The sequence below is a fragment of the Flavobacterium branchiophilum FL-15 genome, from assembly GCF_000253275.1.
Taxonomy (GTDB): domain Bacteria; phylum Bacteroidota; class Bacteroidia; order Flavobacteriales; family Flavobacteriaceae; genus Flavobacterium; species Flavobacterium branchiophilum.
On sequence record NC_016001.1, the window covers coordinates 2,932,501 to 2,990,171 of the forward strand.

Annotated in this window: 60 protein-coding genes and 1 rRNA gene (2 of these 61 only partly in view); 30 read left to right on the forward strand and 31 right to left on the reverse strand. The window is 34.3% G+C overall.

Translation table 11 applies throughout. The features are described from left to right. Both FBFL15_RS12655 and FBFL15_RS12660 read right to left on the reverse strand, forming a co-directional pair. Positions 1 to 1,503, reverse strand: a 16S ribosomal RNA gene (locus FBFL15_RS12655); it reaches 8 nt to the left of the window's first position. Between the two features lie 36 nt (positions 1,504 to 1,539). Further along, a complete protein-coding gene (locus tag FBFL15_RS12660) occupies positions 1,540 to 1,782 on the reverse strand; it encodes a hypothetical protein (protein ID WP_044032161.1) in 243 nt (80 codons plus the stop codon). A 551-nt stretch (positions 1,783 to 2,333) separates the two neighbouring features. Here FBFL15_RS12660 and thrS point away from each other — a divergent pair. The 5 genes from thrS (at position 2,334) to FBFL15_RS12685 (ending at position 6,626) form a co-directional block, all read left to right on the forward strand. Beyond that, positions 2,334 to 4,280 carry a threonine--tRNA ligase gene (thrS, locus tag FBFL15_RS12665; RefSeq protein ID WP_014084959.1) on the forward strand — a complete coding sequence of 649 codons (1,947 nt, stop codon included), beginning with the start codon at positions 2,334 to 2,336 and terminating at the stop codon, positions 4,278 to 4,280. A 16-nt stretch (positions 4,281 to 4,296) separates the two neighbouring features. Continuing rightward, entirely contained in the window at positions 4,297 to 4,851 is a 555-nt protein-coding gene (gene infC / locus FBFL15_RS12670; protein WP_373863145.1) for a translation initiation factor IF-3, read from the forward strand. A gap of 148 nt (positions 4,852 to 4,999) precedes the next feature. Then, positions 5,000 to 5,197 (forward strand): 50S ribosomal protein L35, encoded by a 198-nt coding sequence (gene rpmI / locus FBFL15_RS12675; RefSeq protein ID WP_014084961.1) that lies wholly within the window; start codon positions 5,000 to 5,002, stop codon positions 5,195 to 5,197. A gap of 178 nt (positions 5,198 to 5,375) precedes the next feature. Continuing rightward, positions 5,376 to 5,720 (forward strand): 50S ribosomal protein L20, encoded by a 345-nt coding sequence (gene rplT / locus FBFL15_RS12680; RefSeq protein ID WP_014084962.1) that lies wholly within the window; start codon positions 5,376 to 5,378, stop codon positions 5,718 to 5,720. 93 nt (positions 5,721 to 5,813) lie between these two features. Further along, on the forward strand, positions 5,814 to 6,626 hold the full coding sequence (locus FBFL15_RS12685) for an endonuclease/exonuclease/phosphatase family protein (protein WP_014084963.1): 813 nt from the start codon (positions 5,814 to 5,816) through the stop codon (positions 6,624 to 6,626). Between the two features lie 98 nt (positions 6,627 to 6,724). Here the strand turns inward: FBFL15_RS12685 and FBFL15_RS12690 are convergent, their stop codons facing one another. From FBFL15_RS12690 to FBFL15_RS12700, 3 genes are all read right to left on the reverse strand, one after another. Next, positions 6,725 to 9,754: a type ISP restriction/modification enzyme gene (locus tag FBFL15_RS12690; RefSeq protein ID WP_014084964.1), complete on the reverse strand. Its 3,030-nt coding sequence runs from the start codon at positions 9,752 to 9,754 to the stop codon at positions 6,725 to 6,727. Positions 9,755 to 9,824: 70 nt separating this feature from the next. Continuing rightward, positions 9,825 to 11,456, reverse strand: coding sequence for an ABC-F family ATP-binding cassette domain-containing protein (locus tag FBFL15_RS12695; protein WP_014084965.1), 1,632 nt, complete (start codon positions 11,454 to 11,456; stop codon positions 9,825 to 9,827). Positions 11,457 to 11,495: 39 nt separating this feature from the next. After that, positions 11,496 to 11,723: a hypothetical protein gene (locus FBFL15_RS12700; protein WP_014084966.1), complete on the reverse strand. Its 228-nt coding sequence runs from the start codon at positions 11,721 to 11,723 to the stop codon at positions 11,496 to 11,498. 349 nt (positions 11,724 to 12,072) lie between these two features. Between FBFL15_RS12700 and FBFL15_RS12705 the strand changes: the two genes are divergently transcribed. The 17 genes from FBFL15_RS12705 to FBFL15_RS12785 all read left to right on the forward strand — a co-directional run bounded on the left by FBFL15_RS12705 (position 12,073) and on the right by FBFL15_RS12785 (position 28,197). Continuing rightward, a complete protein-coding gene (locus tag FBFL15_RS12705) occupies positions 12,073 to 12,684 on the forward strand; it encodes a hypothetical protein (RefSeq protein WP_148267919.1) in 612 nt (203 codons plus the stop codon). 173 nt (positions 12,685 to 12,857) lie between these two features. Further along, complete coding sequence (locus FBFL15_RS12710; protein WP_014084968.1) at positions 12,858 to 16,088, forward strand: type ISP restriction/modification enzyme; 3,231 nt, start codon at positions 12,858 to 12,860, stop codon at positions 16,086 to 16,088. 17 nt (positions 16,089 to 16,105) lie between these two features. Next, positions 16,106 to 16,438: a RhuM family protein gene (gene rhuM, locus FBFL15_RS12715; protein ID WP_014084969.1), complete on the forward strand. Its 333-nt coding sequence runs from the start codon at positions 16,106 to 16,108 to the stop codon at positions 16,436 to 16,438. Continuing rightward, entirely contained in the window at positions 16,435 to 17,289 is an 855-nt protein-coding gene (locus FBFL15_RS12720; RefSeq protein WP_014084970.1) for a RhuM family protein, read from the forward strand. The genes rhuM and FBFL15_RS12720 overlap by 4 nt, the downstream gene beginning before the upstream one ends. 207 nt (positions 17,290 to 17,496) lie before the next feature. Beyond that, a complete protein-coding gene (locus FBFL15_RS12725) occupies positions 17,497 to 18,360 on the forward strand; it encodes a virulence RhuM family protein (protein WP_014084971.1) in 864 nt (287 codons plus the stop codon). A 102-nt stretch (positions 18,361 to 18,462) separates the two neighbouring features. Then, a complete protein-coding gene (locus FBFL15_RS12730) occupies positions 18,463 to 18,810 on the forward strand; it encodes a DUF1016 N-terminal domain-containing protein (RefSeq protein ID WP_044032305.1) in 348 nt (115 codons plus the stop codon). A gap of 367 nt (positions 18,811 to 19,177) precedes the next feature. Continuing rightward, a complete protein-coding gene (locus tag FBFL15_RS12740; protein WP_014084973.1) occupies positions 19,178 to 19,666 on the forward strand; it encodes a 5' nucleotidase, NT5C type in 489 nt (162 codons plus the stop codon). Between the two features lie 146 nt (positions 19,667 to 19,812). Beyond that, the gene (locus tag FBFL15_RS12745; protein WP_044032306.1) at positions 19,813 to 20,874 is read left to right on the forward strand and encodes a hypothetical protein; all 1,062 of its coding nucleotides are present in this window, start codon (positions 19,813 to 19,815) and stop codon (positions 20,872 to 20,874) included. Between the two features lie 198 nt (positions 20,875 to 21,072). Then, positions 21,073 to 21,567 (forward strand): YqiA/YcfP family alpha/beta fold hydrolase, encoded by a 495-nt coding sequence (locus tag FBFL15_RS12750; protein ID WP_014084975.1) that lies wholly within the window; start codon positions 21,073 to 21,075, stop codon positions 21,565 to 21,567. Between the two features lie 130 nt (positions 21,568 to 21,697). After that, positions 21,698 to 22,243, forward strand: coding sequence for a hypothetical protein (locus FBFL15_RS12755; RefSeq protein WP_148267920.1), 546 nt, complete (start codon positions 21,698 to 21,700; stop codon positions 22,241 to 22,243). Positions 22,244 to 22,336: 93 nt separating this feature from the next. Beyond that, on the forward strand, positions 22,337 to 23,233 hold the full coding sequence (locus FBFL15_RS12760; protein ID WP_014083878.1) for an IS1595-like element ISFbr1 family transposase: 897 nt from the start codon (positions 22,337 to 22,339) through the stop codon (positions 23,231 to 23,233). A 46-nt stretch (positions 23,234 to 23,279) separates the two neighbouring features. After that, on the forward strand, positions 23,280 to 24,179 hold the full coding sequence (locus FBFL15_RS12765; protein ID WP_014084977.1) for a helix-turn-helix transcriptional regulator: 900 nt from the start codon (positions 23,280 to 23,282) through the stop codon (positions 24,177 to 24,179). Between the two features lie 79 nt (positions 24,180 to 24,258). Further along, complete coding sequence (locus FBFL15_RS12770) at positions 24,259 to 26,085, forward strand: DUF262 domain-containing protein (RefSeq protein WP_014084978.1); 1,827 nt, start codon at positions 24,259 to 24,261, stop codon at positions 26,083 to 26,085. A gap of 37 nt (positions 26,086 to 26,122) precedes the next feature. Then, positions 26,123 to 26,443, forward strand: a complete 321-nt coding sequence (locus tag FBFL15_RS12775; protein ID WP_014084979.1) for a hypothetical protein — start codon at positions 26,123 to 26,125, stop codon at positions 26,441 to 26,443. A gap of 4 nt (positions 26,444 to 26,447) precedes the next feature. Next, entirely contained in the window at positions 26,448 to 26,666 is a 219-nt protein-coding gene (locus FBFL15_RS12780; RefSeq protein ID WP_014084980.1) for a hypothetical protein, read from the forward strand. 71 nt (positions 26,667 to 26,737) lie between these two features. Beyond that, on the forward strand, positions 26,738 to 26,845 hold the full coding sequence (locus tag FBFL15_RS17260; RefSeq protein ID WP_262493561.1) for a WYL domain-containing protein: 108 nt from the start codon (positions 26,738 to 26,740) through the stop codon (positions 26,843 to 26,845). A gap of 986 nt (positions 26,846 to 27,831) precedes the next feature. Beyond that, a complete protein-coding gene (locus FBFL15_RS12785; protein WP_014084982.1) occupies positions 27,832 to 28,197 on the forward strand; it encodes a cyclic-phosphate processing receiver domain-containing protein in 366 nt (121 codons plus the stop codon). A 1,128-nt stretch (positions 28,198 to 29,325) separates the two neighbouring features. Here the strand turns inward: FBFL15_RS12785 and FBFL15_RS12795 are convergent. Further along, entirely contained in the window at positions 29,326 to 30,708 is a 1,383-nt protein-coding gene (locus FBFL15_RS12795) for an MATE family efflux transporter (protein WP_014084984.1), read from the reverse strand. Positions 30,709 to 30,842: 134 nt separating this feature from the next. On the opposite strand from FBFL15_RS12795, the gene FBFL15_RS12800 reads away from it, so the two are divergent. Both FBFL15_RS12800 and dnaJ read left to right on the forward strand, forming a co-directional pair. Continuing rightward, positions 30,843 to 31,418 (forward strand): nucleotide exchange factor GrpE, encoded by a 576-nt coding sequence (locus FBFL15_RS12800; RefSeq protein WP_014084985.1) that lies wholly within the window; start codon positions 30,843 to 30,845, stop codon positions 31,416 to 31,418. Positions 31,419 to 31,542: 124 nt separating this feature from the next. After that, entirely contained in the window at positions 31,543 to 32,649 is a 1,107-nt protein-coding gene (gene dnaJ / locus FBFL15_RS12805) for a molecular chaperone DnaJ (RefSeq protein WP_014084986.1), read from the forward strand. A 110-nt stretch (positions 32,650 to 32,759) separates the two neighbouring features. On the opposite strand, the gene FBFL15_RS12810 is transcribed toward dnaJ, so the two are convergent. From FBFL15_RS12810 to FBFL15_RS12820, 3 genes are all read right to left on the reverse strand, one after another. Beyond that, complete coding sequence (locus tag FBFL15_RS12810) at positions 32,760 to 33,002, reverse strand: hypothetical protein (RefSeq protein ID WP_014084987.1); 243 nt, start codon at positions 33,000 to 33,002, stop codon at positions 32,760 to 32,762. Positions 33,003 to 33,097: 95 nt separating this feature from the next. Next, positions 33,098 to 35,005 (reverse strand): beta-L-arabinofuranosidase domain-containing protein, encoded by a 1,908-nt coding sequence (locus tag FBFL15_RS12815; RefSeq protein ID WP_014084988.1) that lies wholly within the window; start codon positions 35,003 to 35,005, stop codon positions 33,098 to 33,100. Between the two features lie 12 nt (positions 35,006 to 35,017). Then, on the reverse strand, positions 35,018 to 37,168 hold the full coding sequence (locus tag FBFL15_RS12820) for a GH92 family glycosyl hydrolase (protein WP_014084989.1): 2,151 nt from the start codon (positions 37,166 to 37,168) through the stop codon (positions 35,018 to 35,020). A 319-nt stretch (positions 37,169 to 37,487) separates the two neighbouring features. On the opposite strand from FBFL15_RS12820, the gene FBFL15_RS12825 reads away from it, so the two are divergent. The 6 genes from FBFL15_RS12825 (at position 37,488) to FBFL15_RS12850 (ending at position 43,522) form a co-directional block, all read left to right on the forward strand. After that, on the forward strand, positions 37,488 to 38,360 hold the full coding sequence (locus FBFL15_RS12825) for an AraC family transcriptional regulator (protein ID WP_014084990.1): 873 nt from the start codon (positions 37,488 to 37,490) through the stop codon (positions 38,358 to 38,360). Between the two features lie 215 nt (positions 38,361 to 38,575). After that, positions 38,576 to 38,872, forward strand: a complete 297-nt coding sequence (locus FBFL15_RS12830; protein WP_014084991.1) for a DUF493 family protein — start codon at positions 38,576 to 38,578, stop codon at positions 38,870 to 38,872. Positions 38,873 to 38,936: 64 nt separating this feature from the next. Beyond that, complete coding sequence (locus tag FBFL15_RS12835) at positions 38,937 to 39,647, forward strand: DUF4290 domain-containing protein (RefSeq protein WP_014084992.1); 711 nt, start codon at positions 38,937 to 38,939, stop codon at positions 39,645 to 39,647. A gap of 68 nt (positions 39,648 to 39,715) precedes the next feature. Beyond that, entirely contained in the window at positions 39,716 to 41,026 is a 1,311-nt protein-coding gene (gene murA, locus FBFL15_RS12840; protein WP_014084993.1) for a UDP-N-acetylglucosamine 1-carboxyvinyltransferase, read from the forward strand. A 280-nt stretch (positions 41,027 to 41,306) separates the two neighbouring features. Continuing rightward, positions 41,307 to 42,179 carry a cation diffusion facilitator family transporter gene (locus tag FBFL15_RS12845; RefSeq protein ID WP_014084994.1) on the forward strand — a complete coding sequence of 291 codons (873 nt, stop codon included), beginning with the start codon at positions 41,307 to 41,309 and terminating at the stop codon, positions 42,177 to 42,179. A gap of 80 nt (positions 42,180 to 42,259) precedes the next feature. Next, positions 42,260 to 43,522, forward strand: coding sequence for a hypothetical protein (locus FBFL15_RS12850; protein ID WP_014084995.1), 1,263 nt, complete (start codon positions 42,260 to 42,262; stop codon positions 43,520 to 43,522). 108 nt (positions 43,523 to 43,630) lie between these two features. Here FBFL15_RS12850 and FBFL15_RS12855 read toward each other — a convergent pair whose 3' ends face one another. The 22 genes from FBFL15_RS12855 to rplN all read right to left on the reverse strand — a co-directional run. Continuing rightward, a complete protein-coding gene (locus tag FBFL15_RS12855) occupies positions 43,631 to 44,437 on the reverse strand; it encodes a Cof-type HAD-IIB family hydrolase (protein WP_014084996.1) in 807 nt (268 codons plus the stop codon). A 434-nt stretch (positions 44,438 to 44,871) separates the two neighbouring features. Then, positions 44,872 to 46,155 carry a citrate synthase gene (locus FBFL15_RS12860; protein ID WP_014084997.1) on the reverse strand — a complete coding sequence of 428 codons (1,284 nt, stop codon included), beginning with the start codon at positions 46,153 to 46,155 and terminating at the stop codon, positions 44,872 to 44,874. A 199-nt stretch (positions 46,156 to 46,354) separates the two neighbouring features. Beyond that, on the reverse strand, positions 46,355 to 47,641 hold the full coding sequence (gene eno / locus FBFL15_RS12865; RefSeq protein WP_014084998.1) for a phosphopyruvate hydratase: 1,287 nt from the start codon (positions 47,639 to 47,641) through the stop codon (positions 46,355 to 46,357). Positions 47,642 to 47,744: 103 nt separating this feature from the next. Continuing rightward, positions 47,745 to 48,854 carry a glutamine-hydrolyzing carbamoyl-phosphate synthase small subunit gene (gene carA / locus FBFL15_RS12870; RefSeq protein ID WP_014084999.1) on the reverse strand — a complete coding sequence of 370 codons (1,110 nt, stop codon included), beginning with the start codon at positions 48,852 to 48,854 and terminating at the stop codon, positions 47,745 to 47,747. Positions 48,855 to 48,967: 113 nt separating this feature from the next. After that, complete coding sequence (gene rplQ, locus FBFL15_RS12875) at positions 48,968 to 49,453, reverse strand: 50S ribosomal protein L17 (protein ID WP_014085000.1); 486 nt, start codon at positions 49,451 to 49,453, stop codon at positions 48,968 to 48,970. 39 nt (positions 49,454 to 49,492) lie between these two features. Further along, a complete protein-coding gene (locus FBFL15_RS12880; protein WP_014085001.1) occupies positions 49,493 to 50,485 on the reverse strand; it encodes a DNA-directed RNA polymerase subunit alpha in 993 nt (330 codons plus the stop codon). 20 nt (positions 50,486 to 50,505) lie between these two features. Beyond that, positions 50,506 to 51,111, reverse strand: coding sequence for a 30S ribosomal protein S4 (gene rpsD / locus FBFL15_RS12885; RefSeq protein WP_014085002.1), 606 nt, complete (start codon positions 51,109 to 51,111; stop codon positions 50,506 to 50,508). Positions 51,112 to 51,202: 91 nt separating this feature from the next. Further along, on the reverse strand, positions 51,203 to 51,586 hold the full coding sequence (rpsK, locus tag FBFL15_RS12890; protein WP_007803677.1) for a 30S ribosomal protein S11: 384 nt from the start codon (positions 51,584 to 51,586) through the stop codon (positions 51,203 to 51,205). 8 nt (positions 51,587 to 51,594) lie between these two features. Then, entirely contained in the window at positions 51,595 to 51,969 is a 375-nt protein-coding gene (gene rpsM, locus FBFL15_RS12895) for a 30S ribosomal protein S13 (RefSeq protein ID WP_014085003.1), read from the reverse strand. A 2-nt stretch (positions 51,970 to 51,971) separates the two neighbouring features. Continuing rightward, a complete protein-coding gene (gene ykgO, locus FBFL15_RS16220; RefSeq protein WP_002987490.1) occupies positions 51,972 to 52,088 on the reverse strand; it encodes a type B 50S ribosomal protein L36 in 117 nt (38 codons plus the stop codon). Positions 52,089 to 52,158: 70 nt separating this feature from the next. Then, positions 52,159 to 52,374, reverse strand: a complete 216-nt coding sequence (gene infA / locus FBFL15_RS12900; protein ID WP_007136545.1) for a translation initiation factor IF-1 — start codon at positions 52,372 to 52,374, stop codon at positions 52,159 to 52,161. A 4-nt stretch (positions 52,375 to 52,378) separates the two neighbouring features. Next, complete coding sequence (gene secY, locus FBFL15_RS12905; RefSeq protein WP_014085004.1) at positions 52,379 to 53,740, reverse strand: preprotein translocase subunit SecY; 1,362 nt, start codon at positions 53,738 to 53,740, stop codon at positions 52,379 to 52,381. A gap of 12 nt (positions 53,741 to 53,752) precedes the next feature. Next, positions 53,753 to 54,205, reverse strand: coding sequence for a 50S ribosomal protein L15 (gene rplO, locus FBFL15_RS12910; protein WP_014085005.1), 453 nt, complete (start codon positions 54,203 to 54,205; stop codon positions 53,753 to 53,755). Between the two features lie 12 nt (positions 54,206 to 54,217). Further along, positions 54,218 to 54,400: a 50S ribosomal protein L30 gene (gene rpmD / locus FBFL15_RS12915; protein WP_014085006.1), complete on the reverse strand. Its 183-nt coding sequence runs from the start codon at positions 54,398 to 54,400 to the stop codon at positions 54,218 to 54,220. Positions 54,401 to 54,413: 13 nt separating this feature from the next. Further along, the gene (gene rpsE, locus FBFL15_RS12920; RefSeq protein WP_014085007.1) at positions 54,414 to 54,938 is read right to left on the reverse strand and encodes a 30S ribosomal protein S5; all 525 of its coding nucleotides are present in this window, start codon (positions 54,936 to 54,938) and stop codon (positions 54,414 to 54,416) included. Positions 54,939 to 54,943: 5 nt separating this feature from the next. Beyond that, positions 54,944 to 55,294, reverse strand: coding sequence for a 50S ribosomal protein L18 (rplR, locus tag FBFL15_RS12925; protein ID WP_014085008.1), 351 nt, complete (start codon positions 55,292 to 55,294; stop codon positions 54,944 to 54,946). A gap of 11 nt (positions 55,295 to 55,305) precedes the next feature. Further along, positions 55,306 to 55,848, reverse strand: a complete 543-nt coding sequence (rplF, locus tag FBFL15_RS12930; protein WP_014085009.1) for a 50S ribosomal protein L6 — start codon at positions 55,846 to 55,848, stop codon at positions 55,306 to 55,308. A gap of 16 nt (positions 55,849 to 55,864) precedes the next feature. Continuing rightward, positions 55,865 to 56,263, reverse strand: a complete 399-nt coding sequence (gene rpsH / locus FBFL15_RS12935; protein WP_014085010.1) for a 30S ribosomal protein S8 — start codon at positions 56,261 to 56,263, stop codon at positions 55,865 to 55,867. Between the two features lie 92 nt (positions 56,264 to 56,355). Further along, positions 56,356 to 56,625 carry a 30S ribosomal protein S14 gene (gene rpsN, locus FBFL15_RS12940; RefSeq protein ID WP_014085011.1) on the reverse strand — a complete coding sequence of 90 codons (270 nt, stop codon included), beginning with the start codon at positions 56,623 to 56,625 and terminating at the stop codon, positions 56,356 to 56,358. 3 nt (positions 56,626 to 56,628) lie between these two features. Continuing rightward, positions 56,629 to 57,180 carry a 50S ribosomal protein L5 gene (gene rplE / locus FBFL15_RS12945; RefSeq protein WP_014085012.1) on the reverse strand — a complete coding sequence of 184 codons (552 nt, stop codon included), beginning with the start codon at positions 57,178 to 57,180 and terminating at the stop codon, positions 56,629 to 56,631. 2 nt (positions 57,181 to 57,182) lie between these two features. Next, positions 57,183 to 57,497, reverse strand: a complete 315-nt coding sequence (gene rplX / locus FBFL15_RS12950) for a 50S ribosomal protein L24 (RefSeq protein WP_014085013.1) — start codon at positions 57,495 to 57,497, stop codon at positions 57,183 to 57,185. 11 nt (positions 57,498 to 57,508) lie between these two features. After that, positions 57,509 to 57,671, reverse strand: the 3' end of a protein-coding gene (gene rplN / locus FBFL15_RS12955; protein ID WP_007803649.1) for a 50S ribosomal protein L14. It continues 206 nt past the right edge of the window; only the last 163 of its 369 coding nucleotides appear in the window; its start codon lies beyond the right edge, outside the window — the gene reads right to left on this strand; the stop codon is at positions 57,509 to 57,511.

Here is a 57,671-nt window from a genome sequence, read left to right on the forward strand (position 1 = left end):
TGTTCCAGCCGCACCTTCCGGTACGGCTACCTTGTTACGACTTAGCCCTAGTTACCAGTTTTACCCTAGGCAGCTCCTTGCGGTCACCGACTTCAGGCACCCCCAGCTTCCATGGCTTGACGGGCGGTGTGTACAAGGCCCGGGAACGTATTCACCGGATCATGGCTGATATCCGATTACTAGCGATTCCAGCTTCACGGAGTCGAGTTGCAGACTCCGATCCGAACTGAGAACGGTTTTGTAGATTCGCTCCTACTCACGTAGTGGCTGCTCTCTGTACCGTCCATTGTAGCACGTGTGTAGCCCAAGGCGTAAGGGCCGTGATGATTTGACGTCATCCCCACCTTCCTCACAGTTTACACTGGCAGTCTTGTTAGAGTTCCCGACTTCACTCGATGGCAACTAACAACAGGGGTTGCGCTCGTTATAGGACTTAACCTGACACCTCACGGCACGAGCTGACGACAACCATGCAGCACCTTGTAATTTGTCTTGCGAAAGATCTGTTTCCAAATCGGTCAAACTACATTTAAGCCTTGGTAAGGTTCCTCGCGTATCATCGAATTAAACCACATGCTCCACCGCTTGTGCGGGCCCCGTCAATTCCTTTGAGTTTCATTCTTGCGAACGTACTCCCCAGGTGGGATACTTATCACTTTCGCTTAGCCACTGAAGTTGCCCCCAACAGCTAGTATCCATCGTTTACAGCGTGGACTACCAGGGTATCTAATCCTGTTCGCTACCCACGCTTTCGTCCATCAGCGTCAATCCATTAGTAGTAACCTGCCTTCGCAATTGGTATTCCATGTAATCTCTAAGCATTTCACCGCTACACTACATATTCTAGTTACTTCCTAATAATTCAAGTCTAACAGTATCAATGGCCGTTCCATCGTTGAGCGATGGGCTTTCACCACTGACTTATCAAACCGCCTACGGACCCTTTAAACCCAATGATTCCGGATAACGCTTGGATCCTCCGTATTACCGCGGCTGCTGGCACGGAGTTAGCCGATCCTTATTCTTACAGTACCGTCAAGCTTCTACTCGTAGAAGTGTTTCTTCCTGTACAAAAGCAGTTTACAATCCATAGGACCGTCATCCTGCACGCGGCATGGCTGGATCAGGCTTGCGCCCATTGTCCAATATTCCTCACTGCTGCCTCCCGTAGGAGTCTGGTCCGTGTCTCAGTACCAGTGTGGGGGATCTCCCTCTCAGGACCCCTACCCATCGTAGCCATGGTAAGCCGTTACCTTACCATCTAGCTAATGGGACGCATGCTCATCTTTTACCGTTGGTACTTTAATGTGAAAACCATGCGATCATCACATACTATCAGGTATTAATCCAAATTTCTCTGGGCTATCCCTATGTAAAAGGTAGATTGCATACGCGTTACGCACCCGTGCGCCGGTCTCTAGTATTGCTACTATACCCCTCGACTTGCATGTGTTAAGCCTGCCGCTAGCGTTCATCCTGAGCCAGGATCAAACTCTTCATCGTATATTTTTTATATTATTTGCGATGTACGTCTTTTTACTAAACGCTTACTCTCTTTTTTTTGTGTTTTAACATTGCTGTTAAAACGGCTGTCAATTCAATATGTCTATGAACATTTCTTCTTATTTTTCGCCCCTCTCGAAGCGGGTGCAAAAGTAATAATCTTTTTTGTCTCTGGCAAACTTTTTTTGATTTATTTTTAAATCTTTTTTGCCGTGATTTCAAATTTTTTATCGCTCTTTTGCGGGGTGCAAAGGTAAATAACTTTTTTGTTTCTGGCAAACTTTTTTTGATTTATTTTTAAATCTTTTTTTGCCGTGATTTCAAATTTATTATCCCTCTTTTGCGGGGTGCAAAGGTAAACCTTTTTTTTATTCTGGCAAACTTTTTTTGACTTTTTTTAAATCTTTTTTTTACCCTTATTTCAAAAATGCTTATCGCTTATTGCGGGTGCAAAGGTAGCACTTCTTTTGGCTTATACAAGCTTTTTTTAACCTTTTTTTTGCTTTTTTTTTATTATACCTCGTTTTCAATATGTTACAGCTTATTTCTCGCTTCTTGTAACCCCTGGTTTTGGTTTGAAAAAAAGGTACTCCCTAAAATAGCCCCGATTGTAGTGGAAATCCTTTTGTTTTTTTCTTTAAAAAACAAAAGATTGTAACGGAAAGCGGGAATATGGCTCTTTGTAAACCGCAGGGCACTGCTACTATTGTTTATTATTTGGGGGTACCTATATATATAGGTGATTGTAGATTGAAAAATTGTTTATTTAATGTATTGTTTTATTTGGTGTATTGTTTATATTTGCCGTTCAAATGAAAAGCATATTTTAGATGATTAAGATTACGTTGCCCGATGGGTCGGTTAGGGAGTTTGAGCGTGGTGTGAGTGCCATGGATGTTGCAAAAAGTATTAGTGAAGGTTTTGCTAGGAATGTTATTTCGGCAAAATTTGAGGGTGAAACGATTGAGACGAGTACGGTTTTGCGAACGGATGGGTCTTTGGTTTTATATACTTGGAATGATAAGGAAGGTAAAAAGGCTTTTTGGCATTCTACGTCGCACGTGATGGCTCAGGTTTTGGAGGAGAAGTATTCAGGGATAAAGCTTACGCTAGGTCCTGCAATAGATAATGGGTTTTATTATGATGTGGATTTTGGTGATCAGAAGATTACGGATGCGGATTTTAAGATGATAGAGGATCGTGTTTTGGAGATTTCGAGGGAGAAGCATGAGTTTAGGATGCGTCCAGTGAGTAAATTGGAAGCGTTGGAGCTGTATAAGGATAATGAGTATAAGACGGAGTTGATATCGAATTTGGCAGATGGTACGATTACGTTTTGTGATCATGCTAGTTTTACGGATTTGTGTAGGGGTGGTCATATACCGAATACGGGTTTGATAAAGGCGATGAAAATAATGAGTGTTGCTGGGGCTTATTGGAGGGGAGATGAGAAGAATAAGCAATTGACAAGGGTGTATGGTATTTCGTTTCCGAAGCAGAAAGATTTGACGGAATATTTGGCATTATTGGAAGAGGCCAAGCGTAGAGATCATAGAAAATTGGGTAAGGAATTGGAGTTGTTTGCGTTTTCACAGCGTGTGGGGCAAGGTTTGCCGTTGTGGTTGCCAAAAGGGGCAGCTTTGAGAGACAGATTGGAGCAGTTTTTGAAAAAGGCACAAAAGAAGGCAGGATATGAGCAAGTTGTAACACCGCACATTGGTCAGAAGGAATTATATGTTACGTCTGGTCATTATGCTAAATATGGGGCAGATAGTTTTCAGCCGATACATACGCCAGCAGAGGGGGAGGAATTTTTGTTGAAGCCGATGAATTGCCCTCATCATTGTGAGATTTACAATACAAAACCTTGGTCTTATAAAGATTTACCTAAGCGATATGCTGAATTTGGGACGGTTTATAGATATGAACAAAGTGGCGAGTTGCATGGTTTGACACGTGTTAGAGGATTTACACAGGATGATGCACATATATTTTGTACTCCAGAGCAATTGGATGAAGAGTTTAAGAAGGTTATAGACTTGGTGTTGTATGTTTTTGGTTCGTTGGGATTTGAGGATTTTACGGCTCAGGTTTCGGTTAGGGATTTAGAACAGCCCGAAAAGTATATTGGAAGTGTTGCAAACTGGGAAAAGGCAGAGCAAGCCATTATTAATGCGGCTAGAGATAAAGGATTGAATTATGTAATAGAAGGAGGCGAGGCAGCGTTTTATGGCCCGAAATTGGATTTTATGGTGAAAGATGCCTTGGGCAGACAATGGCAGTTGGGAACTATTCAAGTGGATTATAATTTGCCTGAGCGATTTGATTTGACCTATAAAGGAGCAGATGATAAATTGCATCGACCAGTGATGATACATAGAGCCCCTTTTGGTTCGATGGAGCGATTTATAGCTATATTGTTGGAGCATACGGCTGGTAATTTTCCATTATGGTTGATGCCAGAGCAGGCTATCATCTTGTCTTTGAGTGAGAAATATGAAAATTATGCAAAAAAAGTTTTGGAATTGCTAGAAAATCACGAAATTCGCAGCCTGATAGACAACAGGAATGAAACAATAGGCAAGAAGATAAGAGATGCCGAAATGCAAAAAACCCCGTTTATGTTGATAGTAGGCGAGGAAGAGGCACAAAATGGTACGGTTTCGATACGTCGTCATGGACAAGAAGGAAAAGGCAACATTACGGTTACAGTAGCTGCATTTGCAGACATTGTAAACGAAGAGATTAAAAAAACATTGAAAGTATTTACAGTTTAACTTAAATTTTAAAGTCATAGCAATAAGAAGCAATAGAGGTTATCAACCTCGAGTAGAGAAGAAAGACGCACACCGAATAAACAATCTTATTCGAGTACCAGAGGTACGTCTTGTGGGCGATAATGTGGAGCCAGGAGTATTTAAAATAGCCGATGCTTTGCGATTAGCCGATCAGTTTGAGTTGGATTTGGTTGAAATTTCTCCAAATGCAGAACCACCAGTTTGCAAAATCATGGACTATAAAAAGTTTGTGTATATGCAAAAGAAGCGTGATAAAGAATTGAAAGCTAAATCAACCCAGATTGTAGTTAAAGAAATTAGATTTGGTCCACAAACTGATGAACATGATTATGAGTTCAAGAGAAAAAATGCCGAGAAGTTTCTAAAAGAGGGATCAAAATTAAAAGCTTTTGTGTTTTTTAAGGGACGGTCTATTATATATAAAGACCAAGGGCAGATATTACTTTTGAGACTTGCAACAGATTTAGAAGAATTTGGCAAAGTAGAAGCCATGCCAGTATTGGAGGGTAAACGTATGATTATGTTTATTGCACCAAAGAAGAAAAAGTAGTTCCCACTCCTACTCTATAACAATGTTTGCTGTACAAATTATTTTGATAGCATAATAGAGACCTCATAATTACCCCCTTTTTTAATTGAAAAGGTGGTATGGAATAAAAAGAAAGTAAGTAAGAATAAATTATAAAAATCTAGGAAAAATGCCTAAAATGAAAACCAAATCTAGTGCCAAGAAACGTTTTAAAGTTACTGGTTCTGGAAAAATTAAAAGAAAGCATGCTTTTAAAAGTCATATTTTGACAAAAAAATCTAAAAAGCGTAAATTAGCTTTAACACACTCTGCATTGGTACACCCAACAGATGAGAGAAGCATCAAACAACAATTAAGAATCATCTAAATGGTTGATAGTTGACGGTTGATAGTTGATGGATTCATTTCCGACAACCAACAACCAATAACCAACAACTTTTTAAATTCTTTAGGTTAAAAACAATTTTAAATAACCTTGGGATGGGCTTTTTAAAGTACTTTTGATTCAATTCAAGTCGCCTTATTTCAAAAAAACAATAAAAATTATGCCAAGATCGGTAAACTCAGTTGCTAAAAGAGCACGTAGAAAAAAAATAATGAAGCAAGCCAAAGGTTTCTTTGGTCGTCGTAAAAACGTTTGGACAGTTGCAAAAAATGCGGTAGAAAAAGCCATGGTTTATGCTTACCGCGATAGAAAACAGAATAAAAGAAATTTCCGTGCTTTATGGATTCAACGTATCAACGCTGGAGCTAGATTGGAAGGAATGTCTTATTCTCAATTTATCGGGAAATTGAAAAAGCACAACATCGAATTGAATCGTAAGGTTCTTGCCGATTTGGCCATGAATCATCCTGAAGCATTCAAAGCAGTACTTAATAAAGTAAAATAACGTTTTATCAACCACAATTTAGACTTACTTACACTAAAAAACCTCAATTTGAAAAATTGGGGTTTTTTTTGATACTTTTTTAAAATACCACAAATGAAAACCCTTTATCTATTGCTGCTACTCTTTTTTGGGTTGCCCCATTCGTTATATTCGCAAGTACAAATAATTTCTTGGAACTTGGAAAATTTTGGTCAATCCAAAACAGACGAAGCCATTTTGTTTATGGCCGAAACCATCAAACATGCCGACATAGTTGCCATTCAGGAAGTGGTTGCAGGATATGGTGGTGCTCCCGCAGTAGCAAAACTTGCTGATGCCTTGAATAGAACAGGATCGAAATGGGATTACAGCATTAGCAATCCAACTTCGAGTAGTGCTTATAAAACAGAGCGTTATGCGTTTTTTTGGAAAACAAAAAAAGTAAAACTGATTGGAAAGGCATGGCTCGAATCTTTTTTTGAACAAGAAATAGACCGAGAACCCTATTTTGCCACATTTGAGCAAGCAGGAAAACGATTTACTGTGGCCAGTTTTCATGCCATTACAAAAAGCAAACAGCCCGAAAAAGAGATTAAATATTTTAAATATTTGCCTCAAAAATATCCAGCATTACATCTTGTATTGATGGGTGATTTCAATTGTCCACAATCACATTCGGTATTTTATCCTTTGAAAAAAATGGGATTTGCTCCTATTCTTGTCAATCAAAAAACAAGTTTAAGACAGTCGTGTAAGGCAGAAAATGATTGTTTGGCATCGGAATTTGACAATGCTTTTTGCGACATGGCTTTTTTTGAGGTAAAAAAAGCAGCTGTTGTGGATTTCTATACCCATTTTGAAAACCTACAAGAGGCCCGAAAAATATCCGATCACTGCCCTATTGAATTTGAACTGATAATCAAATAACTATGTTTAAACATATAGGAAAAAGTATGTCCTTTATAACATGTGTTTATAATATACCTTCAAAATTATCTATTGATAATCATTTTCAAAAAAAAGCATTATTCCTGGTTCATTCCCTCTACAATTGTCATCGTCTCAACACTCACGGTGCAAACACGTTTTAGTAAATCTATTACAAATTCTTTATAATCAGCAAAACGATAGGTGTCGAATTGTTCAGCAATGGTTTTATCTACTATCTTTTTCTCTTTGTATTGGTCTAAAACCCATTCAATTGCTGAGCGATTGCCTAATTTATACAACCAAGCACTTTGAGGAATGCTGTGTATAAAAGTGTGTTCGTCTATGGCGATGATATTGTTTACTTTATCGGCTTTTAGTTTTACTTTGAGTTTATAATTTTTGTCATTCACAAGATGCGTATTATCAACTACTTGCAAGTCAAATGGTTCAACGGTTTCATAATTAATATGCAAATCCATTAATTGTTTTCCCCAAGCCACCCATTTGAAAAAATCGTCATAAAATGGCAAACGAGGAAACTCTCGTTTTAAATTTAATTCATACTTTTTACGATATTCTGGATTGTGCAACACCGCATACGTGTAATGAAAAATAGCCTCCTTAGTAATTTCATTATTTTGATAATGCGATGTAAACTGACTTAAACCCCAATCGGTGATATTGTCGTGGCGGTTGCCGTTTTCATCATATCTATACAACGAAATATTAGGAGTTCCTTCGCCACAAAAACTGGCATCACAAAGTGAATTTGTTGAAAAAACCATAAAATTCAATCTAGAATGGTTGATGATATTAATGATTTTATTGTGTTTATCTAAATTTTTTCCAAAACATACATAATGGTTTTGAGTTAATCTATCACTAAATAACTTTTCGGCATAATATTGTTTTATTATAAACGGGCGGTATATTACTTGTTTTATTAAATTTTTATCAAATTTTGACTTTAATTTTCTTTTAAAATTACTTTGTAATCCTTCGCTCAATTTAATAGTAGTTTTCAATTCATTGTTTTTTACAAACGAATTGTATTCTTTAGACAAAAATTTTGCTTTCGAAAGTAAGTTTTTGGAACTAAAATCATATACCCATTCATCTCTATTAGTTGATGTACCATAAGCATACAAAGTGAAAATTGTTTCGTTTCCTTTACCTAATTTGGCATTTTTGCTCACTAATTGAACATAATCTTGCCATTCAGAATTATCTGCTTGATTGATCCAATCGTTATTTTTGTTTGAAATAACCGATTTAAAAACTAATTGACTGAATTTATGGTTTGTCAAAAATGCTAATTTTTCTTTTTTAGGTAAATTATCTGAAATTTCTATGTATTTAATTTTTATTTCTTCCTGATCTGCATTAATTTCATTTTCTTTTTTAATTAAAAACAATATAGCAACACCCGTTCTGATTCCAAAAACATTTGATTTTGCAGCAACATCTTTGTTTTTTCCACGAATATCTCCTTTCAAATCAACAATATAGCAATAATCAAATTCATCTTGAATACTTTTTCTAAAACCATCAAAAGTTTTACTGTCTATAAAAGAACGATTGGTGATAAATGCAATCACTCCGTTATGATCCAATCTATCAGTAGCCCAACGATAAAAACGAGCATACATATCATACACTTTGGTTTTTTGAGCTATAGATTTTTTAACATAAGTATTTTTGATGCGTTCATCAATATCAGGATATTCTCTGTTTTTATTGTTGTCGTTAAAGTTTATTTGGTTGGCATTGTAGGGAGGATTACCAATAATGACTGATATTTTTTGCTCATTTTGGCGTTTGATTCGTTCGGCATTTTCGGAACTAAAACCAAAGATATTGCCTTGTTTGCCTTCGTATTTTAACCCATCAATATTGTCTAAAGTATCCACAAAACACGAGTTTGGAAACTCAATATACTTTTGCATTTTTTGTTTAAAAGTATATTCAATATTCAAATTGGCAATATAATAGGGTAAAATAGCAACTTCGTTGGCGAAAATTTCGTGTTTGTATTTGTGTTCTATATATTGTGAAGGTATATAATCGATAATATCGGTAATAAAAGTGCCTGTTCCTGTGGCTGGATCTAGAATATGAACATTTTTGTCTGCCAATTGTTTATTAAAATGCTTGAGCAACAAATAATCTGTACTTTCTACCATAAACCGTACAATTTCATTAGGTGTGTAAACCACTCCAAGTTTGTCTGCTCCTTTAGGGTTATAAACTTTATAGAAATTTTCGTAAACTATTTTCAGAAATTTTTGTTTTTCGTGATGGTCTGCCACAAGAGCTGCTTGTGTATTGATGGTTTTGTAATAATGATTAATACCACTTAACTGATTCAAACGCATGGCTCTTGTCATAAAAGTATTCACCAATATTTCCAATTGTCGTGCAATATTATTTTCGTGATGAAAATCAGCTTCATCAAAAATGGCTTTAAAAATATCTTCATTCAAAATATGCTGAATAATCATCTCTCTGATGTCTTCTTTTGCAATATGTGGATTGATTTCTTTTTGACACATTTCAAAAAAAACTTTAAATCCTGTTATAAAAGCATCGTTTTTAGTATATTCTAAATCTATTGTTTGACGCAACGTAGCCACAATAACGGGAATATCTTCTTTAAACTTTTCTAATGCTTCATTAAATTTTTCAATATATTCAGGGACATAATCGATAAATTGGTTGAGAATTTTTTCCAATTCAGCAGCATCAGCCATTTCTACACGAGCAATTTCAACATTATTTTGAATCAAAACCGCAAAAATACTATCTTGAAAGATGATGTTGTTTTTTGGATAACCGTCTTTATATAATTTTTTGTTTATTTCTTCGTCGAGCGTATCATTAGTATCTTTACTTTCTACATAGCCTTTATGAATGCGAAGTTCATTCATTAAAATTCCGTCTGGACGCACATTTTTTCCGTTTTCATTTTTAATCGTAACTTCAGTTGCATACACATAATGCTTTGCCGAAGCTAAATTCAACAACAAATTATCAAATGGTTGTTTGATAGCCATTTCGTTAGTAACACCAACCCGTTTTAAATTATCACGTTGGTTATAATATTGATTGATAAGTTGTTTTGACATGGAAAAAGAAAAAAAAGTTGAATTTTAAAACAATAAATATTTTTTGGAGGCTAATTTAATAAAATATGAATTACTTTTCAATTTCTCGTAAATTTTCCATTTTTTTGTATGCCAAAAACCCTTTGATGTCTTCAAAATGTTCTTTCACCCGTTTGTGTCCAAATTCAAAAACTTTGGTTGCCAATCCGTCAAGGAAATCACGGTCGTGCGAAACCAAAATTAACGTGCCATCAAAATCTCTCAAGGCATCTTTGATAATATCTTTGGTTTTCATGTCCAAATGGTTGGTTGGCTCATCCAAAATCAAAACGTTTACGGGCTGCAAAAGCAATTTTATCATGGCCAAACGGGTTTTTTCTCCTCCCGAAAGCACTTTTACTTTTTTCTGAATATCGTCACCTTTAAACATGAATGCTCCTAGTAAATCTTTGATTTTAGTTCGTACATCGCCCACAGCAATTTGGTCAATAGTTTCAAAAATAGTAAGCTCACCATCTAAAAGAGCCGCCTGATTTTGAGCAAAATAACCAATTTGAGCATTGTGTCCTACTTCTAATTTACCTTCAAAATCAATTTCGCCCATTATCGCTTTGATCATGGTTGATTTTCCTTCACCATTTTTACCCACAAAGGCGACTTTCTGCCCGCGTTCTATCACCATATTGGCGTCTTTAAACACCACATGATCTCCATATTTTTTAGATAATCCTTCCACCACAACAGGGTATTGCCCAGAACGTGGCGATGGTGGAAATTTCAATTTTAAAGCTGAGGTATCTACTTCATCTACTTCTACCAATACTATTTTTTCTAGCATTTTCACACGGGATTGCACGGATTCTGTTTTGGAAAAAGTGCCTCTAAATCGGTCTATAAATGCTTGATTTTCAGCAATAAATTTTTGTTGTTCGTCATACGCTTTTTGTTGGTGAATACGTCTATCTTTTCGCAATTCCAAATATTCAGAATATACGGCTTTGTAGTCATAAATTCGACCCATCGTTACTTCAATCGTTCGGTTGGTTATGTTATCTACAAAAGTTTTATCGTGCGAAATAACCATTACAGCTTTGGCTTGATTAATCAAAAAATCTTCTAACCATTGAATACTTTCAATATCCATGTGGTTGGTAGGCTCATCAAGCAAAATCAAATCGGGTTTTTTTAATAATATTTTTGCCAATTCAATTCGCATACGCCATCCACCTGAAAATTCAGACGTCATTCTGTTGAAATCTTCTCTTTCAAATCCCAATCCTTTCAATACTTTTTCTACTTCAGCTTCGTAATTCACTTCTTCAATAGAATAATATTTTTCAGATAGTTCCGAAACTCGTTCAATCAATTTCATATAAGCATCACTCTCATAATCTGTACGAATGGTCAATTGTTCATTAATTTCGTCTATCTCTTTTTTCATGTTCAATACCTCTGCAAATGCTTTGGAAGTTTCTTCCATAACAGAGCAATTGTCGGCAGTAAGCAAATGTTGAGGCAAGTAAGCAATCACCGCATCACTTGGGGCCGAAATGACTCCACGTGTAGGTTTGTTTTCGCCAGCAACTATTTTCAGAAGGGTTGATTTTCCCGCTCCATTTTTACCCATAAGGGCTATTTTGTCGTTTTCATTGATAGCAAAAGTAACTTCGCTAAAAAGGGTGGTGCCGCCAAATTCTACGGCTATGTCGTTTACAGTAATCATAAAAAATGTTTCAAAAAATAAGGAATATAGGAATACGAATTAGGCTTCGTAACGTTGGATTTCTCGGTCATAAAAATGGTTGGCTTCTTCAATAAGCCCTTCCATTTCTTGTTCCAATTCGGCTTCGTCCAAATCGTCTGGTTCTTCTAAAAATTCGACTTCATCATCTTTCAAATTGATGATAAAACGAGGATAATCTAAATGTATAACGAAAATATCGTCGGGAAAATCGGTGTTGTCGCCGAGTAAAAACTTTGGTAATTCCATTTTTTGTTGCTGGATTTAATTTAAAAAAAATATCAAATAAGATATTCCAAATGCAAAAGTAAGCAAATATCAGCTGAAAACAAGCCTTTTTGAAAATGCTATAACATAATTTAGTTGAATCTAGCCCATTCTAAATGTGATTTTTTAATAATACCAAATATACATATAAAATAGTCCAATCTACTTGTTCTCGAAAATGGTACTATTGATTTCAAAATCATTTGCGTCTCTGCGACTTTGTGAGTTCAATTTCACGTAAAGGCACAGAGACGCAAAGAAAGTTCCTAAAAAAATTAATTTTGACATGGTTTGTCGTATTGCAGATTTACCTTTGCTGAAAATAAAAACAATGAACATGACTTTAGCCCAATTTTGCACCGAATTTGAAAACCAAAATGCCATTATCCTACTCGAAGGAAAACGTACTGTTATTGAAAAAGACAAAGAAAAATTGATTCAAATGGGGCGAATTTTGGCCCAAAAATTACCTTTGGCAACCTTTAGAAGTGGCAATGCCGATGGGGCCGATTTTTACTTTTCGCAAGGGGTTTTGGCAGTTGCACCCGAACGTTTGCAGGTGATTACGCCCTATACCAACCACCGCCAAAAGCAAAATAATGCATACAAAACCATTTCGCTAGACGAGATCAATTTGGTCAATGAAGAAGCGGTGGTCTATCAATCAAAAAACAACAAAAAAACCAAGTCGCTGATAGACAAATATGTAGGCGGTGCCAAGGATCGATTTTCGATAAAAGCCGCTTACATCATTCGAGATACCGTGAAGGTTACAGGAACTAATTCGGGGGTGCCTCCTACCACTTTTGCCTTTTTTTATGACGACGAACAAAACCCAAAAACAGGCGGCACCGGACACACTATGAACATTTGCGACCTCAACAAAATCCCTTATCTGACGCAGGATATTTGGATGGAATGGGTGGCGGATTTAGAAAACTAATTTTTTATTTGGTTTCTAAAACCAAGGTCTTTTGATTTTTCAAAAAACATTTTAACCCTAACCCCCCGATACCTAAAAAATATTGGGTGCTTTTGAATTGAACAACAAATGTAAAGATAAATCCTATAGACTATTTGTTTATATTTGTCATCGAGAAAATCTTAATTTATACTATGACGCTTATACAATATATCGACAAAATTAATACCCTTTACAAAACGGGGAATGCCCGTGAACATTCGTACCGTGGCGACCTTCAAAATCTAATCATGGCAATTTTGCCAGACATTCTGGTTACCAATGAACCCGCTCGTGTGGATTGTGGTGCTCCCGATTATGTGCTAACTCGCAAAGATGTGCCTATTGGATACATTGAAGCCAAAGACATTGGTGTGGACTTGGGGAGCAAAACATTGAAAGAACAATTTGACCGCTACAAATCAGGGTTAACCAACTTGATTTTTACAGATTATATGGATTTTCATTTTTATAAAGAAGGAGCATTTGTAACTAAAATAGCTATTGCGAAAGCAGAAAATGGTGCGATTGTACCCATTCCTGAAAATTTTGAAACCTTTACCAATCTAATTAAAAATTTCGCATTAATCGTTTCCCAAACCATTAAATCGCCTACCAAATTGGCACAAATGATGGCAGGAAAAGCGAAATTGATGGCAGATGTTATTGAAAAATCATTGCATCAAGATGATATAGACCAAAAACGATCGCAAATAAAATCGCAAATGTTGTCGTTTCAGCAAATGCTGATTCATGATATTGATAATAAAGCCTTTGCTGATATTTATGCCCAAACTATTGCTTATGGAATGTTTGCAGCACGCTATCACGACCCAACGCTACTTGACTTTTCTCGTGAGGAAGCTGCTCGATTAATCCCTAAGTCTAATCCGTTTTTGAGAAAATTATTTCAGGATATTGCGGGTTACGATTTAGACAACCGCTTGGTGTGGATTGTAGATGAATTAGTGAGTATTTTCTTGGCTAGTGATGTGGCTACGATTATGAAAAACTTTGGAAAAAGCACCAAACAAGAAGACCCTGTGGTGCATTTTTACGAAACCTTTTTGGGCGAATACAACCCCGCATTGCGAAAGGCTCGAGGCGTTTGGTACACCCCGCAACCTGTGGTAAACTTTATTGTGCGTGCCGTTGATGATATTTTAAAAACCGAGTTCAATTTGCCCCAAGGTTTAGCCGATACCAGCAAAATAAGCCCCCCAACCCCCAAAGGGGGAGCTACCAACAAAACTCCCCCTTCGGGGGCTGGGGGGCTAATCCACAAAGTGCAAATACTAGACCCAGCCACAGGAACAGGAACGTTTCTTGCCGAGGTGGTAAAGCACATTTACAAAAAGTTTGAAGGGCAACAAGGCATTTGGAGCAAGTATGTAACCAACGACCTCATCCCTCGTTTAAACGGTTTTGAATTATTGATGGCGAGTTATGCCATGGCACACCTTAAAATGGATATGCTATTGACCGAAACAGGGTACCGCCCCCCAACCCCCGAAGGGGGAACTGAGCAACAGCGATTAAAAATTTTCTTAACCAACAGTTTAGAAGAAGCCCACCCCGACACACAAACCCTTTTTAGTTCGTGGCTATCTGATGAAAGCAACCAAGCTAATGAGATAAAACGAGATGCTCCTGTGATGTGTGTGATTGGAAATCCGCCTTATGCCGTTAGTAGTACCAATAAAAATGAATGGATACAAAATTTAATTGCTGACTATAAAAAAGATTTAAACGAACGAAAAATTAATCTTGATGACGATTACATTAAGTTTACCCGATTTGGACAGCATTATATTGATAAAAACGGAGAAGGTATTTTAGCCTACATTTCAAATAATAGTTTTATTGATGGAATAACGCACCGTCAAATGAGAAAGCATTTATTAGAAAGCTTCGACAAAATTTATATTTTAGATTTACACGGAAACGCTAAGAAAAAAGAAGTGTGTCCTGATGGCTCTCCCGACCAAAATGTATTTGACATCATGCAAGGTGTTTCTATCAACATTTTTGTAAAAACAGGTAAAAAGAAACCTAACGAATTAGGTCAAGTTTTGCATTTTGATTTACAAGGAAAAAGAGATTTTAAATATGATTTTCTTACTAAAAATTTAAGTGATTTAAAATGGAGCAGCCTTAAGTTTGAAGCACCTTATTATTTTTTCGTGCCTAAAGATTTTGACCTAGATTCAAAATACAATAAAGGATTTAGAATTAATGAATTATTGGTATTAAACTCAAATGGAATTGAAACAAAATGTGATGCTTTGGCTATTCATTTTGATAAATTAACATTACAAAATATTATTGATGATTTTAAGAATGAAGATGTTCAAACACTTAAATCAAAATATAAAGACAAAGAAGATTCTAGTGGATGGAATTTTTCAAATGCCAAAAAAAGTATTCTATCTGACGTGTTTTTTCAACAAAAAATCAATTATAGGCCATTTGATATACGCGAAACAATAATAACTAAAAGTTCAGGAGGTTTTATTGGACGATCTAGATTTGAAGTAATGAAGCATTTTCTAAATCCTAATATTGGATTAATTATTCCAAGACAAACAACTCAAGATTATCGGCATAGTTTCTTAACTAATAGAATAATAGATGGTAATATTACTGCAAGTGCTAAATTATTTGGAACAGGATGTGCCTTCCCCCTCTACCTTTACCCCGATGAAAAAAACAAAGATTTGTTTGCAAATGGTTTGGAACGAACACCTAATTTGAATGTAGAAATTGTAAATAAAATTGCGAAAGGTTTGGGCATTCCAACTATGTTGCCCAACGGCGAAGCCCCCTTTGGGGGTTTGGGGGCTCTTGATTTATTGGATTACATTTATGCGGTGCTTCACTCACCAACCTATCGTGAGAAGTACAAAGAGTTTTTAAAGATAGATTTTCCGAGAGTGCCGTTTCCAGGCCCCCTAACCCCCAAAGGGGGAATAAAAGAAACCCAAGAGCGTTTTTGGAAGTTAGTTAAGTTAGGCGGAGAAATCCGTCAAATACATTTACTAGAAAGTCCAATTGTGGAAAAATACATTACACAATACCCTGAAGATGGGGATAATGTAGTAGGGAAAATCTTTTTTGAAAAAACATCTGAAACATTAGGAAAAGTCTATATCAACTACGACAAAACGCCCCCTTCGGGGGCTGGAGGGCTTCAATATTTTGACAATGTACCGCAAGTCGCTTGGAACTTTTACATTGGTGGTTATCAACCCGCCCAAAAATGGCTCAAAGATCGCAAAGACCGTGAACTGAGTTACGAAGATATTTTGCATTATCAGAAAATAATCGTGGCATTAAGTGAGACGGATAGAATTATGAGGGAGATTGATGAAATTGAGATAAAGTAAAATGAAAATAAAATAGCATGATAAATGAAATTATCCTTTATAGCCCAAACGAAATTCCCGACCATATTGAGGTAAGATTGGAAAATGAAACGGTTTGGTTAAACCGACAACAACTAGCCGTCTTGTTTGATAGAGATGTTAAAACAATCGGTAAGCATACTACAAATGTAGTTAACGAAGAATTAAAAGGATTTTCAGTTGTCGCAAAATTTGCGACAACTGCATCGGATGGAAAAGTCTATCAAACTGAACATTACAATTTAGATGGTATTATTTCCATAGGTTATAGAGTAAAATCAAAGCAAAGCACACCTCAGTTTACAATTAAAAATCACGAATTAGTACAATGATAAATGAAATTATCCTTTATAGCCCAAACGAACTTCCAGACCATATTGAGGTAAGATTGGAAAATGAAACGGTTTGGTTAAACCGACAACAGCTATCCTTATTATTTGGTAGAGATGTGAAAACTATTGGCAAACACATCAATAATGTATTTATAGAAGGAGAACTCCAAAAAAGTGCAACTGTCGCAAATTTTGCGACAGTTCAAAAAGAAGGAGGAAGAACCATAGAACGGCAGATTGAATATTACAATTTAGATGTTATTATTTCCGTAGGTTATAGAGTAAAATCAAAGCAAGGCACACAATTCAGAATATGGGCGACCAATGTTTTAAAAGACTATCTACTAAAAGGTTATGCCTTTAACAATAGAATGAACCGTTTAGAAGATAAAGTGGACAGTTTGAATGCTAAAATAAATCAAATTGATTTACAAATCAACACACATTTAATCCCAACACAAGGTATTTTTTTTGAAGGACAAGTATTTGATGCGTATGAATTGGCTTCAAAAATTATTCGTTCGGCAACAAAGAGTATTTGTTTGATAGACAATTATATAGATGAAAGTACTTTGATACAACTTTCAAAGAAAAATAAAAATGTATTTGTAACATTACTCACAAAAAACAGCTCCAAACAACTGGTATTGGATGTAAAAAAAGCCAACGACCAATACGGCAATTTTGAACTGAAACCCTTTGACAAAAGCCACGACCGTTTTTTGATTATTGACGAAAGCACCGTTTATCATTTGGGTGCTTCGTTGAAAGATTTAGGTAAAAAGTGGTTTGCTTTCACTAAAATGGACAGTTATTCGGTAGAAAACATACTACATTCAATAAAAAAATAAAATGGCTCAAAGACCGCAAAGACCGAGAACTGAGTTATGAAGATATTTTGCACTACCAAAAAATCATCGTGGCATTAAGTGAGACGGATAGAATTATGAAGGAGATTGATGAAATTGAGATAGAATAAGATTTTAAAAATTAAACGGTATTTTAGACCAAAAAGGTTTTAGGCATCAATATTTTTGTAAAGAAAAAAGCAAAATAGTATGAAAAATGAAATAGTTATTTATCAAACAAATGAAACAGAAACTCAGATTGAAATTCAATTTAAACAGGATACATTTTGGCTCACGCAACAGCAGATAGCCGATTTGTTTGGTACACAACGTCCTGCTATTACCAAACATATTGGAAATATTTTTAGTTCAGGCGAATTGGATGAAAAAGTGGTTAGTTCCATTTTGGAACATACCACTAAACACGGTGCTATCAAAGGGAAAACTCAAGATGTAAAAGTAAAACATTACAATCTTGATGTGGTGCTATCGGTTGGGTACAGGGTAAATTCTATTCGTGCTACACAGTTTCGCATTTGGGCAAATCGTGTGCTAAAAGACTATTTGCTAAAAGGTTATGCCATTAACAATAGAATGAACCGTTTAGAAGATAAAGTGGACAGTTTGAATGCTAAAATAAATCAAATTGATTTACAAATCAACACACATCTAATTCCCACGCAAGGTATTTTTTTTGAAGGACAAGTATTTGATGCGTATGAATTGGCTTCAAAAATTATTCGTTCGGCAACCAAGAGTATTTGTTTGATAGACAATTATATAGATGAAAGTACTTTGATACAACTTTCAAAGAAAAATAAAAATGTATTTGTAACATTACTCACAAAAAACAACTCCAAACAACTGGCATTGGATGTAAAAAAAGCCAACGACCAATACGGCAATTTTGAACTGAAACCCTTTGACAAAAGCCACGACCGTTTTTTGATTATTGACGAAAGCACCGTTTATCATTTGGGTGCTTCGTTGAAAGATTTAGGTAAAAAGTGGTTTGCTTTCACTAAAATGGACAGTTATTCGGTAGAAAACATACTACATTCAATAAAAAAATAAAATGGCTCAAAGACCGCAAAGACCGAGAATTGAGTTATGAAGGAGATTGATGAAATTGAGATAAAGTAAAATGAAAACTAATTTTGCAAATAAGAAATCAAAATGATTGAGTTAAGTAAGAAAATGATAGAACTCATCGCAACATCACGAAGTAGAGTTGCGGGATATGCTAATTTGGAAATGGTAGTTACTTATTTTGAAATTGGAAAAAATATTGTTGAAGAGATTCAAAAAGGTAATAAACGAGCAGATTATGGAAATCAAATATTAATACAAGTAGCTGAGGATTTGCTTTTAAAATTAGGTAAAGGATTTTCGGTACAAAATTTAGAACGTATGCGGAATTTCTATCTTGTTTATTCAAAATCCTCAATTGAGTTGAGGAAATCTCCAATTTTTGAAAAATCCTCAAACGAGTTGAGGATTTCTGAAAAAACAACAAATCTATAAAAATACTTCCTTTAAGTTGGTCCCATTATCTTTTTTTGACAAGAATTGAAAACGAATTAGAACGAATAAGATTTTAAAAAATAAACGGTATTTTAGACCAAAATGGTTGTAGCGTGAGCATCAATATTTTTGTAAAGAAAATAATGAAGTTGATATGGGAATTGATTTTGTTTTATTCTGATGCTATTGAATCCATTAGCTTCGCAATTGGATACACCAAATAGTAATATTGCGAAACAAGCTGTTTCGCAAATACAAACCTCAAAGGTTTTAAAAACCTTTGCCGCTTTGATAAAACCTTCAACAAAGAATTTTAAATGTCATCGTTTGTCGTGGTCTAAACGTATTTTTGTGAAAATTTTAAAAAATGAAAAAGAAAATACTTTACCTAGACATGGACGGTGTGGTGGCTGATTTTGAACAAAGCGTGCTGCACATTTGCCCCGAATTGAATACTGCAACCCAATATGAAAACCCGAAAAAAAGGGACGCAAAAATTGACCAAATTTGTGCTACCGAACTTGATTTTTTCCATAATTTACTGCCCATGAAAGGCGCTGTTGAGGCGGTTTCTCAATTGTTTCCTTTGTATGATTTGTATTTTTTGTCGTCGCCAATGTGGGGCGTGCCCGAATCCTACATCGGCAAACGCATTTGGATTGAAAAACATTTTGGTGTTTTGGCAAAGAAAAGACTCATTCTTTCACACAGAAAAGATTTGCATCTTGGCGATTTTCTGGTGGACGACCGCACCCGAAATGGTGCTGGTGAATTTCAAGGTTTTCACATTCATTTTGGCACCGAACAATTTCCCGATTGGGAGACAACTTTGGCTTTTTTGATAGAGAATATCTAACAAAATTAAAATATTAGTTAAAATGTTTTTTTTGTCATACTTTGTCGTACATAACATTTACATTTGCAAAATAATGTAAAGAACAGGTGATGTTTTTAAAACCAAGAAAAATCTTTGTTTTTAACAAAATTTAATCCATGATAAATATGATAAAAAAGACCAAAATCACTTTTAGATTGTATAACCAAATGCATTCTAGCTATTTTAATTTAATTAAAGGTGATGACGAAACAAAACAAACTAAAGGTCTCGGAATTGTGCTTTCAAAATCGGAAATAGCCTTGAGGGCATTTCTAAAAATGCCAAAGATTAAAGATGCAAAAATCAATTTAGAAAAATACGATGCTGTAATTGTCAATTGCGAACTAGTTTCAAAAACAGATATAAAACAACGATTAGATGTTTTAATTCGGTTTTTTGAAAAAAATGTGTTGAAAAAAACAATTATTATTGAAGCAAAAAGCAGCAATAAAAATATAAGTTTTTTGAGTGCTAAAAGCCAATTAGAGGGTTACCTCGATAATAGGTTTCAAGAATTAGACAATGTTGAAGAAAAAGATTTAATGAAAGTTGTTCTTACAAAATATAGCGGTGTTTCAACTGAAGGAGACACCATTTCATTAGCCTGGGATGATATATATACAATGTTGTATCAAAACAGAAATCAAGACGAATTAATAAATGATTATTTTAATTTTTTAACCAAAATAAACGGAACTATGAAATTTTACGAAAAAGAAGTGTATTCAATCCCATCTGCTGAATGGTCATCTAATGCAATTGAAAAATTAAAAATATATGAATGTCCAAATTCAGGTAGGTACCTCATTAAACAAAAGCCGTTATACATTACTTTCAGAAAAAGTGGCGGCGGCGAGATGTCTAAACTATATAAAATTGATGATATTATAATTTTCAATCCAAGAAACGATTACAAAGTGTTTTTAAAATCTGATGACTATCCAGATGAAATCAAACAGAAAATAAAAAATTATGTAAATTATATGAGGGAAAACAATTTTTGGACTGAAGAAATTTTACCCGACGAAGAAAAGCAATTTTTTATATTGTCAGAGAATGATAATATAGAATTGAAAAACAATCCAAAACCTGAAAAAAATAACTCGTTTAGAGCATATTATAAATTATCCGACTTGCTAACAAATAATATTGTTGGCTCAAAAGAAGAAATTGAAGAAACAGAATAATATAAATATCAACCCTTCAAAACCCCAAAAATTATGGCTCAAATTTTAAACAAAAAACACGGTGCAACTTTGTACTACATTGACGGTAGTTTGACCAAAGACCAATTGATGGGATTGATTGCTATAATTTAAAGAAATCATCTTATAAACCTCAAAGGTTTCAAAAACCTTTGAGGTTTATTAAAAAACTAAACTAACATGAACATCCTTTACCTGCATGGGCTTGAAAGCAAACTTAGCCCCGAAAAAAGACAAATTCTCGAGAAATATGGGAATGTAATAGCACCCGATTTGGATTATAAATCAAATCCCAATAAGATTCAACAACTTATTGACGCATATAAAAAGGAGCCAATAGATGCCATTATTGGCAGTAGTATGGGCGGTTTTGCTGGGTATTATTTGGCAAAAAGCCTGGGCGTTCGGGCTATGTTGTATAATCCTGCTTTGCCTTATAGAACTAGTATTGAGCAATTGGTACCTGAGATAATTGCTAAAAATCCCCTTGCCGATTTGCGAATTGTTTTGGGTGGATTGGACGATATTATTCAGGCCAAAGACAATTTGACTTTTTTGGCTGCAAACTATGATTTTGAAAGAAATTATCAAATTGTAATTCGGAAGGAACTAGGGCATCAAATTCCGATTACAGTATTTGAAGAGGAAACGGAAGCGTTTTTTGAAAGAAATTAATATATTAAAATCTTTAAAAAAACCTTTTCCGTTTATAAAAATAAATTTAAAACGACACAATTTGTCGTTGTACTTGTTTATCTTTGTCGAAAATAAAGAAACCTGTAGTGTTTATTAACGTATTTTTTCTTTGTTTACGGGGGCCGCGTTAGGGATGGAAGCGGCATCCTTTTTATTGCCCCTGTGCGGTTGCGCTGGTTTTGGGGCAATAAAAAGATATAGCGGACAGCCCGGCCCCTTGTGGGAACGCCCAAAAAATTTTAATAAAATTGTATTTATGAATATTGATGTGATTAAGAGAGAAATTGTTGCTGCTCATAGAGAGTGGGACAAGCTTGGGCAGAGTTTTGACGATGATAAATATGCCGAAATCTATGAGGCTGGTGTGTGGGATATGCTGGTTTCTTATTGTGAAAATAAAGAATATGAGGTGGAGGGTTATCCTTTTGAAAAGCGGCTACTGGGGGAGACGGATGAGGCGTATGACGAGGATTATTTTTGCTTTGAACGAAATGTAAAATATGTGGAAGTCTTGGCTACGCAAAAACCGGATGTGATGGAATTGCTGTTTTTTTACAAGCAAACTTTTTGGTATGATGAAACGGCAAGCCCCGAAAGGCTGAAGGAGGAATTGCTGGAGGCTATTGCCGGAAATTGGTATGATATTGATTTTTGAACCCAAACAATAAACTAATACCAAATATACATATAAAATATATAGAGTTATCCATTTAAATACTTATATTTGTAATAACTAAAACAATAGGCTATGGAACAATTCTTAGGTCAAGGAATAATAGAGTATTTTGATAAATTCAAAACAGATTTAGATTGTCTAGAATATCTAGCAGATCGGAAATGGTCAAACGGTTATAAGTGTGTAAAATGTGGCAATAGTAAATATAATGTTAGAAAAGCAAATTTTGCAAGAGACTGTAATAACTGTCATCACATCGAAAGTCCATCGGCTAACACTATGTTCCATAAAGTTAAATTTGGTATGAGAAAAGCTTTTACAATCGTTTTTGAAATGAGTGCAACCACAAAAGGTATTTCTTCAAATCAGATGGCAAAGCGATTAAATATAAGGCAATCTACGGCTTGGTTGTTTATGAGTAAGGTTAGAAAAGCAATGAAAAGTAGCGAGTGTTATCCCATTAAAGGTACTGCAATCGTTGATGAATTCGTTTTTGGTGGTAAAGAAACACTCAAGCAAGGAAGAAGTACAGATAGTAAGAAAAAGAAAATTGTGGCTGCAGTTGAAATAGATAAAAACGGTGGTGTAAAAAGAGCCTATTTTAAGCTAATAAATGATTATTCTTCGGTATCACTAGAAAAAATATTTGATGCACATATATCCACTGAGGCAAAAATAATAACTGATGAATGGACAGGATACAAACCATTAAAAGAGATGTATGATATAACCCAAATTAAGAGTAATAGTTCTGATTTTTTTGAGATAAATACAATTATACATCAAGTTAAGGCTTGGTTAAGAAGCACTTTCTCATGGATGCATGAAGAACATATTGAAAAATATTTGGACGAGTACAGCTACAGATTAAATAGATCAAATAGCAAACAAACTATATTTGATAACTTAATTAAAAGGATGGTAATTACTAAACCCCTTAAATATAGTGAGATTATAGTAAGTACCTAAACGGATAACTCTAAAAATATATTTGGTATAATAAAAACTTGAAATTATGTCGAAAAAACATTTTATAAAACGTCATTTGTTGATACTCGAAAGGCTGAGAAAAAACCCTTGTGATTTTAAAGAATTACAGGAGTATGTGCGAAAACAATTTATGCTCGATGAAGTAGATTATGAGTTATTGAAACGCACTTTTGAGCGAGATGTGAAGGAAATTTTTAGTATTTATGGTGTTGAAATTAAATTTAACCGCAGGGAAAGAGTGTATGAAATTATTCAAGAAGCAGATGAAGGCAACACGAACCGCTTGATGGAAACGAGTCAAATTTTCAATGCTTTGAGTGTTTCAGACTCGGTGGCCAATCATTTGATTTTGGAAAAAAGAAAGTCGCTGGGCACCGAAAATATGTATGGTTTGCTGCATGCCATTCAGAAACAAGTGGAGGTGAGTTTGGTGTATGAAAAATTTTGGAATTTTGACCATGAGAAATTCCAACGTGTGTTGCGTCCATTGGTGTTGAAGGAAGCCCGACAACGATGGTATTTGATAGCCGAAGACCCGAATGACGGTGCTATTAAATCTTTTGGGTTGGATCGGATTTCGGATTTGGAGATCAGTTCGAGACGTTTTGAATATCCCAAATCATTTAATGCGGAGGAAAAATTCAAGCACGCTTTTGGCATCATTAGTGGCGAAGAAGCCCCCGAAAAAATTCGGCTTTGGCTTACTCGGGAACAAGGCAATTATATCAAGTCCTTGCCGTTGCATCATTCGCAAAAAATAGTTTCGGAAACAGCAACGGAGCTTGTTTTGGAATTGTTTGTTTGCCCCACCCATGATTTTGTGATGGAACTCCTCTCGATGGGTGCCAACGTAAAAGTGTTGGAACCAAAAAGTTTGCAGAAAAAAGTAAAGGCGAGATTGCTTGAAGCGGTGGGGATGTATTAGCAAAATAATTTTAAAAGAGAAAAATGGTTTTGTAAGTAAAGTGGTTTATATTTGCACTATAAAACCTGGAAAGTAATATATGGAAAAATCTAAAACGTTTGGAGATTTTATTAAAAACACCTCTTTGGAAATACCTGATTATCAAAGAGCATATTCATGGGGGGAAAAGCAATTAATCCCTTTTATTAATGATATTTTAGAGTGCTGTAATAGCTCGACTTACTATTTGGGACATTATATTTTAGAAAATCTTGAGAATAAAAGAGCGTATGAAATAGTCGATGGACAACAACGTATAACTACAATATATTTATTTTTACTTGTTTCTGGGTATTTGAACAATCATGATTATTTGAAAGATATTAATTTTAAAACTGTTTCTTATGATGAAGTTGGTTTTGAAAAAATTCATTCGCTTCTAAAAGAAAATAAGAAATTAGAAATTGGATTGGAGGAGTTGTTAAAAAGTTCTCAAACAGCTACAGCTTCATTAAGAAAAATAATAGAAGCGATAAAATTATTTCTAAAAGCATTTTCAGACACTGAAAATACAACAAAAAAAATTAGATTAAAAACAGAAAATATTGACCAATATATTTCAGTAATTTTCAATGCTGATTATTCTGTTGCTATTTATACTAATAAATCCGTTGCTGCTCAAATATTTGAACTACATAACACCCGTGGAATTAAACTTTCTGAAACTGAAAAGATTAAAGCATTGTTAATGAAGATTATATATCTAAATTCAAATGAAATTGAGAATGATATTAATTATATTCAAAAAAAATTTGCAATTATCTTTAAGTCTGAAGAAAAAGCAAATGAGGAGTGGTTACGAGGTAATCTGCCTTTAGATACAATTCTAATGTATCATTTACGAGCAATAGAAGATGGAAATAAATCAGAAGGTTTTTATTTACCCCAATCTATTGAAGGTGAACGGGGGTCGCTTGAATATGTTAAGGAAGCTTTATCTAAATTAAACAAAGAAAAATCGGTTGAGTATGCCAAAAATCTAACGAATGAATTTGCTAGATCAATGGAAATTATCACTGATATTATACCTGAGGAAGACGATAAAAATTCTTTAATTGGAGATGTTTTGTTACTAGACAAAAATAAAAGTCTTGTGTTTTTATTGCGGGCTTTTAGAAATGGTAACCCATTAGAGAATAAATTAATTGAACGTTGGGAAAATTTTTTGTTGCTTTATGAAATTATATACTATAATGGCTATTTTTATAATTCGAAAGCATTCCGAGATAATTTTGAAAATATATTTAAATCTATAAGTGGTTTGTCTTTGCAAAAATGCAATAATTTATTATTTAAATATTTTAATAATGAAGAAAAATTTTCATATAGTTGGAGGCATTTAGGTGAAAATTCTAAAAACCATTTTGAATCTAGTATAAATAAATGGAAATCAAATATTTATGGTTGGAACAAAGTCGGGTATTTTCTTTACAAATACGAGATAAGTAACGGAAGTAATATCTGTGAGATAAGAAATTCTATTTTTAAAAATGATTCTCTATCAATCGATCACATAGTAGCTAGAGGCTTGACTTGGAACGACCTAAATTATTTAGATTATTATGAGCTATCTAATGTTGATGAAAGAAAAAAAGAAGCAGATGATTTATGGGCTGAAATTCTTACGGTAATCAACGGTATTGGTAATCTATCTTTATCAACAACTACTCAAAACTCATCAGATTCAAACGGTTTACCATATAAACATCTAAAAACTTATGAAAAATGTGGATTAAAACAAACATTTAAAGAGGTGCAAAATTGGAAAGACCCCAAAGTTTTTATATCAAATATTAACATCCGAAATGAAAATATAATGGCATTCATTTCTGAGAAAATTGTAAATAATATTGATGTCTGGAGCTAAAAATAAATATAATAATTTTAATACATAAATAATAAAAATGAAAGAATTTACAATAAACAATTGGATAGCTGTAATTATAATTGTTGCAGTAGTGGGTTATGTTTTATATTTTCTATTTGATAGAAAATGTAGTTTTTGTGGAAAATTTGGAACGCTCCGTAAAGTTGATAGAGAATTGATTAGCCAAAAAGAAAGTAAAGTAAAAGAAACAATTAAAACAAAAGATAAAAATGGCAATGTAATCCGAACTAGAGAAGTCATGGTTCCTGCTACTACAAAAACATTCAGAATTTATTATGAATGTAAAAATTGCAAAAAACAAGAAACTAGGTTGGAAACAGATACTTATAAAAACTAATTGTATGTTTACATATTTGGCATATATTATTTCATTTATAGTTTCTATAATAGGTGGATTTATAGCTTGGAAAAGTTATAATTATTTTATCCCCAAAAGTGATTTTTATAGAAAAAGTTCATATCAAATATTTTACAAAAAAATATTTTGGGTTTTATCAGTAATGATGACTGTTGCATTACTAACATTGGCATTGTTTGGTCATTTTAAAGGTAAAATTTAAATTTTTATTGTCATCATATATTTTACAGGGGTGGTAATTATTATATTCAATAAATTACCACCCACCATTTTGTGATAGAACTCCTCTCGATGGGCGCCAACGTGAAAGTGTTGGAACCAAAAAGTTTGCAGAAAAAAGTAAAGGCGAGATTGCTTGAGGCGGTGGGGATGTATGCGTGATTTGTTTTAGGTTTTTGGTTAGTGCTTATTCAAATCAAAAAATGACTTTAAATCGTAACAAAAAATAGGTTCTACCACGAAATATGAGTGTTTTTTACAAATGTATAAAATTATAAAACAACTATTCAAAAATTTAAACCATTAAGAAATTAAGGTAATTAAGACTTAATGAAACTTAATATCTTAATGGTTCAAAAACAAAATTTAATAAATTTTGATTGGAAACCCACACAAATGGTGGTAGAAACAAAACCTAAAATGAAAAAGACACCTCCCTCCTATCTCTTTTTGGATGATTTGCGAATCCCATTTAAACCATTAAGAAATTAAGGTAATTAAGACTTAATGAAACTTAATATCTTAATGGTTCAAAAACAAAATTTAATAAATTTTGATTGGAAACCCACACAAATAAATGGTGGTAGAAACAAAAAAATAAAATGAAAAAGACGCCTCCCTCCTATCTCTTTTTGGATGATTTGCGAATCCCATTTAAACCATTAAGAAATTAAGGTAATTAAGACTTAATGAAACTTAATATCTTAATGGTTCAAAAACAAAATTTAATAAATTTTGATTGGAAACCCACACAAATAAATGGTGGTAGAAACAAAAAAATAAAATGAAAAAGACGCCTCCCTCCTATCTCTTTTTGGATGATTTGCGAATCCCATTTAAACCATTAAGAAATTAAGGTAATTAAGACTTAATGAAACTTAATATCTTAATGGTTCAAAAACAAAATTTAATTAATTTTAATTGGAAACCCACACAAATAAATGGTGGTAGAAACAAAAAAATAAAATGAAAAATACACCTCCCTCCTATCTGTTTTTGGATGATTTGCGAATCCCATTTAAACCATTAAGAAATTAAGGTAATTAAGACTTAATGAAACTTAATATCTTAATGGTTCAAAAACAAAATTTAATAAATTTTGATTGGAAACCCACACAAATAAATGGTGGTAGAAACAAAAAAATAAAATGAAAAAGACACCTCCCTCCTATCTGTTTTTGGATGATTTGCGAATCCCATCCGAGGCTTATTCATACCCTTTTAATCCTATTTTTTTGGAAAAAGACTGGATAATTGTTTGCAGTTATTCTGAATTTGTGGAATGGATTACCCAAAACGGACTTCCTGATTGTGTTTCTTTTGACCACGATTTGTCGGATGTTGAAAGCCTTCAAGAAAAAACGGGATTTGATTGTGCCAATTGGCTTGTTGAATATTGTATGGATAATCGTTTGGATTGTCCAGCGTTCTATTGCCACTCGATGAACCCCGTTGGGAAATCAAAAATTTTGGGGCTGCTTATGCAATTCAAATCGTTTCAAAAATCGCAATAGAAAGAAAATAATTACCTGAAATGTTTTGAAGTTTTTGAGGGAAATTATTTTTTTATAAAATATTGAAAATGAGTTATTTATAATTTATTTAAAAAAAAAACAAATCAATAAAACATTAATTTTTGAAAAAATCCAAACCAATAATTGGTGGTTTTTTGAACGGATTGAAATCCGTTGTTATATTTTCACCAACGGATTGAAATCCGTTGCAACAAAATGAATCGTCCCTACGGGACTTTATTATACGGGAGGTTTGATCAGGCAAACAAGTTTTGAGTTTCAAATATTGGTAATGGTATGCCGCCTTGATACAGTATTCATGTTTAAAAAAATATCATTTGATGTAAAAAAAATTACTTTTTTTTACCAACCTAACACTAAATGTTTTAAATTTGTAATACTTAAATTCCTTAGTTATGAATACATTTATTGAAAAATATAGAAAGCCATTGTTACTTTCTATATTTTGTCTTTCTTTAATTAAACTTGGGGTCGAAATTTACGAACTCAATAACCAAGCAATAGACAAAAATTCTGGTTTATACCTACCCTATTCAGGGTTAATTTCGAGTCTTATGCTTTGTTTATTCTATGTTTGGGAGCTGAGAAAAAAAACAGCTTAATATTTTTAAAATAAAGAGCAATTTTTTTATAAAAATTGTTCTTTGTTTTTATATTAAATTGATAAATTGTTATAAATCAATACTATTTGACGTATATAAGATGCTTTCAAATTGTATGTCATTTTTTTTGCGGCTACTTAAAATTTAAGAATATTATTCTATTTTATACCAAATATACATATAAAATAGTCCAATCTACTGGTTCTTTTTTACTAAAGTTATTCAAAAAAAAATAGTTCCGTAGCCCAGCTATGCAACGATTTTTTTGGAAAATTTTTTCTAAAAAATAACTACGTATCTTTGGACTATTTTATAAATATATTTGTTATTACTAAAAATCCATTTTTCATATTTTCTTTATTATTTTTTGGCATCCATTTATATCAAGTAGTAGAAATAGGCTTTTGATCAGATAATCAAGTTATGAATCCAATGGCTTTGATTGTGGTATTTGAATGTACTACAATTGTTTTTATATTAAAACCTTTATATAAAAAAAATTAGATTAAGACAATTGCTTTGATGCCGTCATTTTTTTGGTAAGCGAATAAAACCTAACATATAAAAAAACGGCTGCAAAGGTTAGCCCCGCCAAAAGGCCTATCCAAATACCTGTAGCGGCCAGCGTGGTGTGCTTACCAAGATAGTATGATATGGGAAATCCCACAACCCAATAGGCTACAAAGGTAATATACATTGGTACATTTACATCTTGAAGCCCCCTCAAGGCTCCTAAAACAACAACTTGGATGCCATCAGATATTTGAAAAAACGCAGCAATTAAGAGTAATTTGGATGTAATTTCGATTACTTGTGTGTTGTCCAAAGCTTGATTGGCATCGTTCATATTGAGAAACAAATGGGGTAAATATTGATGAAATACAATAAAAATAATAGCAAAAAAAGTTTCGAGCATAATGGCCAACATAAAAATAGATTTTGCCGTAAAAAGAAGCCCTTTGATGTCCTGAAGTCCTTTTAGATAACTCAATCGGATCATGGCTGTAACGTTGAGCCCCATGGCAAACATAAAGGTAGTTGAAGCGAGTGTTAGGGCTATTTGATTGGCCGCTTGACTGTTTTTGCCCAAACTACCCGAAAGCCATATAGCTGCCGTAAAAAGGGTAACTTCAAAAAGCATTTGCATGGCAGATGGTGCCCCAAGTTTTACAATTTTTTTGAGCACCGATTTTTTGATTTCTTTGAAACTAAAATGCTTAAAATAAGGTTGTAGTGTGTGGTTGTTTTTCATCAAATAGTGCATAAATACTACCATCATCAGTCTGGAAACAACAGTTCCAAGTGCAGCCCCGACAACACCCATTTTTGGAAAAATCCAAAAACCATAAATTAACATCCAATTAACTATAACATGAACCACGTTGGTCAAATACACGGCATACATGGCATATTTTGTAAGTGATAAACCATCGGAAAATTGTTTGTAGCCCTGAAAAATAATTACAGGTATCAACGAAAATGCTACCCAATCGATATAAGGAGTGGCCAAATCGACAACGGCTTTGGGTTGGTTCATCAAAAGCATCAATGGTTTGGACAATACAATAAGCACAAATAACACTATCCCTAAAATAATACTTAACAACAGTCCGTGATGAAAAATCGAACGGCATTTTTTGTCGTTTTTTTCTGCCAATGCTTCAGAAGCCAAAGGGGTTATGGCAGTAGAAAACCCGATGCCAATAGACATTCCAATAAAAATAAAACTGTTGCCCAAAGATACGGCTGCCAACTCTGTAGCACCTAAATTGCCCACCATAAAATTATCAACAATCCCGATAAGGGTGTGTCCGAGCATACCAAAAACTACTGGAGTTGCTAGTTTGATGTTGTCTAAAAATTCTTTTTTATAACGGTTTATTCGCACTTTATATATATTTTTGCCAAAGGTAAAATATTTTTTTTGCCTACAATTTTAAAAACAAAAAAATATACGAAGTTAAAACAATGACAATTTGACATTTTTTAAGGTTTGGCAGTAATTTTGATAACATACAATAAATGAAATTTAAAAACATATTCAAAAATAAAACAAAGATGAGTACTGAAAATACTGAAATAGAAAAAGAATTAGACGACACAACGATTGAAAACACTACAACCGAGGAAACGCTAGTTGAAGAATTAAGTATTGAAGAACAATTAACCAAAGATTTGGCTGCCGAAAAAGACAAGTTTTTGCGTCTTTTTGCCGAATTCGAAAATTACAAAAAACGGACTACCAAAGAAAGAATCGAATTGTTTAAAACAGCCAATCAGGATGTTTTACAATCTTTATTGCCTATTTTAGATGATTTTGACAGGGCTTTAATTGAAATCAAGAAATCAGAAAATGACATTTTGACACAAGGAGTCGAATTGATACATGAAAAATTAAAATCGACCTTGGTATCTAAAGGATTAGAAGCAATAGAAATTGGGGCAGGCGACTTATTTGATGCCGATTTTGCAGAGGCCATAACCCAAATTCCAGCACCTTCGCCAAACTTAAAAGGTAAAATTGTAGATGTTATAGAAAAAGGTTATAAACTTGGCGAAAAAATTATTCGTTTTCCAAAAGTTGTAATTGGTAATTAATTCTAATTGAAAGAAATAGTGTATTAAAATCCACGCTTTGTTTTAGAAAACAACAAACCCAATGAGAAAAAAACAGCTGACTCTTGCACATCAAAAGTGAGTATTGTTAAAAAAATTTACACAAATGAAAAAAGATTTTTACGAAATATTGGGCATTAATAGAAATGCAACGGAAGCCGAAATAAAAAAAGCTTACCGAAAAAAAGCCATAGAATTTCACCCAGATAAAAACCCAGGCGATGCAGTAGCTGAAGAAAATTTCAAAAAAGCTGCAGAGGCTTATGAAATTTTGAGCGACCCACAAAAGAAAGCTAAATATGACCAATACGGACATCAAGCCTTTGAAAACGGCGGCGGTGGCGGCGGTTTTGGTGGTATGAACATGGATGACATTTTTAGTCAATTTGGCGACATTTTTGGTGGCGGCGGATTTGGCGGATTTGGCGGTGGCGGCGGACAACGCCGTATGAAAGGGAGCAATTTGCGAATCAAAGTAAAACTGACTCTTGAAGAAATAGCCAATGGCGTAGAAAAGAAAGTAAAAGTAAAACGAAAAATTCAGGCACAAGGCGTAACCTATAAAACTTGTGGCACTTGCAACGGACAAGGTCAGGTAATGCGAGTAACCAACACCATTTTGGGTCGTATGCAGTCGGCTTCTACCTGCCCAACTTGTGGCGGAACTGGACAAACACTGGACAAAAAACCATCTCATGCCGATGCTCAAGGGATGGTGCAAGAAGAAGAAACAGTGTCTATTAAAATTCCAGCAGGTGTAGTTGATGGAATGCAACTAAAAGTGTCAAACAAAGGAAACGATGCTCCTGGCAATAGTGTGCCTGGCGATTTGATTGTTGCCATAGAAGAGGTAGAACATGACTTTTTGAAACGTGAAGGCGAAAACCTACATTATGACTTGTACATCAGCTTGTCTGAAGCTGTTTTGGGAGCTTCAAAAGACATTGAGGCCGTAAGTGGAAAAGTACGAATCAAATTGGAAGACGGAATTCAATCTGGTAAAATTTTGAGATTGAAAGGCAAAGGTATCCCTAGCTTAAATGGCTATGGCAATGGCGATTTACTTGTACATGTTAATGTTTGGACACCCAAAACTTTGAACAAAGAACAACGTCAATTTTTTGAAAAATATTTAAACGACGAAAACTTTTTGCCAAATCCTGAAAAAAGTGAGAAATCATTTTTTGAAAAGGTAAAGGATATGTTTTCATAGTTATAAACCGCTTTTTTTATATAAAAAACCACCTTTATTAGTAGAGGTGGTTTTTTTGTATGAAAAAATAGTGGGAATATTTTTTGCAATCCAGAAGACTTCTATTAGAATTATTTATCATGAAACCCAATTCCATATCCAAATAAAGCAGCGGTTATTCCAAGATGAATAAGCAGTACTGCTTTTTGCCATTGCGGTCTGTCGTTCCATTTTTGCTCTGGGTCGAATGGGTCAAATGCCAAACCAATTCCAAAGGAGGAAGCAGCTTGCATATAATCGTGATTAAAAATTGCTTGATAGGCACCCAAAAGTATGAATCCTAAGTAAATAAATTTGTTAAATGGTGTTTTCATGGTTTATTGATTTTTAATTTATGGAATTACTTTTCAGAATTATTTGTTACATTTCATGAATATGGATTGATTTAATTTTTAAATTTCATTACGTTTTAAAAACTCACTTGTCTCAAAATGGTTTTCCCAAATGGAATTAAAGTAAGGGTTTCCACTTGATTGGTAGTGGTGTTTTTGGCATTCAAAATAATTTTTCCATTCTCATAATTGGCTTGATGATTTTCTATGAATTGATAGCGTTGGTTTTCTATTGGTTTATAGTTGAAATCACTGAAATTCGTGAAATAGGTTTTCCCTTTTTGTTCCAAAGCGGCAATGGGTTTGGCAAAAAACAAAGCGCCATATCGAAAATATTTTTCTTTGTTGTGGTCTTCTACAATTTCAATTTCTGCCTTAAAGGCTATAGAAATGCGGTCTTTCTTCTTAAATTTCTTTTCAAAAACGATGCAATCTCCATCCAAAACATAGTTTTCTGTGGTAACAATTTCTTTTGCCCAAGCTGGCTTTCTAATTTTTAGTGTAAATGCTACTTCATTTGGGTTGGAAATTTCATAAACAAAGCTGTTTTTATTGGGATAATCGGTTATGGTTTCAATTTTTATAGTTTTATTTTGAATTTTTGTTTCCAACACATTGGGCATCAAAAGCAATTGAACAAAGGTGGTTTCATTTTCTTTGAGCCAAGATTTTTCAATAAAATATGGCGAAATTCTACCGGCATTGGGGTTGCAACAAACCGCTACATCTTGGTGTGCAGGCGAATATTTGTATCGGGTTTGGTTGCGGTTGGGTTCTACTTCACCATTTTTGGTACCCATCATTTCAAAGGAATTATCGGTTTTTAAATAGGCAATACAGGAATGCTCGGGATGTCTGGACCCTTGTGCCGCATTATAAAAAATCGTTTCCATGGCTTCTGCCGTTTTGAAATCGCCTTGTTTTTGCAACAAAACGGAATAGCTATCCAGCAATTCGTGCAAGGAACAATATTCATAACCAGTATGCGTGGCATCAGCAGTTCGTTCGGCAATCCATTCGTCGCCAATGGCACCTCCTGTGGCAGTGGTTGTTTTTTCAATCCGTTGCAAATACACTTTCAAAGCGGTTTGCAATGCTGTGTTTTTTGAAGCATAAGTAGCAACTAGCAAGGGACGTAAATGTTCATACGTATGCACCCCATGCGATTGCAATTTGTACTCGGGATTCAGAATATTTTGCAATTGTACATCTTTTTCCGATTGATAGGTGTTGCAAAAATCTTGATACAAAAACAAAGCATAATCGGTATATTTGGTGTCTCCCGTAATTTGATACATTTTGTCCAAAACATCTGTAAAAGTCAATCCATGCGAAACACCTCCGTTGAATTCTTTCCCAGAGGAATAGGGACTAGAGGCATGGATGGGATAATTTTTCATGACATTGGCAACTGCTTTTTCTAAGGCATTCCAAACTTTTTTGTCTTTAGAATACTCATAATAAGCCAGTAACCCTCGATAAAGCGTGGCTTTAGACCACAATTCGCCGTTCTCCGATTGGAAATTATAGCGCAAATCGGTATCATAAATACCTAAATACCCATCTGCATCTTGGGATTTTAAGACGTTTTGAATGTATTTTTCCACTTTTTTCAGTCCTGCTTTGTCGTTCAAGAAAATCACATTTCTGATATAACCGTCCCACCAATTGGATTGGGTTTCGCTGTTCCACCATTTGTATTGCTCACTTCCTTCAGCATCGCCTTCTTTGTTGTTTCCCAAATCTTTGACTTCGCTGTGTTGGTGCAAGCGTTGGGTGCTATAAATGGGATCCTGAATCAAAGCAGGCACCAATTGATCCAAATTGCCCACAAATCCTGCCACGTCTTTTTGCATTTGGTCTTTCAACCAACCCGTAGGTTTGATACTGCCAAAGGGTAACAAGGTATATTTTTCGTTTTGTTTTTCTTGAGATTGAATAGTCATGCTTCCTAAAATCATAGTTATTGCAATTATTTTTATCATCTGAAGTGGTGTTTAATGGTTAGTCATCAAAAAATGAAGTATTCCTCCATTTTGTATATCTTTAAAGTGAATAATCGGTTTTTCTATTACGTTTCCGTTTAATTTTGCCAGCTCTTGCAAGTTGTTTTCTTTTGAAAATTGAGACGCTTTTATGGTAAATTTTTTGTGGTTAGGAAGTTTCAATACGGCCTTTTTCACTTGAGGTGTTCCCAAAACAAATTCACCATTGGCAGGATTCACGGGATAAAAACCTAAAGTAGATAAAATATACCAAGCCGACATTTGACCGCAATCGTCATTTCCAATCATGCCATCAGGGGTGTTGTTGTGAAATTCGTTTATGATTTTATGAATGTATTTCTGTCCCACTTTTGGAGTGTCTGAAAAAGCAAATAAGTAAACAATATGATGACTCGGCTCGTTGCCATGAGCATATTGCCCAATTAGCGCTTCTTGTCCTAAAAATTTATTTGGATTAATACTTTCAATAGTAAAAAAATCATTTAATTTTTTAGTGAAAGCGGTTTTTCCACCCAAAAGATTTTGCATGCCTTCCACATCAAATTGTGCGGGTGTCCAAAAATATTGCCAGGCATTGGCTTCGGTATAATCACCAGGGTTGTTCATGGGCGATGTGGCAGTTAATGGATCAAACGGTGTTCTCCAATTACCATTACTGTCTTTGCCTCGAAATAATTGTGTTTCAGGGTCAAATAAATTTTGATAAAAATGAGCTCTTTTATTAAATTCATTTTCAATTGACAAATTGCCTAATTTTTTTGCCATTTGCGCCACACACCAATCATCATATCCACTTTCCAAAGTTCTTGAAACGGCTTCATTGTCCAATTTATCAAACGGATAATAGCCGTATTTTTGATACAATTCCCAATCGGAATTAATGTGACTTTTGGTTGAAGTTTCAATCATGGCTTTGAGTGCTTCGTTTTTATCAAACCCTTGAAAACCATTAGAATATGCCGATAAAAGCATCGGAATGGCGTGGTTGCCAATCATGCAATAATTATCTTGCCCCCAAGCCGTCCAAATGGGCAGAAATCCAGTTGTTTTGTGATGTAAAAGTAGCGTATTCACAATACCATCAATTTTTTCTGGGGCAATAATTTGTAATAATGGAAAAGCGCCTCTATAAATATCCCAAATGGATAAAGTGGAATAATAGGCGTTGTTTGGAGCTTTTTGAATTTGATCATCAGCCCCGCGATAATTGCCATCCACATCAGCAATATTGGACGGTTGCAGCAATACATGATAGAGCGAGGTGTAAAAAAGTGCTTTTTGTTTGGCAGTTGCTTTGATGCTAATGCTACTCAAATAGTTTTCCCAAGCGTTTTCTGCATGGTGTTTCACTTGTTCAAAATTCCAATGTGGTATTTCGGTTTGTAGGTTCAATTTTGCCCCTTCAACACTCACTGTGGAAAGTGCAATTTTGATGTTCAAAAGTTTATTTTTGGCTAAATCAAAATCCAAATGATATTTGGGTGCATTTTCTTTTGAGCCTCTTGGAAGTTGCTCTATTTTTGAAAAAGGTGTTTCAAATTGAATGGTGAAAAAATACTTTTTTGTTACCCAAGCTTTCGTTTTGCAATAGCCTGAAATAGTGTTGTTATTTTCAATTTTTATATCGCTTTCCAAAACCAAACTATCATTAAAAAATTGAATACCATGCTGGAAATCGAGCAATAATTTAGCATGAACATCAGGATACGTATATCGATGAAAAGCTACTCTTTCGGAACAACTCAATTCTACCTTAACTCCGTCTTTTTTGGTTAGGGAATAATAGCCAACGCTTGCTTTTTCGGTGTTTTTATGATAGCTATTTTTGAAATAAGGTTGTTTTTCATCAAAAGGGAGCAACAAAATATTTCCCATTTCGCCAATGCCTGTGCCACTGAAACGCATTTGCGAAAAGCCCAAAAGCAAGGTGTCTTTATATTGATAACCACTGGTATGATTCCAGCCCGAAGTTGCATTGTCTGGTCCGGGTTGCACCATTCCAAAAGGCATCGATGGACCTGGAAAGTTGTGTCCTGTGCCATCGGTTCCAATGAAAGGGTTTACGTGTTTCCTATTTTGAGCATTTGTAAAAAAAGAAAGAAGTAGGATAAATACAAATATGTTTTTTTTATGTTGTTCCATTTTTTAAATTCTAGTTATTCCTTAATTCTGAAATTTTTACTGTTTTTTGGTAATATTTGTCAAAGTTTTAAATTTTGAGAAAAATATATTCTAAATAAATTTCGTTTAATTGAAACACAAAATTATTTTTTATTGATGGAATAAATTAGCATAAAATTGTTCAATACTAACACTATATTGAATTTTATTTGATTATTTTTGTTTTATGAAGTAAATTTGCAATTGTGAAATAGCCATTAACAACTCATTTGTGCAAGTAAATACATTAGAATAAAAAGGCTATAAAAGTTATGACCACTATCAAATAAATTTTACAGCAATGAAAGCAATTTTAGAAAATATTTCATCTAGTAATGGAAACTCGAGTTTTCGAGCCTATCGGTATCAAGTTCCATTTTTTGAGTTCAAATGGCATTATCATCCCGAATGGGAACTGACGTATATTGTGCAAGGCAATGGGTATCGTATTGTGGGCAATTCTTACGAGTCTTTTTCCGCAGGCGATTTAGTATTGTTGGGAAGCAATTTGCCTCACACGTGGACAGGAAAAACAGACAACGACGCAGAATCTGATGCCGTAGTAATTCAGTTTTCTATGGATTTTATGCTTCCATTTTTGAAACTTCAAGAAGGAATTGCCATAAAAAATATGTTAGTACAGGCGGCTCGAGGTTTGGTTTTTCCGCCCGAAAATGAATTGGTAACTGCAATTTTGGAATTACCCCATTTGCAAGGAATGGAAAAAGTGATGCGATTTATTGCTCTTTTAGACAAATTGGCACAAATACCAGCAAAATATATTGCTCCAAACACCTTTCACAATGTAGTTTCTAAAAAAAATGAATTGCGAATCAACAAAGTGTGCACTTTTTTGCAGGACAATTTTCATCAAAAAATAACTTTGCAAGCGGTTGCCGAATTGATACATGTTACCGAAAGTAATTTTTGTAAATTTTTCAAAAAAGCAACTGGAAAAACCCTTTCCGATTATGTAAACGAATTGCGAATCAACGAAGCCAGCAGGTTATTATTGCTATCGGATGCAACCATCAATCAAATTTCCTATTCCTGCGGATTTGAAACATTGAGTTATTTCAATCGCATTTTTCTAATTAAAAAAGGCACATCGCCCAAGAAATTTAGAGAAATAAACATACCCGCCATGATGAAAAAATCCACATCACAAATTTAAACCAAAAACGCCAATATATAGGTCAATCTGCTTTTTTTTTGCTAAAATGAGTCAAAAAAAACAGTTCCGTAGCCAATTGTGCAACCCTTTTTTCTAAAAAATCAAATCGCCTCTTTGGACTGTTGCATTTATATTGGGTATGGTTTAAAAAAAATAAATGGAAAAATCATTTTATCAAATCAAAAATGTATCTTTGCTTTTATTTTATTAAAAAAATGGAAGACAATAAAGCAAAAGAAACAGCGGCATTTTATGAACGACTCAAGGTAGAATTGGATAATAGCAACACTTGGCCAGCCACTTATTTGTACAAATTTATAGTTCCTAGTTTGAATGACAATGTTTTAAAAGTTGAGGAGGCATTTAATTGTATGGGAGCTGTTATCAAAACCACCAAGTCCAAAACGGGCAAGTTTACCAGTATTTCTGTAGATGTAACGATGAAAGATGCCGACGAAGTCATTTCAAAATACAAAGAAGTATCTACAATAGAAGGCATTGTTTCATTATAAAACTGCTTGGTTTTATGAGCTTATAATATCCAAATCCAACGAATTATTATTTTCAATACAAAATATGAATTATATTAAAGAAAATGCCAAAGATGTGGTGTTCAATTTAGAATACAACTCTGAAAGACAGCATCTTATCATTCCAGAATACGGTCGTCATTTGCAAAAACTGATCAATCAAGCTACTGCCATTGCAGATGATGAAGAGCGAAATAAAGCCGCCCAATACATTATTCAAGTTATGGGAAGTTTGAACCCTCATTTGAGAGATGTTCCCGATTTTCAGCATAAGTTATGGGACCAATTGTTTATTATGTCTGATTTCAAAATCAATGTAAATTCGCCATATCCTATTCCGTCTCGAGAGGTTTTACAAATGAAACCCGATGCGTTGCAATATCCTCAAAATTATCCAAAATACCGATTTTATGGCAACAATATCAAATACATGATTGATGTGGCCAATAAATGGGAAGAGGGCGAAATGAAAAGTGCTTTGGTAAAAGTAATTGCCAATCACATGAAAAAATCGTACTTGAGTTGGAACAAAGATACTGTAACCGATGCGGTGATTTTTGAACATTTGTATGAATTATCTGAAGGCAAACTTAACTTGATGCAAAGCACAGAAGAACTGTTGAACACCAACGAATTGATACGTACAAACAAGAGGGTTTCAAACAAAATTGTTCCTAATACCAATCAAAAAATTGTTCCTAATAAAGGGCCAAAAAACAGCAAAATTATACCCAAAAAAATGAAGTCGAAGTTTTAACACCTCAAATTTTGACTTGGCAACAATAAAACTAAACTAAAAAGATAACCAAAAGCATTAAAATAAAAATGGGGACATTTAAAATTGAAGGAGGCAAAAGCCTAAAAGGAGCCATCACGCCTCAAGGGGCTAAAAATGAAGCATTACAAATTTTGTGTGCCGTACTTTTAACGCCAGAAAAAGTAACCATCCATAATATCCCTGACATTATAGATGTTAATAAACTCATTACCCTTTTAGGTAATTTGGGGGTTAAAATTCAAAAAAATGGCCCAAGCAGCATGACATTTCAGTCGGACGAAGTAAATGTGGGCTATTTGGAAACAGAAGCCTTTAAAAAAGAAGGTGGTTCGCTCCGAGGGTCTATCATGATCGTGGGGCCTTTGTTGGCCCGATTTGGCAAAGGATATATACCAAAACCTGGAGGGGACAAAATAGGAAGACGACGATTAGATACTCATTTTGAAGGGTTTATCAATTTGGGGGCAAAATTTAGATACAACCGAGAGGATCATTTTTATGGTGTAGAAACCAGCGAAAAGCTCAAAGGTACTTATATGTTGTTAGACGAAGCCTCTGTAACAGGTACTGCTAATATTGTTATGGCAGCTGTATTGGCAGAGGGGGTAACAACTATTTACAATGCTGCTTGCGAACCTTATTTGCAACAACTTTGTAAAATGCTTAATTTGATGGGGGCAAAAATTAGTGGCGTTGGTTCAAACTTATTAACCATTGAAGGGGTTGAAGCCCTTGGTGGATGCGAACACCGCATTTTGCCCGACATGATCGAAATAGGATCGTGGATTGGACTTGCTGCCATGACAAAATCGGAAATTACTATCAAGAATGTGAGTTGGGAAAACTTGGGTATTATACCAAGTACATTTAGAAAATTAGGTATTACGATAGAGAAAAAAGGAGATGACATTTATATACCAGCACATACAAATGGTTATGAAGTAAAAACCGATATTGACGGGTCGATACTTACCATTGCCGATGCTCCTTGGCCAGGTTTTACGCCTGATTTGTTGAGCATTATTTTGGTAGTGGCTACGCAGGCAAAAGGCGATGTATTGATACATCAAAAAATGTTTGAAAGCCGTTTGTTTTTTGTGGACAAATTGATCGATATGGGAGCCAAAATCATGTTGTGTGATCCACACCGAGCGGTGGTTATGGGACACAATTTTGAGTCGCAATTGAAAGCCACTGTAATGAGTTCGCCAGACATTAGAGCGGGTATTTCGTTGTTGATAGCGGCCCTTTCGGCAAAAGGAACAAGTACCATTCAAAACATTGAACAAATAGACAGAGGTTACGAAAAAATAGATGAACGCTTGCGGGCCATTGGAGCACATATTGTTCGTTTGTAAGATGGGTAGGTTGTTTTGCACCAATTTTGTTGGAACCCCGTGTTGCGTGAGGGATAGTAGTGAAAATCCTTTTTTGCCCCGTCTTTTTGGGGCAAAAAAGATTGTAACGGATAGCCCGACCCGTAGTTTACGGAGGGGCACGCCCAAATGAACGACCTATTTGTAGCAAACACCTTTTGCCATGATTATGACTTGATATCGTTTTGTTTTTTGGCTATTCGACGGGGAAGAGCAAGGAGCAAAACGGTATTTTTATTAAATATTTATTTATAATTATTAGATGACAAATGAACAAACTGCAATAAAGGCAACTTATTTTAGTATTTTGGGTAATGCTGGATTGGCGTTGGTAAAGGGTTTTGCAGGGATTTTTGGTAATTCGTATGCCTTAATTGCCGATGCTATTGAATCGACAACGGATATTTTTGCGTCATTTTTGGTGCTTTTTGGGATAAAATATGCCAACAGACCGGCAGATGACAACCATCCGTATGGACATGGCAGGGCTGAGCCATTGATTACTTTTATTGTGGTGGGGTTTCTTATAGCGTCGGCCGTTTTTATTGCTCACGAAAGTATTATCAATATTCAAACACCACACCAATTGCCCAAAACTTGGACCTTGTATATCCTTGGAGGCATTATTTTGTGGAAAGAGTTTTCGTTTAGATTGGTTATGCAAAAAGGTAAAGCTACTAATAGCTCATCGCTTATAGCCGATGCGTGGCACCATCGGAGCGATGCTATAACGTCTGTTGCGGCTTTTATTGGGATTGCAATGGCCTTGTATTTGGGCAAAGGATATGAAGCGGCCGATGATTGGGCGGCTTTGTTGGCTTCTGGTTTTATAATTTATAATAGTTATTTGATTTTTAGACCCGCTTTGGGCGAAATTATGGACGAACATTTGTATGACGACTTGATTGTAGAAATTAGGCAGTACTCTAAAGAGGTTTTGGGGATTATAGACACCGAAAAATGTTTTATTCGCAAAGCGGGAATGCAGTATCATGTGGATTTGCATGCCATTGTAGATGCCAATATTTCGGTAAAAGCAGGGCACGACTTGGCCCACAATTTAAAAGATTATTTACGATTGAAGATACCTAATATTGGACATGTTTTGATTCATATTGAACCCTCGCATGAATAATGGTATTGGTTTTTTTTGAACAAAAAACGAATTGAATAAAAAAACATTACCTTCGTTGGGTAATTAAATTGTATTGCAAAATGAAATTAAAAGGTGTATTTGTTTTATTATTTATAAGCATTAGCGTACTTTCTAGGGCGAGTTTTATCTTGTTGCCAATGGACGAAACGACCCAAAAAAACCATTTAAAAGCATACGGTATCACCTATTGGGTGCTAAGCAAAGACTACAAAGCCAGTTGGTTGTTGAATTTTAGAGGGGGTTCGTTTTTGTTGCCCGATGCAACCGAAATTCGAAAAGAATGTCAAGTAAGGGGTGTGAGTTTTGAAATTTTATCGGATGCAGAACAGGCGTCGCTATTGGCTGAAATAGCCAGTCCGTCTCAAAACATGGAAGCCGTAGTGCTGGAAAAAGCTCCCAAAATTGCTGTTTATACGCCAAAAGGCAAACAGCCGTGGGACGATGCTGTTACGATGGTGCTTACGTATGCCGAAATTCCGTTTACGGCTATATATGACGAAGAAGTTTTGGGCGATCAATTATTGTTATACGAATGGTTGCACCTGCATCATGAAGATTTTACGGGACAATACGGAAAGTTTTATGGGGCTTATAGAAATGCTCCATGGTATATGGAGCAAAAACAAGAGGCCGAATTGTTAGCCCAAAAGTTGGGTTATAGCAAAGTATCTGAAGAAAAATTAGCAGTAGCCAAAAAGATAAGGGATTATGTTATTGGAGGAGGCTTTTTATTTGCAATGTGTTCGGCAACAGATAGTTTCGATATAGCACTTGCGGCAGAGGGTACCGATATTTGCGAAACCATGTTTGATGGCGACCCAAGTGACTCTAATTATCAATCGAAAATACACGATGCTAATAGCTTTGCATTTAAAAATTTTACATTGGACAGAAAACCAGATCATTATGAATTTTCGGATATCGATATGACCGAAAAACGTAAAATCCCGATGGAAAAAGACTATTTTACACTGATGGATTTTTCTGCAAAATGGGATGCAATACCTACCATGTTGTGTCAAAATCATACGCAATTGATCAAAGGATTTATGGGGCAAACCACTTCATTTGATGCGTCGTTGATTAAAACAAATGTTTTAGTTTTGGCAACGAACGAAGTAAATGGCGAAGTCCGTTATTTGCATGGCGAAAAGGGCAAAGGCATGTTTACCTACTACGGCGGACACGACCCCGAAGACTACCAACACCGGGTGGGAGATGCCCCAACGGTTTTAGACTTGCACCCTAATTCTCCAGGATTCAGACTGATTTTAAACAACGTATTGTTTCCCGCAGCTCGAAAAAAGAAACAGAAAACATAATTTTGTTGCCTTTCAATCATAAAATAATTTGATTGTACTGCTAACCAAACCCCTCGTAGGTACCTTTTCACTACTATCACTAACGCTAAACACGGTAATAAACAGCATTTATACTAAAAAATATTGATTCAAATAAGTTGCTACTCCATCTTGATGGTTCGTTTGAATCACTTCCAAATGGGCTAATTTTTCTTTTAAAGATAGAGGAGCATTACCCATTATACAAGCTTTGTGTGATGCTAGCAACATTTTTTCATCATTAAAACCATCGCCAAACGAAATAGTTTCATAAAACGTGTAACCTTCTTTTGCCAATATTTGTGCAATGGCATGACTTTTATCTACTGTTTTGTCCATAAATTCCAAACAAATGGGCAAACTAAAAGCATGGTTAAATTCATTTGGATGAATCTCTAAAATTTGCTGTTGGATTTTTTGTAACTTTTGATGGTCGTCGTGAGAAAAAAATATTTTGATGGCCTCAAAATCTGTAATAGACTTAAAATCAACTATTTGCGGATGGTATGTTACTACTTTTTGAAAACTATTCAATTTTTCGTTTACTTGATTTGTTTGCCAATAATCTTCTTTAAACATGACCATAGTAACTTCTGGATCAAAGTGTAAAGACAAAATAGAGGCTACCTTTTGGGGATCCATATTTTTGGCATACATCAATTGTTTGTTTGGGGAGTGTATTCTGGCCCCGTTTGAGGTTACCAAATAAAGCGGCACTCCTAACTTTTCTACTAACGGAAGCGCATCCAAATGGTGGCGGCCTGTGGCTACAATAAACAAATAATCTTCCAAATAGAGTTCTTGAAACACTTGCTGAGTAAAGTCTGAAATGGAATGATTGTTGTTGAGTAAAGTTCCGTCTAAATCGGTAATGATAACACGTGTATGATGAGGCATTGGTAAAATGTTTACGTTTTTTTGAAAGTTTAGTTGAGTAAATTGAACAAAATTTTGTAGTTTTTAAAATAAATGTTCTCAATATTGTAATTTTTATATTATTTTTAATGTTAAATATAAAAAATTCCTTTTGCTTATTTTTGATTTTTGGTAACTTATGTAACAATAATCCCACATAAGATATACCTCGTTTCCTTATTTTAGGTATTCTTCAGGCTTATTATATTTGGGTGTTCATTTATCAATCCAAAAATAATAAAATAAAACCAATAATAAAAAATAAATGTTTGTTTTTCAAAATGTGCTAAATTCAATTAGCAAATTTAGAAGTACCTTTTTTTGATTGTCATAAAATGGGATGGAAATGATTTTAATACAAGAAAAAGCCTCAAATATAATATTACTTGAGGCTTTTTTATTAAAAAAATAAATTTTTATCTTTTGTCCATTTCTTTGAAATCACGAAGTGCATAACCTGTATATACTTGTCTTGGGCGTCCAATTGGTTCTTTGTTTACACGCATTTCTTTCCATTGTGCAATCCAACCTGGCAAACGGCCAATCGCAAAAAGTACCGTAAACATATCGGTTGGAATTCCTAAAGCACGATAAATAATACCAGAATAGAAATCGACATTTGGATATAATTTTCTAGAAACAAAATAATCATCTACTAAAGCAGATTCTTCTAATTTTTTAGCAATTTGAAGAATAGGGTCGTTTACACCTAGTGTAGCCAAAACCTCGTCTGCAGCCTTTTTGATGATTTTAGCTCTTGGATCGAAGTTTTTATATACACGGTGACCAAATCCCATCAAACGGAAAGGATCTTCTTTATCTTTGGCTTTTGCCAAATATTTGTCGGCATCTCCACCATCTTTTTGAATTTCTTCTAACATTTCCAACACGGCTTGATTTGCACCTCCATGAAGTGGTCCCCAAAGAGCTGAAACACCAGCCGAAATAGAAGCAAATAATCCTGCATGAGAAGAACCCACCATACGAACGGTAGATGTAGAACAATTTTGTTCGTGATCTGCGTGAAGAATAAATAATTTATCCAAAGCAGCAATAACTACGGGGTCTATTTTATAAGGGCCTGTTGGTAATTCAAACATCAAACGCATAAAATTTTCAACATATCCTATGGTATTGTCATAATAATTCAAAGGGAATCCCATACTTTTTCTGTATGTCCATGTAGCAATTACAAGGAATTTACCCATTGTTTTACAAACGGCTTCATACATTTCCTTTTCATTTTCAACATTTACCGATTTAGGGTTAAAAGCAGTAAGGGCACTTGTTAAAGAAGACAAAACACCCATTGGATGGGCTGTTTTTGGAAAACCATCAATGATATTTTTCATTTCTTCGTTTACCAATGTATATTTTCGGATGTCATTTTCAAAATCCTCTAATTGTTTTTGGGTAGGCAATTCTCCAAAAATAACCAAATAAGAGACCTCTAAAAAATCAGCTTTTTCGGCCAAATCTTCAATAGAATAACCTCTATATCTCAATATTCCTTCTTCTCCATCAAGAAAAGTAATATCTGATTTACATACACCAGAGTTTTTATAACCTGGATCCATCGTTATAGCACCAGATACATCTCTAAGTTTATTGATGTCTATGGCTACTTCGTTTTCTGTACCAATAATAACTGGGAGTTCATATTTTTTCCCATCTAATTCTAAAATTGCTGTTTTTGACATAATATGTTTGAAGTTTTTCCTTTTTATAAAAATAATTTAACAAATTTAATAAATTAAAAATTAAAAAAAAACTTTTACTTAAACGTTTTCGTAAAATTTATAAAAAATTATATTTCTGTTAAAATATTGAGTCATTAATAAAAAAAGCACTCGAAAAGTTATAATAACTTAACGAGTGCTGATTATTATGTAGCTCTATTTATTTGAATGCTTTTACACCAGGAAAATAAGCAGTTGCACCTAATTCCTCTTCAATACGAATCAATTGATTGTATTTTGCCATACGATCTGAACGAGAAGCTGATCCTGTTTTAATTTGTCCGCAGTTGAGGGCAACAGCTAAATCTGCAATTGTATTGTCTTCTGTTTCCCCAGAACGGTGAGACATTACAGAAGTGTAGCCTGCATTTTTTGCCATATTTACTGCAGCAATAGTTTCAGTTAATGTTCCGATTTGATTTACTTTAACTAAAATTGAATTGGCAATTCCTTTTTCGATTCCAGTAGCTAATCTTTCTACATTCGTTACAAATAAATCATCTCCTACTAATTGTGTTTTATTACCTATTTTTTCTGTAAGATATTTCCATCCTTCCCAGTCGTTTTCCTGCATTCCATCTTCAATAGAAATAATAGGATATTTTGATGCTAAATCCGCTAAGTAATCTGCTTGTTCTTGTGAGGTTCTCACCTTGCCGGTTGCACCTTCAAATTTTGTATAATCATACTTGCCCTCTACATAAAATTCAGATGCAGCACAATCTAAAGCAACCATAATTTGGTCTCCAAAGGTATAACCAGCTTTTTCAACAGCCAGTTTGATAGTGTCTAAAGCATCTTCTGTTCCGCCAGCCAAGTTTGGAGCAAAACCACCTTCATCGCCTACAGCTGTAGAAAGGCCTCTATCATGAAGCACTTTTTTCAAATTATGAAAAATTTCAGTTCCCATTTGAAGAGCATGTGAAAAAGATGTTGCTTTGACGGGCATTATCATAAACTCTTGAAATGCTATAGGAGCATCAGAATGAGACCCTCCATTGATGATGTTCATCATAGGCACTGGAAGCGTGTTGGCCGAAACACCCCCCACATAACGATACAATGGCAAACCTAACTCGTTAGCAGCTGCTTTTGCTACTGCTAAAGAAACACCAAGTATAGCATTGGCACCTAAATTAGATTTGTTTGGTGTACCATCTAAATCAATCATCATCTGGTCTATAGCATTTTGCTCAAAAACAGAAGAGCCAACAAGTGATTCTGCAATTTTAGTATTCACATTTTCTACAGCTTTCAAGACACCTTTGCCTAAAAAGTTTTTGCCACCATCACGTAATTCAACCGCTTCGTGTTCGCCAGTAGAAGCTCCAGATGGAACTGCCGCACGACCTAAAATACCATTTTCTGTAATAACATCTACTTCTACAGTAGGATTTCCACGTGAATCAAAAATTTGTCTTGCATGAATTTTTACTATAATGCTCATAATTATTATTTTTAAAGTTGATTTTATAATTTACAATTACAAATATATTCTATATTTTTTTATCAATAATATAATAATTTATAATATTATTAACGATAACGATTTAGCGTTGTCCCAATTTTATATTGTCTATAAACTGATCAAATAAATATGTAGAATCGTGAGGTCCTGGACTCGATTCTGGATGAAATTGTACTGAAAAACAATTTTTATGCGTCATCTTCATTCCAGCTACCGTGCCGTCATTCAAATGAAGATGTGTGATTTCTAAATCAGTACTGCTATCCAAAGCATTTTTATCGACTGCAAAACCATGATTTTGAGACGTAATTTCGCCTTTACCAGTTTGAATATTTTGCACAGGATGATTGATGCCTCGGTGACCATTAAACATTTTAAAAGTAGGGATTCCATTAGCTAAAGCAATGACTTGATGTCCCAAACAGATACCAAAAAGAGGTAAATTTTGTGCCATAATTTCTTTTGCTACTGCAATTGCACTATCTAATGGTTCTGGATCTCCAGGTCCGTTAGACAAAAAATAACCATCCGGTTGAAAAGCAGCTAAATCTGAAAATGAAGCGTTATATGGAAAAACTTTTATATAACAATCACGTTTCGCTAAATTACGTAAAATATTAGTTTTGATTCCCAAATCTAAAGCGGCAATTTTATATGTAGCAAGTTCATTACCAAAATAATAAGGCGTTGTAGTTGAAACTTTTGAAGCCAATTCTAAACCTTTCATATTTGGAACAGAAGCTAATAAAGCTTGAAGCGTTTCAATATCGGTATCGTCCGTACAAATTACTGCATTCATAGCCCCATTATCACGAATGTAACTTACAAGTGCTCTAGTATCTACATCTGCAATACAAATTAAATTTTGTTTTTGAAAATAAGATTCTAATGAACCTGAAGCACTTGGTCTTGAATGATTAAAACTAAAATTTTTACATACCAATCCTGCTATTTTAATGTCTTGAGATTCAATTTCTTGATCATTTACACCATAATTACCAATATGAGGATGGGTAGCCACCATGATTTGCCCAAAATAAGATGGGTCTGTAAATATTTCCTGATATCCTGTCATACCAGTATTAAAACAAACTTCACCAAAAGTTTTGCCGCTAATACCAATAGATTTGCCATAAAATATTGTGCCATCACTTAAAAGTAGGATAGCTTGTTGTCTTGTTGTGTATTTCATTAGTAGTTAGTTGAAATGCAAAATTAATAAATTAAAAGAAAATATAAAGTAAAAACATAAAAAAAGGACAAACTTAATAAAGTTTATCCTTTGATATTAATGCAATTAAATCATTATTCGGCAGATTCAGTAGTTTCTGTTTCAGTAGCAGGATTTTCAGCTACTTCTTCTGTTTTTTTAGCTTTACCACCACGACGGCTTTTAGCTTTTTTAACTTCTTTTTTACCACCGTTATAAATTTCGTTAAAATCAACAAGTTCGATCATTGCCATATCAGCATTATCTCCCAAACGATTACCAACTTTTATAATTCGGGTGTATCCACCAGGACGATCTCCTACTTTTTCAGCTACTTCTCTGAATAATTCAGTTACAGCATACTTATTACGAAGGTTTGCAAAACAGATACGACGGTTGTGTGTTGTATCTTGTTTAGATTTTGTTATTAAAGGCTCAACAAATTGTTTAAGCGCTTTTGCTTTAGCAACAGTAGTGTTTATACGTTTGTGCTCAATAAGAGAACAAGCCATATTAGCCAACATAGATTTTCTATGCCCAGTTTGTCTGCTAAGATGATTGAATTTTTTTCCGTGTCTCATTGCTGTGTAAAATTTAATCTCACCAAAAGGTGGACTAGATTAATCTTTATCTAATTTGTATTTTGTTAAATCCATTCCGAAAGTTAAATTTTTAACCGCAACAAGTTCATCAAGTTCAGTTAAAGATTTTTTACCAAAATTTCGGAATTTCATAAGGTCATGTTTATTGAAGGATACCAAATCTCCAAGTGTTTCAACTTCTGCCGCTTTCAAACAGTTCAAAGCTCTTACTGACAAATCCATATCTACAAGCTTCGTTTTTAATAACTGACGCATGTGTAAAGACTCTTCGTCATAAGATTCTGTTTGAGCAATTTCATCAGCCTCAAGAGTAATTCTTTCATCAGAAAATAACATAAAGTGGTGAATTAACACTTTTGCAGCTTCGGTGAGAGCATCTTTTGGATGAATAGAACCATCAGTTTTAATTTCAAAAACTAATTTTTCGTAATCGGTTTTTTGCTCAACACGAAAGTTTTCAATGGAATACTTTACATTTTTTACAGGTGTAAAAATTGAATCAGTAAAAATAGTTCCAATAGCTGCATTTTGTTTTTTATTTTCTTCAGCAGGAACATAACCTCTACCCTTTTCGATTGTTAGCTCAAAACTCAATTTGATACTAGCATCTAAATTACAAATAATCAAATCTGGATTCAATACTTGAAAACCAGAAATAAATTTTTGAAAATCTCCAGCAGTAAGTTTGTCTTTTCCAGAAATTGAAATCGAAACAGTTTCATTATCAACTTCATCAATCTGACGTTTGAAACGAACTTGTTTAAGATTTAAAATAATTTCTGTTACATCTTCAACTACTCCAGAAATAGTAGAGAACTCATGATCTACACCTTCAATTCTTACAGAGGTAATTGCATACCCTTCTAAAGCAGAAAGCATAACTCTTCTAAGAGCATTACCAACAGTCAATCCATAACCAGGTTCTAAAGGTCTAAATTCAAATTTACCTTCAAAATCGGTTGAATCGATCATGATAACTTTATCGGGCTTCTGAAAATTAAATATTGCCATAATTTCGACTAAGTCAATTATTATTTGTTGTACAATTCGACGATAAGTTGTTCTTTGATATTTTCTGGAATTTGAATTCTAGCAGGAACAGATACAAATGTTCCTTCTTTTTTATCATTATTCCAAGTAATCCATTCATAAACATGGCTAGAGTTAGATAAAGAACGATCGATAGTTTCTAAAGATTTAGATTTTTCACGAACGGCAACTACATCACCAGCTTTTAAATGATAGGATGGTATGTTTACACACTCTCCATTTACTGTAATATGTCTGTGAGATACAATTTGTCTTGCGGCTCTTCTTGAAGGAGCAATTCCCATTCTAAAAACCACATTATCTAATCTTGCTTCACATAATTGTAAAAGAACTTCACCAGTTACCCCTTTCGTTGCAGAAGCTTTTTCAAAAAGGTTTCTAAATTGCTTTTCTAAAATTCCATAAGAATATTTAGCTTTTTGTTTTTCCATTAATTGGACAGCATATTCAGATTTTTTACCTCTCTTTTTAGCTAAACCATGTTGCCCTGGTGGGTAATTTCTTTTTTCGAATGCTTTATCGTCTCCGAAAATCGCTTCGCCAAATTTACGTGCTATTTTGGTTTTTGGACCAGTATATCTTGCCATTTTTTTAAAAATTTAAGGTAGAAATTATGAATTCAGGTCTAATCCTTCGATAATTATGTTGCTACCTTGTTATACTATTTACTTTATAAAATTATACTCTACGTCTTTTTGGAGGACGACATCCGTTATGAGGCATTGGTGTTACATCAATAATTTCTGTAACTTCAATTCCTCCATTATGTATGGAACGTATAGCAGACTCACGTCCGTTACCTGGTCCTTTTACATAAACTTTAACTTTTTTCAATCCAGCTTCAAGAGCTACTTTACTACAATCTTCTGCGGCCATTTGAGCAGCATAAGGAGTATTCTTTTTAGAACCTCTGAAGCCCATTTTACCAGCTGAAGACCATGAAATCACTTCACCTTTTTTGTTTGTCAAAGAAATGATGATGTTGTTGAAAGTAGCAGAAATATGAGCTTCTCCAGTTGACTCAACAATAACTTTACGTTTTTTTGCAGTTGCTTTAGCCATATTACTTATTATTTAGTTGCTTTTTTCTTGTTAGCAACAGTTTTTCTTTTACCTTTTCTAGTTCTAGAATTATTTTTAGTTCTTTGACCTCTTAACGGAAGTCCAGATCTATGACGGATTCCTCTGTAGCATCCAATATCCATCAAACGTTTGATGTTTAAAGATATTTCAGAACGCAATTCTCCTTCAATTTTAAAAGAAGAAACGGCATCCCTAATGGCTCCAATTTCGTCGTCATTCCATTCATTAACTTTCTTGTCTTGGCTAACTTGAGCTTTATCTAAAATCTCAATAGCTCTACTATTTCCTATTCCGAAGATATAGGTAAGTGCAATAACACCTCTCTTGTTTTTTGGGATATCTACCCCTGCAATTCTTGCCATAATTATCCTTGTCTTTGTTTAAATCTAGGATTCTTTTTGTTAATCACGTATAATCTGCCTTTACGACGCACAATAATGCACTCGGCACTTCTTTTTTTAACTGATGCTCTTACTTTCATTTTTTAATTGCTTTTTGCTATATGCCTTACGCTAAACATAAAATGTACTTGCCTATTGCTTATTGCTTATTTAATATCTATAAGTAATTCTTGCTTTTGACAAATCGTAAGGACTCATTTCTAACTTAACTTTATCACCAGGTAATAATTTAATATAATGCATACGCATTTTTCCAGAAATATGAGCTATTACAATATGTCCATTTTCTAATTCTACTCGAAACATTGCATTAGATAATGCTTCGATTATCGATCCGTCTTGTTCTATTGCTGATTGTTTTGCCATAATATTAAGCTAATGCTTTTCTATTTTTGCCTGTTTTCATTAAACCATCGTATTCTTTATTCAATAAATAAGTGTTAATTTGTTGAATAGTATCAATAACAACACCTACCATAATAATTAAAGAGGTACCTCCAAAGAATAACGCCCATGATTGTTGAACATTGAGCAAATTTACAACAATTGCTGGAAATATAGCTATCAATGCTAAAAATAATGCACCAGGCAAAGTAATTAATGACATTAAGTGGTCTAAAAAATCAGATGTTTCTGCGCCTGGCTTAATTCCAGGGATAAAACCACCGCTTCTTTTTAAATCATCTGCCATTTTATTAGTTGGAACTGTAATTGCAGTATATAAATAGGTAAATACAACAATCAATGTAGCAAAAACAACATTATACCATAGTCCAAAAATATTACTAAAAGCTGCACTAATAGATTGAGCAGTTTCAGATGTTTTAGATAATCCCGCAATTGCAGATGGTATAAACATAATAGCCTGAGCAAAAATTATTGGCATAACTCCCGAAGCGTTTAATTTTAATGGAATCCATTGTCTGTTAGCATCTAGCATATCCTGTTCAAAATCGCCCGAAGCAGTACGTCTTGCGTATTGTACAGGGATTTTACGAACAGCCATCACTAGCAATACACAAGCAATGATTACTAAAAACCAAATAATTATTTCAAAAACAATTAACATAGGTCCTCCATTATTTTGAGAAACAACAGACGAAAACTCTTGAATAAAAGCTTGAGGCATTCTAGCCAAAATTCCAATCATTATCAACAAAGAAATACCATTTCCGATACCTTTGTCTGTAATTTTTTCACCCAACCACATAGCAAAAATAGTTCCTGTTACTAATATCGTTACGGATGAAAATAGGAAAGAAAACTCAGAAATCAACTCTGGATTAGTTGAAGAAATAATTGCATTTGGTATCGTTCTGTAAAGATTATAAATATAACCTGGACCTTGTACTAATGTAATCAAAATAGTTAACCAACGGGTAATTTGGTTAATTTTCTTTCTTCCGCTCTCGCCATCTTTTTGAAGTTTTTGCAAATAAGGAATAGCAATTCCCATTAACTGCACCACAATAGAAGCAGATATATAAGGCATAATACCTAATGCAAATACAGAAGCTTTAGAAAACGCACCACCTGTAAAAACGTTGATTAACCAACCAATACCTTCACTAGTTTGATTTGAAAGTTGATCTAATTTTGTAGCATCAATACCTGGAAGCGTAACATGCGCTCCAAATCGATAAACTAATAGAAGCCCCAAAGTAATGAGGATTCTATTTTTTAGTTCTTCGATTTTCCAAACATTAATAAATGATTCAATAAATTTCTTCATCTTGATTGAATTTTACAATGTTACAGCTTCACCACCTGCTGCTTCAATAGCAGCTTTTGCAGAAGCAGTAAATTTATGAGCAGTTACTTTTAATTTTGCTTTAAGCTCGCCTCTACCTAAAATTTTAACAATTTCATTTTTAGTAGCTAAACGATTTTGAACAAATACTGACATATCAACAGTATCTTGAATCGCACCATTATCAACTAATAATTGAAGCGTATCTAAATTTACACCTTCGTAATTTTTACGATTAATGTTTTTAAAACCAAACTTAGGCACACGTCTTTGAAGTGGCATTTGACCACCTTCAAAACCAATCTTTTTTGAATAACCAGAACGTGATTTTGCTCCTTTGTGTCCTCTTGCAGAAGTACCACCTTTTCCAGAACCTTCGCCTCTACCTAATCTTTTATTTTGATTGTGTGTTGATCCTTCAGCAGGTTGTAAATTACTTAAATTCATAACTGTAATTAATTATTTAGCTTCTTCAACAGAAACTAAGTGTTTTACTTTGTTTATCATCCCAAGTATAGTAGCATTTGATTCATGCTCTACTACTTGTCCCATTTTACGAAGTCCTAAAGCCTCTAATCCTCTTTTTTGTGTAAGAGGACAATTGATTTTACTTCTAACTTGTTTTACTAATAACTTAGCCATAATTTCCGTTGAATTAACCTTTAAAAACTTTTTCTAATGAAACCCCTCTTTGTTTTGCAACCGTATGAGCACTTCTCATTTGCAATAATGCATCAAAAGTAGCTTTTACTACGTTGTGAGGGTTAGACGATCCTTGAGATTTTGATAATACATCATGAATACCTACTGATTCAAGTACTGAACGAACAGCACCACCAGCAATAACTCCAGTACCATGAGAGGCAGGAATTAAAAATACACGTGCACCACCAAATTTACCTTTTTGTTCGTGTGGTACAGATTGACCATTCAAAGGAATTTTTACTAAATTTTTCTTAGCATCTTCAACTGCTTTAGCAATCGCTTCAGATACATCTTTAGATTTTCCTAAACCATGACCCACTACACCATTTTCATCACCAACCACTACAATAGCAGAAAAGCCAAATGCTCTACCCCCTTTTGTAACTTTAGTAACACGATTTACACTTACCAAACGATCTTTTAATTCTAATCCACTTGGTTTTACAAACTCTACATTCTTGTATTTATTAGACATATATATTAGAATTTAAGTCCAGCAGCTCTTGCGCCTTCTGCTAATGATTTAATACGACCGTGATATAAATAACCTCCTCTATCAAATGTTACTGTTTCGATTCCAGCTTTTAAAGCTTTTTCGGCAACAAGTTTACCAACAGCTGAAGCTACTTCAACATTCGTACCTTTTCCTATTTCTTTTTCTCTTGAAGATGCAGCTAACAAAGTAACTCCATTTACGTCGTCAATTAATTGAGCATAAATTTCTTTATTACTTCTAAATACAGAAAGTCTAGGTTTAGCAGTAGTACCACTAATTGTTTTTCTTATTCTATATCTAATTCTCTGTCTTCTATCAGATTTTGTTAATGACATAATCTTATTTTTTAAGCTGATTTACCTGCTTTTCTTCTTAATACTTCACCTACGAATTTAACACCTTTTCCTTTGTAAGGTTCTGGTTTACGGAAACCTCTAATTTTTGCCGCAATTTGACCCAAAAGTTGTTTGTCAAATGATGTTAATTTCACAATTGGATTCTTCCCTTTTTCTGAAATAGTTTCCAAAGTTACCTCAGGAGCTACTTCTAAAATAATATTGTGTGAGAATCCAAGAGCCAAATCTAATTTTTGACCTTGATTTGAAGCTCTATAACCAACTCCAACCAACTCCAAAGATTTGGTAAAACCTTCAGACACTCCAATAATCATATTATTGACTAATGATCTGTACAAACCGTGTTTTGCTCTATGGTTTTTATGATCAGACGATCTTTCTACTATAACTTGATCGCCTTCAACTTTTACACTTACATCCGAAAACTCTTGTGTTAGTTGACCTAATTTTCCTTTTACTGTAATTACACCTTCCTGAACATCTACTGTTACTCCGGCTGGAACTACAATTGGATTTTTACCTATTCTTGACATATTGTAGTCTTAATTATTAGTATACGTAACAAATTACTTCTCCACCAACATTCAATTGTTTTGCTTGCTTTCCAGTCATTAAACCTTTAGAAGTTGAAACAATAGCAATTCCTAATCCGTTAAGGATTCTAGGAAGTTTAGAAGCACCCGCATATTTACGTAAACCAGGTTTACTAATTCTTTGAATATCTTTAATTACAGGCTCTTTAGTATCTTTATCATACTTCAAAGCAATTTTGATTGAACCTTGTACAGCGTTCTCTTCAAATTTGTAACTTAAAATATATCCTTGATCAAATAAAATCTTGGTGATTTCTTTTTTAAGATTAGAAGCAGGTATTTGCACCACTTTGTGGTTAGCTGCTACCGCATTTCTAATTCTTGTTAAATAATCTGCAATAGGATCTGTATTCATTTACTTTATATTTGCGATTCCGGTTTTCAATAAAACTATTTTATTGAACCTAAAATCAATTAAATTAATTTTAAAACAGCTCTTTCTGGCAATTACCAGCTCGCTTTTTTAACTCCAGGAATTAATCCTTGGTTAGCCATTTCACGGAATGTAACACGAGAAATACCAAACTGACGCATATACCCTCTAGGTCTTCCAGTTAATTTACAACGATTGTGTAAACGAACTGGCGAAGCATTTTTAGGTAATTTTTGTAAACCTTCATAATCTCCAGCTTCTAATAAAGCTTTTCTTTTTTCGGCATACTTTGCAACAGTTTTTTCTCTTTTTACCTCACGGGCTTTCATTGATTCTTTTGCCATGTCTTAATTCTTTTTAAAAGGTAATCCTAATTGAGATAACAAAGATTTTGCTTCTTTATCTGTACTGGCAGACGTAACAAAAGTGATATCCATACCAGATATTTTATTTACTTTATCAATATCAATTTCAGGGAAAATGATTTGTTCTAAAACACCAAGGTTGTAATTTCCTCGTCCGTCAAAACCAGTAGCTTTAATTCCGCTAAAGTCTCTAACTCGTGGTAATGCTGATGTAATTAGTCTATCTAAAAACTCATACATTCTTTCGCCACGCAATGTTACTTTTGCACCAATTGGCATTCCTTTTCTTAATTTAAAAGACGCAACGTCTTTTTTAGAAATAGTGGAAACTGCTTTTTGTCCAGTAATCTTAGTCAATTCATCAACTGCATAGTCAATTAATTTTTTGTCAGATACTGCTGCACCAACTCCTTTACTCAAAACGATTTTTTCCAATTTTGGAACTTGCATTACGTTTTTGTAACCGAATTCTTCTGTAAGAGCAGCAATAACTCTGCTCTTATATTCATCTTTTAGTCTAGGTATATAAGCCATTACTATAATACTTGATTAGATTTTTTTGAAAATCTTACTTTTTTATCTCCTTCTATTCTTATTCCAACTCTAGTTGTTTCCTTTGTTTTAGGATCAATTAGAGCTATGTTTGAAATTTGAATAGGAGCTTCTTTTTTCACAATACCACCTTGTGGATTTTTTGCACTAGGTTTTGTATGTTTAGAAACCATATTTACAGCCTCTACAATCGCTTTGTTTTTCTCACGATCCACTTTTAGTACTTTGCCTTCTGCCCCTTTGTGGTCTCCAGCAATTACTCTCACGATGTCTCCTGTTTTAATTTTTAGCTTTATCATTTCAATAATAATTAAAGCACTTCAGGTGCTAATGATACAATTTTCATGAATTGTTTTTCACGAAGTTCTCTTGCTACCGGACCAAAAACACGAGTGCCTCTCATTTCACCAGCTGCGTTTAACAACACACAAGCGTTGTCATCAAATCTGATATATGAACCATCGGCTCTTCTT

Bases quoted from the DNA above. Each gene is read 5' to 3' on its own strand.
- thrS (WP_014084959.1), top strand. From the start codon at position 2,334: ATGATTAAGATTACGTTGCCCGATGGGTCGGTTAGGGAGTTTGAGCGT.
- rpmI (WP_014084961.1), top strand. From the start codon at position 5,000: ATGCCTAAAATGAAAACCAAATCTAGTGCCAAGAAACGTTTTAAAGTT.
- rplT (WP_014084962.1), top strand. From the start codon at position 5,376: ATGCCAAGATCGGTAAACTCAGTTGCTAAAAGAGCACGTAGAAAAAAA.
- FBFL15_RS12685 (WP_014084963.1), top strand. From the start codon at position 5,814: ATGAAAACCCTTTATCTATTGCTGCTACTCTTTTTTGGGTTGCCCCAT.
- FBFL15_RS12690 (WP_014084964.1), bottom strand. From the start codon at position 9,754: ATGTCAAAACAACTTATCAATCAATATTATAACCAACGTGATAATTTA.
- FBFL15_RS12695 (WP_014084965.1), bottom strand. From the start codon at position 11,456: ATGATTACTGTAAACGACATAGCCGTAGAATTTGGCGGCACCACCCTT.
- FBFL15_RS12700 (WP_014084966.1), bottom strand. From the start codon at position 11,723: ATGGAATTACCAAAGTTTTTACTCGGCGACAACACCGATTTTCCCGAC.
- FBFL15_RS12705 (WP_148267919.1), top strand. From the start codon at position 12,073: ATGAACATGACTTTAGCCCAATTTTGCACCGAATTTGAAAACCAAAAT.
- FBFL15_RS12710 (WP_014084968.1), top strand. From the start codon at position 12,858: ATGACGCTTATACAATATATCGACAAAATTAATACCCTTTACAAAACG.
- rhuM (WP_014084969.1), top strand. From the start codon at position 16,106: ATGATAAATGAAATTATCCTTTATAGCCCAAACGAAATTCCCGACCAT.
- FBFL15_RS12720 (WP_014084970.1), top strand. From the start codon at position 16,435: ATGATAAATGAAATTATCCTTTATAGCCCAAACGAACTTCCAGACCAT.
- FBFL15_RS12725 (WP_014084971.1), top strand. From the start codon at position 17,497: ATGAAAAATGAAATAGTTATTTATCAAACAAATGAAACAGAAACTCAG.
- FBFL15_RS12730 (WP_044032305.1), top strand. From the start codon at position 18,463: ATGATTGAGTTAAGTAAGAAAATGATAGAACTCATCGCAACATCACGA.
- FBFL15_RS12740 (WP_014084973.1), top strand. From the start codon at position 19,178: ATGAAAAAGAAAATACTTTACCTAGACATGGACGGTGTGGTGGCTGAT.
- FBFL15_RS12745 (WP_044032306.1), top strand. From the start codon at position 19,813: ATGATAAAAAAGACCAAAATCACTTTTAGATTGTATAACCAAATGCAT.
- FBFL15_RS12750 (WP_014084975.1), top strand. From the start codon at position 21,073: ATGAACATCCTTTACCTGCATGGGCTTGAAAGCAAACTTAGCCCCGAA.
- FBFL15_RS12760 (WP_014083878.1), top strand. From the start codon at position 22,337: ATGGAACAATTCTTAGGTCAAGGAATAATAGAGTATTTTGATAAATTC.
- FBFL15_RS12765 (WP_014084977.1), top strand. From the start codon at position 23,280: ATGTCGAAAAAACATTTTATAAAACGTCATTTGTTGATACTCGAAAGG.
- FBFL15_RS12770 (WP_014084978.1), top strand. From the start codon at position 24,259: ATGGAAAAATCTAAAACGTTTGGAGATTTTATTAAAAACACCTCTTTG.
- FBFL15_RS12775 (WP_014084979.1), top strand. From the start codon at position 26,123: ATGAAAGAATTTACAATAAACAATTGGATAGCTGTAATTATAATTGTT.
- FBFL15_RS12780 (WP_014084980.1), top strand. From the start codon at position 26,448: ATGTTTACATATTTGGCATATATTATTTCATTTATAGTTTCTATAATA.
- FBFL15_RS12785 (WP_014084982.1), top strand. From the start codon at position 27,832: ATGAAAAAGACACCTCCCTCCTATCTGTTTTTGGATGATTTGCGAATC.
- FBFL15_RS12800 (WP_014084985.1), top strand. From the start codon at position 30,843: ATGAAATTTAAAAACATATTCAAAAATAAAACAAAGATGAGTACTGAA.
- dnaJ (WP_014084986.1), top strand. From the start codon at position 31,543: ATGAAAAAAGATTTTTACGAAATATTGGGCATTAATAGAAATGCAACG.
- FBFL15_RS12810 (WP_014084987.1), bottom strand. From the start codon at position 33,002: ATGAAAACACCATTTAACAAATTTATTTACTTAGGATTCATACTTTTG.
- FBFL15_RS12815 (WP_014084988.1), bottom strand. From the start codon at position 35,005: ATGATAAAAATAATTGCAATAACTATGATTTTAGGAAGCATGACTATT.
- FBFL15_RS12820 (WP_014084989.1), bottom strand. From the start codon at position 37,168: ATGGAACAACATAAAAAAAACATATTTGTATTTATCCTACTTCTTTCT.
- FBFL15_RS12825 (WP_014084990.1), top strand. From the start codon at position 37,488: ATGAAAGCAATTTTAGAAAATATTTCATCTAGTAATGGAAACTCGAGT.
- FBFL15_RS12830 (WP_014084991.1), top strand. From the start codon at position 38,576: ATGGAAGACAATAAAGCAAAAGAAACAGCGGCATTTTATGAACGACTC.
- FBFL15_RS12835 (WP_014084992.1), top strand. From the start codon at position 38,937: ATGAATTATATTAAAGAAAATGCCAAAGATGTGGTGTTCAATTTAGAA.
- murA (WP_014084993.1), top strand. From the start codon at position 39,716: ATGGGGACATTTAAAATTGAAGGAGGCAAAAGCCTAAAAGGAGCCATC.
- FBFL15_RS12845 (WP_014084994.1), top strand. From the start codon at position 41,307: ATGACAAATGAACAAACTGCAATAAAGGCAACTTATTTTAGTATTTTG.
- FBFL15_RS12850 (WP_014084995.1), top strand. From the start codon at position 42,260: ATGAAATTAAAAGGTGTATTTGTTTTATTATTTATAAGCATTAGCGTA.
- FBFL15_RS12855 (WP_014084996.1), bottom strand. From the start codon at position 44,437: ATGCCTCATCATACACGTGTTATCATTACCGATTTAGACGGAACTTTA.
- FBFL15_RS12860 (WP_014084997.1), bottom strand. From the start codon at position 46,155: ATGTCAAAAACAGCAATTTTAGAATTAGATGGGAAAAAATATGAACTC.
- eno (WP_014084998.1), bottom strand. From the start codon at position 47,641: ATGAGCATTATAGTAAAAATTCATGCAAGACAAATTTTTGATTCACGT.
- carA (WP_014084999.1), bottom strand. From the start codon at position 48,854: ATGAAATACACAACAAGACAACAAGCTATCCTACTTTTAAGTGATGGC.
- rplQ (WP_014085000.1), bottom strand. From the start codon at position 49,453: ATGAGACACGGAAAAAAATTCAATCATCTTAGCAGACAAACTGGGCAT.
- FBFL15_RS12880 (WP_014085001.1), bottom strand. From the start codon at position 50,485: ATGGCAATATTTAATTTTCAGAAGCCCGATAAAGTTATCATGATCGAT.
- rpsD (WP_014085002.1), bottom strand. From the start codon at position 51,111: ATGGCAAGATATACTGGTCCAAAAACCAAAATAGCACGTAAATTTGGC.
- rpsK (WP_007803677.1), bottom strand. From the start codon at position 51,586: ATGGCTAAAGCAACTGCAAAAAAACGTAAAGTTATTGTTGAGTCAACT.
- rpsM (WP_014085003.1), bottom strand. From the start codon at position 51,969: ATGGCAAGAATTGCAGGGGTAGATATCCCAAAAAACAAGAGAGGTGTT.
- ykgO (WP_002987490.1), bottom strand. From the start codon at position 52,088: ATGAAAGTAAGAGCATCAGTTAAAAAAAGAAGTGCCGAGTGCATTATT.
- infA (WP_007136545.1), bottom strand. From the start codon at position 52,374: ATGGCAAAACAATCAGCAATAGAACAAGACGGATCGATAATCGAAGCA.
- secY (WP_014085004.1), bottom strand. From the start codon at position 53,740: ATGAAGAAATTTATTGAATCATTTATTAATGTTTGGAAAATCGAAGAA.
- rplO (WP_014085005.1), bottom strand. From the start codon at position 54,205: ATGAATTTAAGTAATTTACAACCTGCTGAAGGATCAACACACAATCAA.
- rpmD (WP_014085006.1), bottom strand. From the start codon at position 54,400: ATGGCTAAGTTATTAGTAAAACAAGTTAGAAGTAAAATCAATTGTCCT.
- rpsE (WP_014085007.1), bottom strand. From the start codon at position 54,938: ATGTCTAATAAATACAAGAATGTAGAGTTTGTAAAACCAAGTGGATTA.
- rplR (WP_014085008.1), bottom strand. From the start codon at position 55,294: ATGTCATTAACAAAATCTGATAGAAGACAGAGAATTAGATATAGAATA.
- rplF (WP_014085009.1), bottom strand. From the start codon at position 55,848: ATGTCAAGAATAGGTAAAAATCCAATTGTAGTTCCAGCCGGAGTAACA.
- rpsH (WP_014085010.1), bottom strand. From the start codon at position 56,263: ATGAATACAGATCCTATTGCAGATTATTTAACAAGAATTAGAAATGCG.
- rpsN (WP_014085011.1), bottom strand. From the start codon at position 56,625: ATGGCAAAAGAATCAATGAAAGCCCGTGAGGTAAAAAGAGAAAAAACT.
- rplE (WP_014085012.1), bottom strand. From the start codon at position 57,180: ATGGCTTATATACCTAGACTAAAAGATGAATATAAGAGCAGAGTTATT.
- rplX (WP_014085013.1), bottom strand. From the start codon at position 57,497: ATGATAAAGCTAAAAATTAAAACAGGAGACATCGTGAGAGTAATTGCT.